Consider the following 57671-nt stretch of genomic DNA (forward strand, 5'->3'; position numbering starts at 1 on the left):
GCCATGACGCCCATGCCGCTCATCACCGCGCCCGTCGGCATCTCGCGGGCTGAGGCCGCCGAGCTGCTCGGCCGCAACCGCATAGAGAAGCTGCCTCTCGTCGACTCCGATGGCCGCCTCAAGGGCCTCATCACCGTCAAGGACTTCGTCAAGACGGAGCAGTACCCGGCCGCCACGAAGGACGACGAGGGCCGCCTGCGCGTCGGTGCCGCGATCGGCTTCTTCGGCGACGCCTACGAGCGCGCAGGTGCGCTCACCGAAGCCGGCGTCGACGTCCTCGTGGCTGACACCGCCAACGGCCACGCCCGCCTCCTGCTCGACATGGTGCGCAAGCTGAAGGCTGACCCGTTCTTCGCGGGCGTGCAGATCATCGGCGGCAACGTCGCCACCCGCGCCGGAGCGCAGGCGCTCGTCGACGCGGGCATCGACGCCGTCAAGGTCGGCGTTGGCCCCGGCTCGATCTGCACGACGCGCGTCGTCGCAGGCGTCGGCGTCCCCCAGGTGACCGCGATCTACGAGGCGTCGCTCGCGTGCCGCCCCGCGGGCGTCCCCGTCATCGGTGACGGTGGCCTGCAGTACTCCGGTGACATCGCGAAGGCGCTCGTCGCCGGCGCTGACACCGTCATGCTCGGTTCCCTCCTCGCCGGGTGCGACGAGTCGCCCGGCGACCTCGTCTTCGTCAACGGCAAGCAGTTCAAGCTCTACCGGGGCATGGGCTCGATCGGCGCCATGGCGTCGCGCGGCAAGAAGGTGTCCTACTCCAAGGACCGCTACTTCCAGGCCGACGTCGCCTCCGACGACAAGATCGTCCCCGAGGGCATCGAGGGCCAGGTGCCCTACCGTGGCCCGCTCGGTGCCGTCGCCCACCAGCTCGTCGGCGGCCTGCACCAGTCGATGTTCTACGTCGGAGCTCACACGATTCCCCAGCTTCAGCAGCGTGGCCGCTTCGTGCGGATCACGGCGGCAGGGCTCAAGGAGTCGCACCCGCACGACATCCAGATGACGGTCGAGGCCCCGAACTACACCGGGCGCTGATGCGGGGCCCGCACCGGGGGCGCGCGTGAGCCGTCGCGGGAGGCGGCCTGCCCCGCTGCCCGTGCGGGACGGGCTCAACCCCACGCGTCTCTCGCTGCCCCCGGAGGGTGCGTGGGCGACGCTCGTCGACTACCTCGAGAGTCGCTTCCCACACGGCGCTGCGCGCGTGCGCGAGCAGGTCGGGAGCGGCGAGGTCGTCGACGAGCTCGGACGCCCGTACACGCTCGACTCGCCGTACCCGGCGGGTGGGCTCGCGTACCTCTACCGTGACGTCGCCCCCGAGAGCCGTGTCCCGTTCGAGATCGATGTCCTCCACCGCGACGAGAACCTCGTCGTCGTCGACAAGCCGCACTTCCTCGCCGTGACACCCCGGGGCGCATGGGTGACCGAGACCGTCCTCGTGCGACTGCGCCGCGAGCTCGGGCTGCCTGATCTGTCTCCGGCTCACCGCCTCGACCGGCCCACGGCCGGGGTCCTCGTCCTCACGATGCGGCCCGAGGTGCGCGGCGCGTACCAGGAGCTCTTCGCCAGGCGCACGGTGGCGAAGGTCTACGAGGCTGTCGTCACGCTGCCTGCGGGCCTCGAACTGCCGACGACGGTGCGCTCACGGATCGTCAAGCAGCACGGCGTCCACCAGGCCGCGAACGTGGCGGGCGACGTTAACGCGGTGACGCACGTGTCGCTGATGCGCCCCCTCGCGGGCGATCGCGCGCTCGTGCGGCTGCGGCCCGAGACGGGGCGGACCCACCAGCTCCGCATTCACCTCGCGGGGCTCGGCGCGCCGATCGTCGGCGACGACCTCTACCCGGCCGAGCGCGAGGTTGCGCCGGGCGACTACTCGAACCCGCTGCAGCTGCTCGCCCGGTCGATCTCGTTCGACGACCCGCTTACCGGGGTCCGACGCGAGTTCGTCTCACGTCGAACACTTGCCTCGGTCGAGGCCGCAGCCCCGGTCATGACCGGGACGGACCCGGACGCGTCCGATAGCGTCGATCCATGATGCGAAGCCCCCGTCCCTCGCCCGCCGAGTTCTGGGAGGAGCTCTACACCGAGGAGGGCCGACGGTGGTCGGGGCGCGTCAACGCGTCGACGGCAGACGTCGTGCGAGGGCTTGCGCCCGGCCGGTCCCTCGACCTGGGCTGCGGTGAAGGCGGCGACGTCGTCTGGTGCGCCCGCAACGGTTGGGAGGCGACAGGGGTCGACATCTCGCCGACCGCGATCGCGCGCGGCGAGGCGGCTGCGGCTGCTGACGGGCTCGGGGAGCGGACGCACTTCGTTGTGGCTGACCTCGCGACGTGGGCACCCGCGACGGCGTTTGACCTCGTGACGGCGAGCTTCTTCCAGTCGCCCGTCGAGCTCTCGCGCGGGGAGATCCTGCGGCGGGTCGCCGCCTCGATCGCTCCGGGCGGTCACCTCGTCGTCGTCTCGCACGCGGCCGCGCCGCCGTGGATGACCGCGAAGCACGAGGGCCATGGGACCTTCCCGACGCCCGAGTCTGAGGTGGCTGAGATCGCGCTCGACCCCGCGACCTGGACGGTCATCGTTGCCGAGGTGCGGCGGCGCGCGGCCGTCGGGCCTGATGGGGCCGAGGCGGAGCTTGACGACTCGGTCGTCGTTCTGCGGCGCGGCTGACGAGCGCACGCCGGCGTCCCAGCGAGGGTCATGGTCATGACTCTCGCGGGGTGACCGCGGCGGGTCTATCGCGCGCGGAACGGCCCGTTGACGAACACTGCCCGGGTGAAACGTTCGCCGATGAGCCGGTGGGACTCGGCGTCGGGGTGGAGGTTGTCGCGCAGCGGGTGCGCGTCTTCGTCGGCAGCTCCATACAGGGTGAGGCCGTCGAGGAGGAAGAGGTGAGGGTCGTCGGCTGCGCGCTCAGCGACGATGCGCTCGAGCTCGGTGCGCAGCGACGCCAGCGTGATCTTGCCGGCGCGCACCTCGTCGGGGTTGCCCGTTGCACGGAACGCGAGGCGCCCTTCGGCGAGCGCCTCGGGGTCGAAGGCGCCGGGCCCGGGCGTCTCTTCGTGGATGCGGCAGTGCAGGGGCGTGATGATGAGCAGCGGGGTCGCCCGGTGCCCGTCGCGGACGGTGTCGAGGAACCCGTGGATCCCGGCCCGGAACGCACGCAGGCGCATGAGGTCGGCGTTGACGAGGTTGATGCCGAGCGCGACCGAGAGGAGGTCGGCAGGGGTGTCACGCATGAGCCGGGCCATGAACGGATCGAGGAGCGCGCTTCCGCCGAACCCGAGGTTGCGCAGCTCGACGCCGCCCGAGCGTGCGGCGATTGCGGTCCACGTGCCCGTCGGGTGCGCTGCGTTGGACCCCTGGCTGATCGAGCTGCCGTGGTGGACCCAGCGGCGGCCCGTGGGTGCGGTGGGGGTGACGGCTGCGTTGGCCCGCACCTCGACGATGTCGAGGGTCTCGTTGTGGGGGAGCCAGATCTCGATGTCCTTGGCGTGCGAGGCCAGTCCCGTGAACGTCTCGACGAGGTCCTCACCGGGGATGAGCGTGGGCGCGCCCGTCGCCATGTCGAGCTCGGTCGTCGTGCCGCCGCTCGTCCGGCGGTGCGCGACGACCTCTCCGTCGACGACGAGGTCGATTCCGCCGTCGGGCCGCGTGGGAGCGCCCGCGTACGTGACGCGGGTGCGGTGCGCCGTGAGCGTCACCTCGGTGGCCGCGGTGCGCAGGGCGATGCGGACGCCTGCGCCCTGCGACTCGACCATGGAGAGCTGTGGGTCGGCAGCCTGAGCGAGGGCCCACGCGGGCAGGCGGTGCGGTGCGACCCCGCGCGGTGTTGGCTCGAGGCGCTCGGCGCCGCGGACATAGTCAAGCGTGAGGGGGACGGTGTGGTGCATTGTCGGAGGCTCCGATCGCGGGAAGGAGGGCGGGGCGGCAGGGCGGGCGCTGCGGTAGGAGACGAACGCCGTTCAGCGCTCGTCAACCAACCATTCGAGGCCCGCGCCGGGGCCGTCGAGGCTCTTGGAGACGCGCCAGGCGTTGAAGCTCGCGGCCCACTCCCGGTGAGCCTCGGCTTGGAAGCCGTGCAGGTCGCGCAGGTCCATCTGGGCGAGCGCCGGGTAGCGCTCGATCATCGCTGCGAGGACGTCGAGGGTCGCGATGACGTCGACGTCGGCGGTGTGGAGATCGACTGCCTCGTCGACCCCGTAGATGCCGCACAGGTCGACGAGCTTGCGCTTTCCCTTGCGCCAGCGGTCGACCTTGCGGTCGATGACGAGCGGGTCGATGACGCCGATGACGGGCCCGCCGAGGCGATCAGCGAGGGTCGGCAGGCCGTGACGGACCAGCTCGGCCTCGAGGATCGAGACGTCGAACGTCGCGTTGAACGCGACGAGCGGGACGCCCGCACTCATGTCAGCGGCGATCCGCGCCGCGATCTCGTCGAGCGCGACCCAGGGCGAGACGCCGTGCAGGCGCGCGTGCTCGGTCGTGATGCCGTGGATCGCTGACGCGGCCTCGGGGATCGGGATGCCGGGGTCGATGAGCCAGGTGTCGACGGTCGTGCCGCGGAGCGGGTCCCGGCGCACGAGCGCTGCGGTGACGATGCGGTCGGACGAGGTGCTCACGCCCGTCGTCTCGGTGTCGAAGCCCAGGAGCGGGCCCGAGGCCCACGTGTGGGAGAAGAGGTCGGGTGCTGCGTCGTGTCTGGTGTGCGTCATGGTCGCCCGTTCGTCGTCGGTTCGTTGGTGCGGTGCTCGCTCCCAGAACCATGGTCCCAGCAGCCTCGGACATTCGGGTGGAGGGACGTGGGCGCGCTCCCCGGGGGCACCCGGTGGGGCGTGAGGCGACCTCCCGTGCCCCGAAGTTCCCGGAGCGTAAAGAATCGCAGATCTTTAGCTCGAAGAAGGGCTGTGGAGGGGCGGTCAGACAGAAGAACGTTGATTCAGACGGCACGAGGCCGTTCCGTATCAAGGAGGAACCCGTGAGCACGACCACCCTCACCCCCCAGAGCCCCGCATCACACGGCGCGGGCGAGAAGATCGTCGCGACCGCCCGCGTTCTTCCAGGCGACCAGACGCAGACCGCCGCCGAGCTCTCCCACGACTGGGCGACGAACCCCCGCTGGGCCGGCATCCGCCGCGACTACACGGCTGAGGACGTCATCGCCCTGCGCGGCTCCGTCCGCGAGGATGCGACGCTCGCCCGACGCGGCGCCGAGCGGCTGTGGGACCTGCTCCACACCGAAGAATGGGTCCCCGCGCTCGGAGCGCTCACCGGCAACCAGGCCGTCCAGCAGGTTCGTGCGGGCCTCAAGGCGATCTACCTCTCGGGATGGCAGGTCGCGGCCGACGCCAACCTTTCCGGCCAGACGTACCCCGACCAGTCGCTCTACCCCGCCAACTCCGTGCCCGCTGTCGTGCGCCGCATCAACAACGCCCTCCTGCGCGCCGACCAGATCGAGACGGCCGAGCACGGGCAGCCCGCGCGCGAGTGGCTCGCGCCGATCGTCGCCGACGCGGAGGCAGGCTTCGGAGGCCCGCTCAATGCGTACGAGCTCATGCACCAGATGATCAGCGCGGGCGCGGCCGGCGTGCACTGGGAGGACCAGCTCGCGTCCGAGAAGAAGTGCGGACACCTCGGAGGCAAGGTCCTCGTCCCCACGCAGCAGCACGTGCGCACGCTCTCCTCAGCACGACTCGCTGCCGACGTCGCCGGGACGTCCTCGCTCATCGTCGCTCGGACCGACGCGCTCGCGGCCGACCTCATCACGAGCGACATCGACCCGCGTGACGAGTCCTTCCTCACGGGCGAACGCTCGTCGGAGGGCTTCTACCGGACGCGCGCCGGCCTCGACGCAGTCATCAGCCGCGGGCTCGCGTACGCGCCCTACGCCGACCTCGTCTGGGTCGAGACCGGCGAGCCTGACCTCGGCCTCGCACGAGAGTTCGCCGAGGCGCTCCACGCCGAGCACCCCGGCAAGATGCTCGCCTACAACTGCTCGCCGTCGTTCAACTGGAAGAAGCACCTCGACGACGCGACGATCGCCCGCTTCCAGCGCGAGCTTGCGAGCTACGGCTACGTCTTCCAGTTCATCACCCTCGCGGGCTTCCATGCCCTCAACCACTCGATGTTCGAGCTCGCGCGCGGCTACCGCGAACGCGGCATGAGCGCGTATGTCGAGCTCCAGGAGGCCGAGTTCGCGTCCGAGGCCGACGGCTACACCGCGACCCGTCACCAGCGAGAGGTCGGAACCGGCTACTTCGACCGTGTCGCAGGAGTGCTCAACCCCGACAGCGCAACCCTCGCCCTCGCCGGGTCGACGGAGTCCGAGCAGTTCTGAGCCACTCACCCACCCCCGACGCGGGCCGCGCGCCCGCGTCGGTGTTCCCCAAGGAGCTTCCGATGACCCTCACGACCGACCCCACGACCGACCCCGGCCCGACGTCCTCGACGCCGCCCACGCTCCGCCCGACGCATGACGCGGGGGAGCGCGGAGCTGACATCCTCACCCCCGACGCGCTCGGCTTCGTCGCCGAGCTTCACGACCGCTTCGCCGCACGACGCCACGACCTCCTCGTCCAGCGTCAACGCGCGCGACAGATGATCGAGGACGGGATCGACCCCGACTTCCTGCCCGAGACTGCGCACGTTCGTCGTGACCGCTCGTGGCGCGTCGCAGGCCCTGGCCCGGGCCTCGAGCGCAGGCACGTCGAGATCACGGGTCCGACGGACCCCAAGATGGCGATCAACGCCTTGAGCTCGGGCGCCGACGTCTGGCTCGCCGACCATGAGGACGCGCTGAGCCCGACGTGGGCGAACATCGTCGGCGGGCAGATCTCGCTCCACGACGCGATCCGCGGCACGCTCGCGTACACGTCTCGCGAGGGCAAGGACTACCGTCTCCCGTCGAGCACGTTGTCGGACCTGCCGACGATCGTCTTCAGGCCGCGTGGCTGGCACCTCACGGAGAAGCACCTGCGCTTCGGCGATCGGGCCGGGACCGAGACGCCCGCGTCGGCGTCGCTCGTCGACGCCGGGCTCTACCTCTTCCACAACGCGACGGAGCTCGTTGCCCGAGGACGCGGCCCGTACCTCTACCTGCCCAAGCTCGAGGGACGGCGCGAGGCGCGGCTGTGGGACGAGGTGTTCTCGTTCGCCGAGGAGCGTCTCGACCTGCCGCACGGGACGATCCGCGCGACCGTCCTCATCGAGACGCTTCCCGCGGCGTTCGAGATGGACGAGATCCTCTATGAGCTGCGCGACCACTGCGCGGGGCTCAACGCCGGCCGCTGGGACTACCTGTTCTCGATGATCAAGAACTTCCGGCGTCGCGGCTCATTCTTCGTCCTCCCTGACCGTGGCTCGGTGACGATGACGGTCCCGTTCATGCGTGCCTACACCGAGCTGCTCGTCGCGACGTGCCACCAGCGAGGGGCGCAGGCGATCGGCGGAATGAGCGCGTTCATCCCTGACCGTCGTCGTCCTGAGATCACGGAGCGTGCCGAGAAGCAGGTCCGGGCCGACAAGCGCCGTGAGGCGACCGATGGGTTTGACGGGACGTGGGTCGCGCACCCCGACCTCATCCCGTTCGCGCGCGAAGAGTTCGAGGACGTGCTCGAGGGCCGTGATGACCAGCGGGACAGGCTGCGCGCGGACGTCCACGTGACGGCGCGCGACCTGCTCGATGTCTCCTCGGCGTCCGCGGGCGCGGGGGTCTCGGCGGAGGGACTGCGCACGAACATCTCCGTCGGTGTCCGGTACATCGATTCGTGGCTGCGCGGGACGGGTGCCGCCGCGATCGACCACCTCATGGAGGACGCGGCGACCGCCGAGATCTCGCGCTCGCAGGTGTGGCAGTGGATTCACAACGGCACGCGTACGCAGGGTGGGGCGCTCATCACCGTTGAACGCGTCGAGTCGCTCCTCGCCCAGATCGTCGACGACCTCCCGCGGACGCCGGGCGACAGGATCGACGAGGCGGCCCAGATCTTCCGGGACGTGGCGTGCGGGGACGACTTCCCGACGTTCCTCACGATCGGAGCGTATGCACGGCTCGACTGAGCCGAGGGTGTGCGACGGGGCTCGTGGCTGCGGCCGCGGGCCCCCTCGCGCGGTCGAGACGTCGACGTCGGTCGGCGCGGGCAACGACGTCGTCGACGCGAGGACCGCGAGCGCGATGAGGGCCCGCGTCCGGGACGAGCGTCACGGGTCCCTGCGCGTGCGCACGGTATCCTGGGACGCGTGAGCAACGAGATCGAGATCGGCCGTGGCAAGCGCGGACGCCGCGCATACTCCTTCGACGACATCGCCATCGTGCCCTCGCGGCGCACGCGCGACCCGAAGGATGTCTCTGTCAGCTGGCAGATCGATGCCTTCCACTTCGAGACGCCTATCATCGCCGCGCCGATGGACTCGGTCATGAGCCCCGCGACGGCCATCGCGCTCGGCAAGCTGGGCGGCCTCGGTGTCCTCGACCTCGAGGGTCTGTGGACCCGGTACGAGGACCCGCAGCCGCTCCTCGACGAGATTGCCTCGCTCGATGAGGTGCGCGCGACGGCCCGCATGCAAGAGATCTACGCCGAGCCCATCAAGGGCGAGCTCATCAAGGCGCGTCTCAAAGAGATCCGCGACGCAGGCGTCGTCGTCGCTGGTGCCCTCACGCCGCAGCGGACGCAGGAGTTCTCCGCGGACGTCATCGCGGCGGGCGTCGACATCTTTGTCATCCGTGGCACGACGGTCTCGGCCGAGCACGTCTCGGGCAACGCCGAGCCGCTCAACCTCAAGCGCTTCATCTACGAGCTCGACGTCCCCGTCATCGTCGGCGGGGCCGCGACCTACCAGGCCGCGCTCCACCTCATGCGCACGGGCGCGGCGGGCGTGCTCGTCGGCTTCGGTGGCGGAGCCGCGCACACGACGCGCACGACCCTCGGCATCCATGCCCCGATGGCCTCGGCCGTCGCCGACGTCGCAGCCGCGCGCCGCGACTACCTCGACGAGTCGGGCGGCCGCTATGTCCACGTCATCGCCGACGGCGGCATCGGCCGCTCGGGCGACCTCGTCAAGGCCGTCGCGTGCGGTGCTGACGCGGTGATGGTGGGTGCGGCGCTCGCCCGTGCGACCGACGCTCCGGGCCAGGGCTACCACTGGGGTCCGGAGGCGCACCACATGCAGCTGCCGCGCGGCCTGCGCGTCGAGGTGGGCCAGGCCGGCACGTTCGAGGAGATTCTCTTCGGCCCGTCCGACCGTGCCGACGGGACGCGTAACCTCGTGGGCGCGCTGCGTCGTTCGATGGCGACGACCGGGTACTCGGACCTCAAGGAGCTTCAGCGCGTCGAGGTCGTCATCTCGCCCTACCAGCCGCACTGACGTCTTTGCACGTCCACCGCAGCCCGTCGACGCGTCTCGCGTCGGCGGGCTGCGGTGTTCCCGGGTTCGCGGAGAGGTGAAACCCGGCTGGGTGTCAGTGGTACGGCGTAGGTTCGACCCATGAGCAACGAGCCCCACGCGACCGCCGACGACGCCGGACGCGAGAAGAACGTGCCCGTGACCACCCACGGCGCCGCCGTTCCCGCGATGACGGGGCCTCTTGACCCTGAGGACGTGGGGTCGACGTACCTCCTCGAGCCCGACGACCTCTCGCACCTGGTGCGGCAGCTTGTCGTGTCGCCAGGTGCGGCCTGCCGGCGTGTGCGCTCGCCTCAGACGGGTGCGCCGCTGGCCTCGATCCCCGTCTCGACAGCCGACGACGTCGTGCGCGCAGTCACTGAGGCCCGTTCGGCGCAGCGCGCGTGGGCCCGGCGCACGGTCGCGGACCGGGCGCAGATCCTGCTCGCACTCGGTGACATCGTGCTCGCCGAGCAGTCCGACGTTCTCGATCTCATCCAGCTGGAGAACGGCAAGTCGCGTGCGAGCGCCTTCGAAGAGGTCGCCGACGTTGCGCAGGTGACCCGCCACTACGGTGTTCGCGGGCCGTCCTACCTGCGGCCGCGTCGCGTACCCGGAATGCTGCCCGTGCTCACGCAGGCACGCGTCCACCGGCGCCCCGTTGGAGTTGTGGGAGTCGTCGCGCCGTGGAACTACCCGCTCACACTCGCGCTCTCGGACGCTCTGCCAGCGCTGCTCGCGGGCAACACCGTCGTCCTCAAGCCCGACCCCCAGACGACGCTCACGGCCCTGTGGGCTGCCGAGGCGCTGCTGCGGGCCGGGCTGCCGCGCGGCGTCCTTCGCGTCGTCTCGGGCGGTGGGGACGTGGGCGCTGCGCTTGTCGACGCGGTCGACCACGTCGTCTTCACGGGCTCAACCGCGACCGGGCGCACGGTGGCCGCGCAGGCCGCGGGCCGCCTCATCGGCGCGACGCTTGAGCTGGGCGGCAAGAACCCGCTCTATGTCGCCGCTGACGCTGACATCGAGGCTGCCGCACTGGGCGCTGTGCGCGCGAGCTTTGGCAACACGGGTCAGCTGTGCATGTCGATCGAGCGGATCTACGTCCATGCGGATGTGGCCGAGAAGTTCACTGCGGCGTTCGTCGCTCACGTCCGCGCGCTGCGCGTCGGCCCGGGTCTCGACTACACGCGTGACATCGGCTCCCTCACCACCGAGGCTCAGCTGGAGCGCGTCACCCGGCACGTTGACGACGCGCTGGCGCGCGGCGCGCGTGCCCTCGTCGGGGGCGTGCATCGCACTGACCTCGGCCCGCTCTTTCACGAGCCGACCGTCCTCACCGACGTCCCCGACGACGCCCTGTGCGCGCGTGAGGAGACGTTCGGGCCGCTCGTCACGGTGCGCGTCGTTCACGACGACGACGAGGCTGTGCGCCTCATGAACGACACTGAGTACGGGCTCAACGCGAGTATCTGGACGCGCGACACTCGCCGAGGTCGGGACCTCGCATCACGGGTCGAGGCTGGTTCTGTCGGTATCAACGACGGCTACGCGTCCGCGTGGGGGTCCGTCGCTGCGCCCATGGGGGGCTTCAAGCAGTCGGGCCTCGGCCGCCGCCACGGCCGCGAGAGCATCGAGGCGATGACCGAGCCGCAGACCGTCGTCGTCCAGCGGCTCGTCAGCCACGGCGCGAGCCTCGACGAGCTCTTCACGCTCCCGGAAGGCAAGGGTCAGGCGCTCCTCACGACGGGCCTGCGCGCCCTGCGGGCGCTGCGCATGCCGTGACCCCGGCGCGGTGCGCCCCGAGCCGCGCACCCGAGCCCCTGGGCCGCGCTGCAGGTCGCAGGTTGCAGGTCGTGCCTAGCGGTCCTTGGCCATGGCACCCCTCCGAAGGTCGTCGCCTCACAGGTGTTCGACCCAGCACGACGGCCCGGCACCCCGCTCGCGGGATGCCGGGCCGTCGCACGTCGCGCGGCGGCCTCAGCCGACGAGCGCGACCGCCTGCCGTGCGATCGCGAGCTCCTCGTTCGTCGGGACGACGAGCACCGTGACCCGCGAGGCGTCCGTCGAGATGATCGTCGGCTCCTTCTTGCGACCCGCGTTGCGTGCCGGATCGATCTCGATACCGAGATCCTCGAGGCCTGCGAGGGCCAGCGCACGCACAATGTCGTCGTTCTCGCCGATACCGGCCGTGAACGTGATGACGTCGACACCGCCGAGAACTGCGAGGTACGCGCCCACGTACTTCTTCAGACGGTGCGCGTACACATCCAGTGCCAGGCGTGCATCCTGCGAGCCCTGCTCAACGAGCTCGTGGATCGCACGGAAGTCCGACTCGCCCGTCAGCCCGAGCATGCCCGAGCGCTTGTTGAGCAGCGTGTCGATCTCGTCGACGCTCATGCCGGCCGTGCGGTAGAGGTGGAAGATCACCGCCGGGTCGATGTCCCCCGAGCGCGTCCCCATGACCAGACCCTCAAGCGGAGTCAGCCCCATCGACGTCTCGACCGCGACCCCGCCCCGCACTGCCGACACCGACGCGCCGTTGCCGAGGTGGAGGACGATCTGCCGCAGGTCCGCGAGCGGACGGCCGACGACGTCCGCGGCAGCCTTCGAGACGAAGTCGTGCGACGTCCCGTGGAACCCATACCGGCGCACCTGGTTCGCCGCCGCGACCTCACGGTCGATCGCGTACGTGAACGCGGCCTCGGGGAGCGTCTGGAAGAACGCCGTGTCGAAGATTGCGACGTGCGGGACGTCGGGGAGCAGTTCTCGCGCGACCTCGAGCCCCGCAACGTGGCCCGGGTTGTGCAGGGGCGCGAGCGGCACGAGGCCGCGGATCTGCTCGACGACCTCGTCCGTCACGAGGGTCGGGCCCGAGAACAGCGAGCCACCCTGGACGACGCGGTGCCCGACGGCGACGACATTCGCGGACTCGAGGTCCGGGCCGTGCGCCGCGAAGAGGTCGAGCACACGGCGCAGCCCTGTCGCGTGATCGGGAACCGGCTCGTCGAGACGCGTCTGCTCACCCGCGTGCTTGTGCGTGACGATGCCCTCGGACTGACCGATGCGCTCGACGATGCCCGAGGCGATCGCTTCACCGTCGATCGTGTCGACGAGCTGGTACTTGATCGACGACGAGCCTGCATTGATGACGAGGACGGACGGATGGGTCATGGTGTGAGCAACTCCTTGCTTCTCCGCGCCGGGCGCGGTCACGCGCCCGCGGGCGCGTCGCCCTGGGCCTGGATGGCGGTGATCGCCACGGTGTTGACGATGTCCTGGATGAGAGCGCCGCGCGAGAGGTCGTTGACCGGCTTGCGCAGACCCTGCAGCACGGGGCCGACCGCAACCGCGCCGGCCGACCGCTGAACAGCCTTGTACGTGTTGTTGCCCGTGTTGAGGTCCGGGAAGATGAAGACCGTCGCGCGGCCCGCGACCGCCGAGTCCGGCAGCTTGGTCTGGGCGACCGACGCATCGACCGCCGCGTCGTACTGGATCGGGCCTTCGACCGAAAGATCGGGGCGACGTTCGCGCACGATCTCGGTGGCGAGTCGGACCTTGTCGACGTCCGCGCCCGTGCCCGACGCACCCGTCGAGTACGAGAGCATCGCGATGCGCGGCTCGACACCGAACTGCGCGGCGGTGGCGGCCGACGAGATCGCGATGTCCGCGAGCTGCTCCGCCGTGGGGTCGGGGTTGACCGCGCAGTCGCCGTAGACGAGCACGCGATCCTCGAGACACATGAGGAAGACCGACGAGACGACCGAGACGTCCGGCACGGTCTTGATGATCTCGAACGACGGCTTGATCGTGTGCGCTGTCGTGTGCGCGGCGCCCGAGACCATGCCGTCGGCGAGGCCGAGCTGGACCATCATCGTGCCGAAGTACGACACCGAGCCGACGATCTCTCGTGCGCGCTCAACCGTCATGCCCTTGTGCTTGCGCAGCTCGGTGTACTCGACCGCGAAGCGCTCGTGGAGCTCGCCCTCGGACGGGTCGACGAGCTGCGCCCCCGTGAGGTCGAGGCCGAGCTCAGCCGCACGCGCCTGGATGTCGCGGGGCGAGCCGAGGAGCGTCAGGTCAGCGACCTGACGCTGCAGCAGCTGGGCGGCGGCGCGCAGGATGCGGTCGTCGTTGCCCTCGGGCAGGACGATGTGCTTGCGGTCCGCGCGCGCCCGGGCGAGCAGCTCGTACTCGAACATGAGCGGCGTGACGACCTCGGTGCGCGAGAGCTGGAGATGGTCGAGAAGAACATCACCCTCGACGTGCTGCTCGAACAGTGCGAGCGCCGTCGCCACCTTGAGATCAGCGTCCTTCGTCACCATGCCCCGCGTCTCGTACGCGGCCGAGGCGGAGCGGAACGTGCCGAGGTTCGTCGCGACGATGGGCAGGCGCTGGTTGAGGCCCTCGACGAGACGCGCAATCGTCTCTGGCGGTTCGAAGCCACCGTTGAGGATGATCCCCGAGAGGCTCGGGAAGCCCGCGGCCGAGTTCGCCATGACGAGGCCGAGAAGGATGTCTGACCGGTCACCCGGAGCGATGACCACGGAACCCTCGGAGAGCCGACCCAGCAGGTGCTCGACGCTCATCGCGCCGACCTGGATGTCGAGGACCTCGCGGCCCAGGAGCGCAGGGTCGCCGAGCAGCAGGCGTCCGCCGACCGCGTCCGCGAGCTGACCCATGGTCGGGGCAGAGAGGAACGGCTCCTCGGGGATCGCCCAGCTCGGCAGAGGACCCGCGAGAGCCGCCGCGACGTCGGTGATGGCGTCGGGCGCGCAGCGGTTGGCAACGACCGCGACCGCGTGCGCGTGGTGGGCCGCGAGCTCGGCGATCGCGACGTCGGCGCTCTGGCGGACCGCCTCGGGGGTACGCCGGGCGCCTGAGACGACGAGGAGGACGGGGGCGCCGAGGTTCGCAGCGATGCGCGCGTTGACGCCGAGCTCGGTCGGTCCCGCGACGTCCGTGTAGTCCGTGCCGACGATGACGACCGCGTCGCACTTGGCTGAGATCGCGTGGTAGCGGCTGACGATCGTCGAGAGCGCAGCGTCGACGTCGGCGTGCAGCTCGTCGTACGTCACACCGACGCACTCCTCGTACGAGAGGTCGACGCCGTCGTGGGCCAGCAGGAGCTCAAGGACGTAGTCGCGGTGCTGCGTGGACCGCGCGACGGGGCGGAAGACACCGACGCGCTGTGCGCGCCTGGTCAGCAGGTCGACGACGCCGAGCGCGAGCGTCGACTTACCGGTCGCTCCCTCGGCAGACGTGATGTAGATGTTCCGGGCCGACGTTGTCACTAGCTCGCCTCCTGTGCGGGCGGCCCCCTCCGGGTCGCCAGTCGCGGGACGCCGACGGCGTCGACGCTGGTCCGCGGGTGAACCCGCCGTATGACAGGTTCTCGTTCCACCAAACACGGTGAGTGACGGGCAAAGGGGGGACCGAGGTCCCGGGCCGTTCACGTACCCGTGTGTGGCTCAACACAGCCTCCCATCTCCGCGCACCCGTCGGCACACAACCAGGCCCTCAGTGGGCGAGACGTCGATCACGAAGCGCGGGCGGACGCCCTACACGTTGTCGCCTCCCGTGTCGTCGCCGCCACCGAGTTTGTTCTCGGCCGCGACTCCCGCCGACTCCGGCCACACCCAGTCGCGGATCTCGGGAAGATCCTCGCCGTGCGACCGCGTGTACTGACGCGCGCGCAGCCGCTCGTCCTGCATGTGCTGCCGGAGCCCGCCATACCGCGAGCCCAAGCCATCGACCCTGTCGATGACGTCGATGACGAGATGGAACCGATCGAGGTCGTTGAGCATGACCATGTCGAACGGCGTCGTCGTCGTGCCCTCCTCCTTGTACCCGCGGACATGGAGGTTCGCGTGCCCGGCCCTGCGGTACGTCAACCGGTGGATGAGCCACGGGTACCCGTGGTACGCGAAGATCACGGGCGCACTGGTCGTGAAGATCGTGTCGAAGTCGCGGTCGGTGAGGCCGTGAGGATGCTCCCGAGCGTCCTGGAGCCGCATGAGGTCGACGACGTTGACGACGCGGACCTTGAGCTCAGGCACGTGCCGACGCAGCAGATCGGCGGCCGCGAGGACCTCGAGCGTCGGCACGTCGCCCGCACACGCGAGCACGACGTCCGGGTCCTCGCCCGTGACCTCGGTTCCCGCCCAGTCCCAGATGCCCAGCCCGCGCGAGCAGTGCGCGACGGCCTCTTCCATCGTGAGGAGGTCCGCGGTCGGTTGCTTGCCCGCGATGACGACGTTGATGTAGTCCCGTGACCGCAGGCAATGGTCGTACGTGCTGAGGAGCGTGTTCGCGTCGAACGGCAGGTACACCCGGACGACCTCCGCCTTCTTGTTGACGACATGGTCGACGAAGCCAGGGTCCTGGTGCGAGAAGCCGTTGTGGTCCTGCCGCCACACATGGCTTGACAGGAGGTAGTTGAGGCTCGGGACGGGTCGCCGCCACGGGATCTCACGCGTCACCTTGAGCCACTTCGCATGCTGATTGGCCATCGAGTCGACGATGTGGATGAACGCCTCGTAGCAGTTGAACATCCCGTGCCGACCCGTGAGCAGGTAGCCCTCGAGCCACCCTTGGCACTGGTGCTCCGAGAGCATCTCGACGACGCGACCCCGGCGCGCGAGGTGGTCGTCGTCGTCCGCCGGCAGGTAGGCCCCGTTCCACACCTTGTCGGTGGCCGCGTACACGGCCTGCAGGCGGTTGGACGCGGTCTCGTCGGGCCCGAAGATGCGGAACGTCGTGGGGTTGAGGCGGATGACGTCGGTGAGGTACTCACCGAGAACGGCCGTCGCCCCGTGCGACGTCGCACCTGGCGACGGCACGTCGACCGCGTAGTCGCGGAAGTCCGGCAGCCGCAGGTCCTGCGTGAGCAGGCCACCGTTCGCATGAGGAGTGGCGCTCATGCGCAACGAACCCGCCGGCGCGAGCTGCGCGACGTCCGCGTCGAGCCGTCCGCTCTCGTCGAAGAGCTCTTCGGGCCGGTAGGACCGCAGCCAGCCGTCGAGCACCTCAAGGTGCTCGGGGGTGTCGCGCGCGCTCGCGAGCGGTACCTGGTGCGCGCGCCACGAGTCCTCGGTGCGCTGGCCGTCGATCTCGGGTGGGCACGTCCAGCCCTTCGGGGTGCGCAGGACGATCATCGGCCACCGCGGCCGCGACTCGTCACCCGCCGCGGCACGGTCCTTGATCGTGACGATCTCGTCGAGCACCCCGTCGAGCAGGTCGGCAAAACGCCGGTGGAACCCTGCGGGGTCCTCGTCGTCGAAACCCGCGACGAAGACGTGCGGCGTATGCCCGTAGCCCCGCCAGAGCGCATCGAGCTCGTCATCGTCGATGCGCGCGAGGACCGTGGGGTTGGCGATCTTGTACCCGTTGAGGTGGAGGACCGGCAGGACGACGCCGTCCGTCGCCGGGTTGAGGAACTTGTTCGAGTGCCAGCTCGTCGCGAGCGGCCCCGTCTCGGCCTCCCCGTCCCCGACGACCGCCGCGACGAGGAGATGAGGATTGTCGAACGCCGCACCGTACGCGTGCGACAACGCATAGCCGAGCTCGCCGCCCTCATGGATCGAGCCCGGGGTCTCGGGCGCGACGTGCGAGGGGATGCCGCCGGGGAAGGAGAACTGACGCACGAGCCTGCGCAGCCCCTCGTCGTCCTGCGTGATGTCTGGGTACGTCTCGGTGTACGTGCCCTCGAGGTAGGAGTTCGCCACGAGACCCGGACCGCCGTGGCCGGGACCAGTGATGAAGAGGGTCGAGAGGTTACGCTCCCGAATCGCGCGCGTGAGGTGCGCATAGACGAAGTTGAGGCCCGGCGTCGTGCCCCAGTGCCCGAGGAGGCGCGGCTTGACGTGCTCGCGCGTGAGCGGCTCCCGCAGCAGAGGGTTGGCGAGCAGGTAGATCTGCCCGACCGAGAGGAAGTTCGCGGCCCGCCACCACCCGTCGAGCCGCGTGAGCGTCACGTCGTCGATCCCACCTGAGCCGCGCCGCCACGCGGTCGCAGCAGGATCGGTTGCGCCTAGGCGCCGTGACGATGGCTGGGGAACGTTCACGATGAGCTCCTCGGAGAGAGACGTCGAGCGGGTTCCGTACCCTCCCATCCTCCGCCGTGAAGGCCGATCCCACGAGGGGAGGGCCATCGCGGAGCGGCCGGGAAGGGCTGGCTGCCGCGATAGCGTGGAACCATGCGTGCCACCGTCCCCGACGCCTCGACCCCGCCTGCGGGACGTCCGTCGGTCTCCGACCACGTGCGTGCGGCCCTCACCCCGCACGCGCTCGCGATGTTCGTGGTCATGCTCGCAGCCGTCGCGGTGTGCGTGAGCCTGGGTGTGTGGCAGCTCTCGCGCGCCTACGAGCGCGGGGCGCAGGCCGAGCAGCACCGCCTCGAGGAGGCCTCGCGGACGGGACCGCGAGCGCTCGGGGACGTCCTTGCGCCCCAGTCCGCCTTCCCGGGCTCGGCGGTCGGCGCGAGTGTGAGCGTGACCGGTGCCTACGAGGACGACCAGCTGCTCGTCGCGGGTCGCGCGGTCGAGGGTCGCCTCGGCTACCTCGTCGTCGCGCCCTTGCGTGTGACGGACGACGGCACGGCCGGAGCCTCGTGGGCGGGCCTCTCGGGTGCTCCCGTGCTGCCCGTGGTGCGCGGCTGGGTCGCCACACCGCAGGACGCCCCTGCTCCGCCGACGGGCTCGGTCGAGATCGTCGGCTACCTGCAGAGCTCTGAGGCGGTGGGGGACGGTGCGATCGTCGATCGCGTCACGGACTCGATCGCGTCCGGCCAGCTCGCGAACCGCTGGGGAGGTCCGATCTACTCGGGCTACCTCGTGGCGTCCGCGGCGACGCCCGCGGACTCTGCGGCGTTCACGAGTGTTCCGCGCCCGACGATCCAGGGCGGGGACGGCATCAACGTGCAGAACCTCTTCTACGCGCTGCAGTGGTGGATCTTTGGCCTGTTCGCGGTGGGGCTGTGGGTGCAGATGGTGCGTGACGAGGCGCGTGCGACGCGCGACCCCGAGGCGTTCGCCGGCTGGGACCAGTTTCGGGACGCGTGAGGCGGCCGCCCCGAGGGGCGACCGCCTCATGTCCGTGCAGGTTGCCGGGCTACTCCGACTGCCAGGAGTGCCACAGCGCGGCATAGTCGCCGCCCGCAGCGACGAGGTCCGCGTGCGGTCCGATCTCGCTGATGCGACCCGCGTCCACGACCGCGACGCGGTCGGCGTCGTGCGCGGTGTGGAGCCGGTGAGCGATCGCGACCACCGTGCGTCCCGTGAGCACGGCTCCGAGCGACGCCTCGAGCTCGCGAGCTGCGCGCGGGTCGAGGAGGCTCGTCGCCTCGTCGAGGATGAGCGTGTGCGGGTCGAGCAGCACGAGCCGCGCGAGCGCGACCTGCTGAGCCTGCGCGGGCGTCAGCTGGTGACCACCTGAGCCGACCTCGGTGGCGAGCCCCTTGGGGAGGGACTCGACCCACGCGCGCGCCGCAACCGCGTCGAGCGCGTCGAGCAGGGCCTCGTCGCTTGCCGAGACGTCGGCGAGGCGCAGGTTGTCGGCGATCGACCCGACGAACACGTGGTGCTCCTGCGTGACGAGCGCGACGTGACCGCGCAGGTCCTCGAGCGGCAGGTCGACGAGAGGGACACCGCCGACCGTCGCCGTCCCACCCGTGGGCGGGTGGATCCCGGCGATCATGCGGCCGAGCGTCGACTTGCCCGCACCCGACGGCCCGACGACCGCGAGGCGCTCGCCCGGACGCAGGTCGAGGTCGATCCCGTGGAGGACGTCGTGGCCTTCGCGGTACGCGTAGCGCACCGCCTCGGTGCGGACGATCTCGTTCGTCGGAGCGACGCCTGTCGCGGTGCGGTCGGGTGCGACGATCCGCACGCCGAAGAGGCGGCCGAGCGAGGTCATCGCGACCTGGATCTCGTCGAGCCAGAAGACGAGCTCCCAGATGGGACCGATGATCATGCGCATGTAGAGGACGATCGAGGTCACTGCGCCGACCGTCGTCCAGCCGTGCGAGACGAGGAACGCGCCCCACAGCAGCAGGATGATCGGGGCGAGCATGAACGGCGTGTCGAGCCCGGGAGTGAGCACCGTGCGCAGGCGCAGCGTGTACCGCTCCGCCTCGAAGGCCTCGCGGAGGTCGGCCCGGAGCCGGGTGCGACGTGTCGGCTCGAGCGCGAGCGCGTCGATCGTCCGCGCGCCCTCGACCGACTCGGTGATCGTGCCGTTGAGCGATGCGTATGCTGCCGACTCCCGCTGGTAGCCCGGCGTCGCTCGGGCGAGGTACCAGCGAGAGACGAGCACGACGACGGGTGCGGTGAGCACCATGACGACCGTGACCTGTGGGGCGATGACGAACGCAGCGGCGAGCGTCGCGACGATCGTGATCGCGGCGACGAGGACCCGCGGCACGCCGAAGCGCACCGCGAACTGCACGCGGTCGACGTCGTTCGTCGTGCGCCCGACGAGGTCGCCTGTTCCGGCGGACTCGACGGTCGACAGGGGCAGGCGCGTCACGGTGTCGACGAAGTCCTCGCGGAGCTCGGCGAACATCGTCTCGCCATACATGCGTGCCTTGCGCTGGGCGAAGCGCACGAGAACTGACTGGATGATGACGGCCGCGACGAAGATCGCTGCGGCCTGGTCGACGACCTTGAGGGTTGCGCCCGCGATGATCTGGTCGACGAGCCGCCCGACGAGAAGGGGGCCGACGAGCCCGGCCAGGGCCGCGAACGTGTGCAGCACGGTGATGCCGATGAGCGGCTTGGAGTGGCGTCGCAGCAACGCTGCGGTGTGTCGGCGGGTGGTGGGACCGTCGGCGATGGGGAGCGTGCGCTGGCTCATCGGGTCACCTCCTCGATGGTCGGGTGGACGGGGCTGGAAGCGTGAGCGAGCGCCGCGTCGTCAGGCGTGTCCATGCTGCGGTCGACGACGGCGCGGTAACGGGCGCCCCTGTCGCTCTGGTCGGCAATAAGGCTGCGGTGCGTGCCGCGCGCGACGATCGAGCCTCCCGCGAGCAGGGCGACCTCGTCGACGTGGTCGAGGACGAGCGGGCTTGCCGTGACGATGACGGTTGTGCGGCCCCTGCGGGCTGCTGCGAGACGTTCCGCGATGCGAGCCTCCGTGTGCGCGTCGACCGCGCTCGTCGGTTCGATGAGCACGAGGACCTCGGCGTCGGTGAGCAGGGCGCGGGCGAGTGCAACGCGTTGGCGCTGGCCCCCCGAGAGGGTCCGGCCCTTCTCGGTGATCTCGCCGTCGAGGCCCCCCGGCGTCGAGTCGAGGACATCGCCTGCGTCCGCGACGTGCAGCGCGGCGAGGATCGACTCGTCGGACGCCCCGTGGCGGATGTCGAGGCCCGCGCGGAGCGACCCGGTGAACAGGTGGGGCGTCGCCTCGGCGATGACGATGCGGCGGCGCAGGGCCGCCTTGTCGAGGTCGCGCAGGAGAACGCCACCGAGCCGGACGGGTGTCGGTTCCTCGAGCTCGTCGTCGAGCCGGCCGAGCCGGGTCGCGACGGCTGCGGACGCGTCCGGGTCGTGGCACACGAGCGCGAGGACGCGTCCCGGAGCGACGACGAAGCCCGTCGTCTCGTCCACGAGCTCGGCGTCCTCACCGGGCATCGCGACCGGTGCGTCTGCGGTGCGCGTCGCGGCGTCGGTGCGCAGCACGTTGAGGATCTTGCGCGAGGCGATGAAGGCCCGGGTGACGAACTGGATGACCTCGACGATGTTCTGCATGGGCCACGTGAGGAACGAGGCGTAGCCGAAGAACGTCACGAGCTGACCCGCAGTGATGTTGCCCTTGACGGCCTCGCGGGCGCCGAGCCACAGGACGAGAGCGAGCATGAGGTAGGGCAGCAGGATCTGCAGGCCGTCGAGCCACGACTGGGTGACGGCCACGCGCTCGCCGGCGACCTTGACCTTCTGCGACTGCGCGCGGTAGCGGTCGGCGAAGACCTTCTCGCCGCCGATCCCGCGCAGGATGCGCAGGCCCGAGACGGTGTCGGCGCCCAGGGTCGTCAAGCGCCCCTGGGCCTCGCGCTGCGCCGCCTGGCGTGCCTGGAGCGGCTTGACGAGCAGGACGAGCGCACCCGAGACGAGGGGGAGCCCGATCGTCACGACGAGGCCGAGAACGACAGACATGTTGAGCATGACGACCGCGACGACGACGTACGCGCACAGCGATCCGACGAGGCGCGCAGCGTTCGCGTAGATGTCGCCCATGCGCAGCGCGTCGGACGCGACGGTCGCGACGACCTCACCGGTCGGCAGCTCTTCGCTGATCGCGTCACCCGAGGCGACGATGCGGTCGCCGATGAGCTCGGACGCGGCGAACGAGGCGCGCAACCAGTTGACGACGTCAGCCCGGTGACCCCACGCTGCCGTGACGATCTGAAGGACGGCGGCGGCGAGCAGAAGCGCTGACCAGCCCCAGAGCTCGGGCGTCAGGCCCTGCTCGAGACCAGAGTCGAGCGCGACGCCGAAGACGTACGGCATGACCGTCTGCGACGAGAACGTGAGGATGCCCAGCAGGAGTGCGAGGGCGAGCGGACCCTTTTGCTGGCGGGCCTGCCACAGGAGAAAGCGACCGGGGGAGCGAGTGTCGGGCGTGCCGAGGGAGTCGAGGGGGAGTGAACGCACCCGACTAGCATGGACTGCGCCACCGACATTCTCAGAACGATTTTCTCCCGGGAGCCGTAGTGCCGACGATCGACCTCACGACACGCATCGCCACGACGCGCGGCTCGCTCGCGCGCTACCGCGTCGCTGCCCTCGTCACCGGAGTCTTCCTCCTCGTGCTGTGCGTCGAGATGCTCGCCAAGTACGTGCTCAAGGTCCCCGACAGCGTCCTCACGTGGATCCGCTGGATCCCCTTCGCCCACGGCTGGATCTACGTGCTCTACCTCGTCACCGTCGTCGACCTGTGGGCAAAGATGCGCTGGTCGTTCGGGCGGCTGGCGACGATGGTCGTCGCAGGCGTCGTGCCCGTCATGTCGTTCATCCTCGAGAAGAAGGTGCACGCGGAGGCCACCGAGCTGCTCGACGGTGCCGCGCGCGCGGTGGCCGCGGGACGCGGGGACGCCGCGCACACATCGGCGTCCTGACCGGCGGGCACCGCCCGGGCACGTCCGCGGAGGCGTCTATCCTGGGGCGGTGACCAACACCCCGAACCCCGACGGACCCGTTCTCGTCGTCGACCTCGGTGCCCAGTACGCCCAGCTCATCGCGCGTCGAGTGCGCGAGGCACGGGTGTACTCCGAGGTCGTCCCGCACACCTGGTCGGTCGAGCGCATGCTCGCGAAGCGCCCCGCGGCGATCATCCTCTCGGGCGGACCGTCGTCCGTCTACGAAGAGGGCGCCCCGACGGTCGACCCGGCGATCTTTGACGCAGGGATCCCCGTCCTCGGCATCTGCTACGGCTTCCAGGCGATGGCGCAGGCTCTCGGCGGGACCGTCGCGCAGACGGGAACGCGCGAGTACGGCGGCACCGAGGTCGCCGTGGGCGACGCGGGCACGCTGCTCGCCGGCTCTCCGCCCGCGCAGACGACGTGGATGAGCCACGGCGACGCGGTCCACGCGGCGCCGGACGGGTTCGACGTCCTCGCGACCTCGCCCGGCTCGCCCATCGCAGCGTTCGAGAACCGTGCGCGCGCGCTCTTCGGTGTGCAGTGGCACCCCGAGGTCAAGCACTCCCCGCTCGGCCAGAAGGCCATCGAGAACTTCCTCTACGAGGGCGTCGGCCTCGCGGGCGACTGGACCCCCGGAAGCGTCATCGCCGACCAGGTCGCCTCGATCCGTGCCCAGGTCGGGGACGCGCGAGTCATCTGCGCGCTCTCCGGCGGCGTCGACTCCGCGGTTGCGGCTGCCCTCGTCCAGAAGGCCGTCGGCTCCCAGCTGACGTGCGTGCACGTCGATCACGGGCTCATGCGTGCGGGCGAGGTCGAGCAGATCGAGCGTGACTTTGTCGACTCGACGGGCGTGCGCCTCATCGTCCGCGACGAGAAGGAGCGCTTCCTGTCCGCGCTCGCGGGCGTCACGGACCCCGAGACCAAGCGCAAGATCATCGGCCGCGAGTTCATCCGCGTCTTCGAGGACGCGGCTCGCCAGGTCGTCGAGGAGGCTGGCGAGACCGGCGCCGAGGTGAAGTTCCTCGTCCAGGGCACGCTGTACCCCGACGTCGTCGAGTCCGGCGGGGGCGAGGGCGCCGCCAACATCAAGAGCCACCACAACGTCGGCGGCCTGCCCGACGACCTGCAGTTCGAGCTCGTCGAGCCGTTGCGCGACCTCTTCAAGGACGAGGTGCGCGCCGTGGGCCGCGAGCTCGGCGTCCCCGAAGAGATCGTCTCGCGTCAGCCGTTCCCGGGGCCGGGCCTCGGCATTCGCATCGTCGGTGAGGTCACGGCCGAGCGGCTCGACCTGCTGCGTGCAGCCGACGCGATCGCGCGCGCTGAGCTCACGGCGGCGGGCCTCGACGGTGAGATCTGGCAGTGCCCCGTCGTGCTGCTCGCGGATGTCCGCTCGGTCGGGGTCCAGGGCGATGGTCGTACCTACGGTCATCCGATCGTGCTGCGTCCCGTCTCGTCCGAGGACGCGATGACGGCTGACTGGTCGCGCGTGCCGTACGAGGTCCTCGCGAGGATCTCGACGCGCATCACGAACGAGGTTCCCGAGGTCAACCGCGTCGTGCTCGACGTGACGAGCAAGCCGCCGGGCACGATCGAGTGGGAGTAGCCGCGCTCGCGGCTCGTCCGACGGCCCGCCACCTCCGCAACGGAGGTGGCGGGCCGTCGCCATATTGCTGATGTGTCGCCGTGACCATAGGACAGACGTCCTGACATGACGCTGCGTCAGCGTGGTGGAGAGCCGCTCCGACCTGCGGAGACACGCCGAGCATTTTTGTGACGGAAGAACCTGACGGCGCCGTGAAAAGGTGGCCTAAGGTCCCAGGATCACGGCCACTCCAGTCCGTAACTTGGAGAACGAAGAAAGAACCATCGACCGGCCCGAAACCCGGGTCCGGCACCTGAGGGGAAGAAACCAATGAACGCCAACGTCAAGAAGTCCGTCTCGATCGTCTCGATCCTGTCCTTCGTCGCTGGAGCGGTGCTGATCATCGCCGGTGGAGTCGTCTGGGGCATGATCTCGAGCCAGCTCAAGGCCGAGGAGATCACGATCTCGGCGGACGCTGACATGTTCGCTGGCAAGAAGGTCGCGGGCCCGTTCACCGCCTTCGCGCAGGCTGAGGTCATCAACAAGCACGCGCTCGCCGGCTCCGAGGGCCTCACGTACGCGGAGCTCGGCTCCAAGGTCTCCGAGTTCAAGGACGCCGCGAAGGCTGCTGACACGACGAAGTCCGAGGAGATCGCCGCCGCGGTCGCTAAGACCGACATCGCGACCCTCACGCAGCTCGGCGCGTCGGCCGACGTCATCTCGAACACCGAGGCTGCGGCTCAGGCTCAGAACCAGCGCAACACGGTGATGAACGGCTCGTTCCTCCGCGCCTCGCTCTTCACCTCGGTCGTCGCCTACGGTGTCTCGGCCCTCGTCATCGGCCTCGGCGTCATGATGGCCGCCTTCGGCTTCGCGTTCAACCGCCTCGCCGCGGCTCCCGCCCCGGCCGTGGTCACCTCCAAGGAGTGACCCACCGCTAGTCGCTGACGACATGAGCCCCATCCCCTCGCGGGGGTGGGGCTCATGTCGTCATGTCTGCGCGAGGTGGGTGCGGCGCGGCGGATCAGGGTGTCGTCGTGCGGCGGTTCTTGCGCATGGACGAGGTGAGCGCTCCGACGAGGAGGGCGACGCCCGCGCCCGCGAGGGCGACGATCGCGACGAGCCCGAGGTCGAGGCTCAACCCGGCTGCGGCGGCGGCGAGGACCACGCCTGCGACGACGAGGATCGCGCCCCACACGATCGTGCTGGTGCGCACGCTCGTCGAGATCTCCCGTGGCGCGCGTGCTGCGGGAGGAGCCCACGCGTACTCAGTCGTCCAGGGCGCCGTCACGGGTTCGCTCACGGGCTTGCTCACGGGCTCGCTCACGGGATCGACCGGGGGCGTGCTCTCCGCCGTAGACGGGGTCTGCGCCGTGGGCGTGCTCTCCGTCGTGGGCAGCGTCTCGTCCGGGGTCGCGGGCAGGGGCTGGGTCGGGTCGGTGGTCATCGGGACTCCTCGTTGAGAGCGACGGAGCCGAGCCCCGCGCGCAGGTCGATTCGAAGCGTGGGCGTGGCGCCGTCGCGCACGGCGTTCGACTCGACCGTGCGTCGGATCCCGACCCCGTCGAGCTTGGTCAGGGTGCCGTCGGCAAGGCGGCCCTCGACGTCGCCCGCGCCGAGGCGGACGTCGGCGACCCAGGCTGCCCCCTCGGGCAGGATGACGGTCGAGTCGCCCATCGCGAACGAGACCGGCACGACGAGGGTCTCGGACGTGAGCGGAAGCTCGGTGAGGTCGATGGTCCAGCTGCCTGCGCCGAAGACGAAGCCGTGCTTGGCTGTCCCCGGGTCCGTCGGGGCGCTCGTGCGGTCGCCGAGGACGAGCCGTTCGGCTGACCTCACGTCGAGCGAGGTGCCGGAGCCGTTCCACAGGGCTGCCGGGGCGCCGATGAGGAGCGCGATGATCGCGAGGGTTCCGAGCGAGCCGGCGGAGCGGCCGCGGATGCCCGCGAGGACGGTTGCGAGGCCTGCGAGGACGACGAGGACCGCGAGCGAGGTGAGCAGGAGAGGGCCGTCGAACCGGTCGAGTCGCTCGGCGATGAGGAGGCCCGCGACGGTGAGGGCGGTGAGGCCGACGACGAGGCTGACGGAGACTGCTCCGGCGCCCAGGACGACGGGTCCCTTCGGGGCCTTCCAGCCGGGAACGGGAGGCGCAGGCGGAGGAGCGGCTGCGAACCCGGCCGCGAACCCGGCCGCGGATCCGGTCGCGGATCCGGTCGCGGACGACGCCGCGGACCCAGCTGCGGACGACGCCGTGGACCCGGTCGCGGACGACGCCGCGGGTGCCGGGGCGGGAGGCGTCGAGCTCGTCCATGCAGGCGCGTCGGGAGCCTGCTGCCGCGTCGCGTGGGGCGCACCCTGGTGGGGGCGCGGCGTGCTCTCACGGTTGCGGGTGCTCGCGACCCACAGGATGACGCCGACGATCGCGAGGACCCAGAAGGCGCCGGTGAGGCCGTCGCCCCACGGCCCGAGGAAGCGCCACGGACCACTCCAGGAGAAGCCGCTCGCGAGCATGAGGAACGCTCCGACGATCGCGATGTCGAAGTCGCCTCGCACCAGCTGCTGGGCGTGGATGCGGCCGTCCGACTCCTCGGGCAGGAACGCCCAGCCGAGGCCGTAGGCGATGAGGCCGACGCCGCCGAGGAGGAGCGAGGCGACGAACGCAGCTCGGACGATGACCGGGTCGACACCGAAGCGTCGTCCGATGCCGTGCGCGACCCCGCCGATCCAGCGGTCCTGCGCGCGGTAGAGGCCCCAGCCGCGGATCGTGTCGAAAAAGCGGTCTGTCCCGGACGGGTGGGCTGGCGGGGTGGTCCCCGGTCCCGTGGGGTGTGCTGACGTGTCCATGCCTCAACTCTCGCTGTCCGGGGTGGCTGACGGCTATCGGGTGTCACCCTGAGGGGACCCTGATTCCTTGAGCAGGCAACCCTGGTCCTTGGCGTGGGGTCTGCCCCGACGTGGCTGCGTCGGCGAAGATGGGGACGTGCTCCCCTTCCTGCCCGACGTGCCGCCCGAGAGGCTGCCGCTGCTGCGCCCGGACGCCGGGCGCCTTGTCGGCGGTGTGGCGGCGGGCCTCGCTGCGCACCTTGATCTGCAGGTGCGGCACGTGCGGCTCGCCTTCATCGGCCTGTCGTTCGTCGCCGGGGTGGGTATCGCGATCTATGTGTTCTGCTGGCTCGTCGTCCCGTCGGGCGATCCTGCGGCCGCTGCCGGCGAGGCGCTCCCGGCCGCGCGGGCACGGCTGAGCCGTGGCCCGACGCAGGCGTTGCGCAGGCTTCCGGTGCGCGACGTGCTCATCGGAGCTCTGCTCGTCATGGGTGCCGTCATTCTCATCGCGCAGCGGTCGGGGCATCGCCTGAGCGTCGAGTGGGTGCTCCCGGTCGTCGTCATCGCGGTGGGGGCGCTGCTTGCGTGGAGCCAGCTCGACGAGGTCGACCGTGGCCGGCTGCTTGCGCGGTCCGGTGGCCGCACGCCCGTCGGGCTGTTGCGTATCGCGGGGGGTGCGCTTCTCGTCGTCGTCGGGGTGGTGCTGCTCCTGGGGCCCGAGCTTTCTCCGAGCGAGCTGGGGACGTCGCTCGTGGCGGCGGTCGTCATGCTGGCCGGCTTTGCGCTCGTCGCGGCGCCGTGGTGGCTTCGGCTCACGCGGCAGCTGGGCGCCGAGCGGGTCGCGCGAGCCCGGGAGGGGGAGCGCGCGGACATCGCGGCGCACCTGCACGACTCGGTCCTGCAGACGCTCGCGCTCATCCGGCACGGAGCCGACGATCCTGAGAAGGTGGCCCGCCTCGCCCGGGCGCAGGAGCGTGAGCTGCGCGAGTGGCTGTATGCGGACCGGCCGCAGGAGGGGTCGAGCGTCGCGGCGGAGCTCAGGGGCCTCGTCGGGCAGATCGAGGACGGGCACTTCCGCGGCGGGCAGGATGCGCCCGCGCGGACGGTCGAGACGGTCGTCGTGGGCGACTGTGTCCCGACGTCGACGACGACGGCGCTGCTCCAGGCGACGCGCGAGGCGCTCGTCAACGCTGTGACGCACGGTGCGCCCCCCGTGTCGTTGTTCCTCGAGGTGCGTGACGATCGCGTCGAGGTGTTCGTGCGGGACCGTGGGGCGGGCTTCGATCTTGACGCGGTGCCGACGGATCGCTTCGGGGTGCGTGAGTCGATCCTCGGCAGGGTGCGGCGGCGCGGGGGGACGGCTGAGATCGTCGTGCGTGACGGTGCGGGGACAGAGGTGCGGCTCTCGGTGCCGCGCGACGCGCCCGACGGTGTGGCGTCGGCTCCCACGCCGCCGTCGGCGTCCGGGGCCGTGGACGAGAGCGCCGACGCGTCCTGACGCCTGCCGCGGCTTCTGTGGCGGGCGAGCGCAGTAGGGCACGATGGTCACTGGAGGCGCCCGGGTGGGTGCCCGGGAGGAATCCGAGAGATGACCGTGCCTGTGACCGCCGCTCCCGTGAGCGTCGTCCTCGTCGACGACCACAACATGTTCCGCGCTGGTGTGCGCGCGAGCCTCGACGCGCGGGTCCTGGTCGTCGGGGAGGCCGCTGACGTCGACGGCGCGGTCGAGATCGTCCTGCGGCTGCGCCCGGCTGTCGTGCTGCTCGACGTCCACCTGCCTGGCGGGGCGGGGGGAGGCGGTGCCGAGGTGCTGCGACGGTGCGCCGAGGTGCGCGACGGGACGCGGTTCCTCGCGCTCAGCGTCTCGGATGCAGCGGCGGACGTCGTCGAGGTCATCCGCGCGGGAGCGCGGGGGTACGTGACGAAGGCGATCGAGGGGACGGACCTGTGCGAGGCCGTCGTGCGCGTCGCGGAGGGTGACGCGGTGTTCTCGCCGCGTCTCGCGGGCTTCGTGCTCGATGCGTTCGGGACCGCGGCCGCGGACACGGCGGTCCACGACGACGAGCTCGACCGGCTCTCGGCGCGGGAGCAGGAGGTCATGCGTCTCATCGCGCGCGGCTACGCGTACAAGGAGGTCGCCTCGGAGCTGTTCATCTCTGTCAAGACTGTCGAGACTCATGTGTCGTCGGTCCTGCGCAAGCTGCAGCTGTCGTCGCGTCATGAGCTCACCCGCTGGGCGGCGGCTCGGCGACTGCTGTGAGTGAACTCACCGGATTTTAACGACAGACTGTCGGCATGGGGTCGCGGGGCCGGGGGTCGGGTCCCTACGATGACCGTATGGACCTCGTCTACAAGATCGTTCTCATCCTTCACCTTCTCAGCTGGGCCATGATCCTCGGCGGGATCGTCGTCTCGCTCAAGGAGCCGCGCCTCGCCAAGGGCACGGTGCACGCCGCGCTCACCGCCCTCGTCACGGGACTCGCTCTCGTCACCATCAAGGAGATGGGTGACGGCGGGGTCGATCACATGAAGATCGGCATCAAGCTGCTCGTGACGATCGCGGTCGTCGTCCTCACGCTCATGGGTGAGAAGAAGCCCGAGCGCGTGACGAAGGGCTACCTCGGTGCTCTGCTCGCTCTCGTCGTGCTCAACGTCGCGATCGCGATCGGCTGGGGCGGCCCGCACGGCGCCTGACGCACCGCGAAGAGCATCCTCTCGACGGCCCCGGCCGCGCCTCACGGCGCGCCGGGGCCGTCGTGCGTTCCGTAGGGTGTGAGCCATGGAACCGTGGGGAGAACTGCTCGTTGGCCTCGTCATCATGCTGGGGCTCTTCGGTGTGCTCGTCCAGGTGCTCCCCGGCGGGTTCGTCGTCCTCGGCGCAATCCTCGTGTGGGCGATCTTCACGGGAGGAGCGGCCGCGTGGATCATCCTCACGGTCGCCGCGCTCGCAACCGTCGCCGCGGCGATCGGCAAGTACCTGGTCGCGGGCCGCTACATGCTGCGCAACGAGGTGAGGTCATCGACGCTGTGGTGGGGCGTCGTCGGCGGCATCATCGGGTTCTTTGTCATTCCCGTCGTCGGGATGCTCGCAGGATTCCCGCTCGGGATCTACGTCGCCGAGGCCTCGCGCCGCGGCTGGGACACGGGTGCCGCGTGGCGCGCGACCGTCGTCGCGCTCAAGGCGACAGGGCTCTCGATCCTCGTCGAGCTCGCGGGGGCGGTCGCGGCGACCGTGGCATGGATCCTCGGCGTCCTGCTCACCTAGGCCCAGCCCCCGCCCGGCCGCGCGGGGGATTGTCGGTGGTCCGCCGTAGGCTGGTGCCGCTATGAGCTCACTCTTCGATTCCCTCGCCCTGCCCGGCTTCGACGAATCCGCGCGCCTGCCGTCGGTTGCGCCGCGCGCGTGGACGGAACCCGAGGACGACGGCGCGCTCGCGGGCCCCGACCCGACCGACCTGCTCGTGGGGCTCAACCCCGAGCAGCGCTCCGCGGTCGAGCACGCCGGAACGCCGCTGCTCATCGTCGCCGGAGCAGGCTCGGGCAAGACCCGCGTCCTCGCGCACCGCATCGCGTACCTGCTCGCGACCGGGCGGGCCTACCCGTCGCAGATCCTCGCGATCACCTTCACGAACAAGGCCGCCGCTGAGATGCGCGAGCGCGTCGAGGCGCTCGTCGGACCGGACGCCAGGCGCATGTGGGTCTCGACCTTCCACTCGGCGTGCGTGCGCATCCTGCGTCGTGAGCACGAGCACGCGGGGCTGCGCTCGAGCTTCTCGATCTACGACTCGGCGGACTCGCAGCGGCTCATGACGCTCGTGTGCCGCGAGCTCGACCTCGACCCCAAGAAGTTCCCGCCGCGCCAGCTGCTCAACAGGGTCTCCGACCTCAAGAACGAGCTCGTTGACCCCGACGACTTCGCGGCGCGCTCGGGTCGCGAAGGCGACTCGACGCCCGGCGGCGAGTTCGACTCGGTGCTCTCCCAGGCCTACTCGCGCTACCAGGCACGTCTCCAGGCCGCGCACGCGCTCGACTTCGACGACATCATCATGACGACTGTCCACCTGCTCCAGGCGTTCCCCGCTGTGGCCGAGCACTACCGGCGCCGGTTCCGCCACATCCTCGTCGACGAGTACCAAGACACCAACCACGCCCAGTACGTGCTGGTCAGGGAGCTTACGGGGACGGGGCCGACCGAAGAGAGCCCGCACGCGCTGCCCGCGGGCGAGCTCACGGTCGTCGGCGACTCGGACCAGTCGATCTACGCGTTCCGTGGCGCAACGATCCGCAACATCCTCGAGTTCGAGAAGGACTACCCGCAGGCGCGCACGATCCTGCTCGAGCAGAACTACCGCTCGACCCAGACGATCCTCTCGGCGGCCAACGCCGTCATCGCACGCAACGCCGAGCGCCGCCCAAAGAAGCTCTGGACGGACGCGGGCGACGGCGCACAGATCGTCGGGTGGACGGCCGACAACGAGCACGACGAGGCACGGTTCGTCGCGGAAGAGATCGACCGCCTCCACGACACCGACGACGTCCGCCCCGGTGACGTCGCGATCTTCTACCGGACGAACGCGCAGTCGCGCGCCCTCGAAGAGGTGCTCATCCGTGTCGGCATCCCGTACAAGGTCGTGGGCGGCACGCGCTTCTACGAGCGCAAAGAGATCAAAGACGCGGTCGCCTACCTGCGCGCGATCGCGAACCCCGACGACGACGTCAACTTCCGACGCATCCTCAACGTCCCCAAGCGCGGGCTCGGGGACCGCGCAGAAGCGGTCGTGGCTGACCTCGCCGCGCGGGAACGCATCTCGTTCGGCGCGGCCCTCGCACGGGCGGGTGAGATCCCGGGCCTCACGAGCCGCACGACCAAGCCGCTCGCGGCGTTCGCCGAGCTCCTCGCTGAGCTGAGCGCGCTCGCAGACTCGGGGGCGAAGCCCGCCGACGTCCTCGCGGCGGTCCTCGACCGGACTGGCTACCTCGCCGAGCTCCGCGGCAGCGAGGACCCTCAGGACGCGACGCGGGTCGAGAACCTCGCCGAGCTCCATGCTGTCGCGACAGAGTTCAGTCAGCTCGACCCCGAGGGCGATCTCAGCGACTTCCTCGAGCGCGTCTCGCTCGTCGCCGACTCGGACCAGATCCCGTCGGCGGACGACGCCGCGGGCGACCGGGACGGCGCACCCGTCGTCGAGCAGGGCATGGTCACGCTCATGACCTTGCACACGGCCAAGGGCTTGGAGTTCCCGGTCGTGTTCCTCACGGGGCTCGAGGACGGGACGTTCCCGCACCTGCGCTCGCTGCACGACGACGCCGAGCTCGCCGAGGAGCGGCGCATCGCGTACGTCGGTATCACTCGGGCCCGCGAGCGGCTCTACCTCACCCGCTCGGCCGTTCGCTCGGCGTGGGGGCAGGCGCAGGAGTTCCCTCCGAGCCGCTTCCTCGACGAGATTCCCGAGTCGCTCCTCGACTGGCGACGCAAGGAGTCGTCGATGTCGGCGCTGCGCGGCGGCTCGCTCTACGGCGGCTCGTCCTACGGCGGTCGCCGCGACCCGGACGGCTTCCGTGGTGGGTGGGGCGACGGCGGAGGGCCGGGCGGCTCGGGTTCGCGCTCGAGCGTCGTCACGTCACGCCGCGCGGACCCGCCCTCGCCGTCGTTCGGGTCGGGCACGAAGAACGACGGGCCCGCGCCGGACCTCGCCGTGGGGGACCGTGTCACGCACGACTCGTACGGCATGGGCAAGGTCGTCACTGTCGAGGGCAGCGGACGCAACGCGGTCGCGAAGATCGACTTCGGCGGCGACGGGATCAAGCGTCTGCTGCTCCGCTACGCGCCTGTGACCAAGCTCTGAGAGTCGGCCCGGCACCCGTGCGCCCCTCACCGGTGTCCCCGTCGGGGACGGACGCGCAACGCCTCGCTGGCTTCGACGGCTTGCGCGCGATCGCCGTCACGGCCGTCCTCGTCTATCACCTGTGGCCCGGCACCCTGCCGGGCGGATTCCTCGGCGTCGACGTGTTCTTCGTCGTCTCCGGCTTCCTCATCACGACCTTGCTGCTGCGCGAGGTCGCCCGCACGGGTCGCGTCGACCTGCCGCGGTTCTGGCTGCGTCGTGCGCGGCGTCTGCTGCCCGCGCTCGGCCTCGTCGTCTCGACGAGCATCGTCGCCGCAGCGCTCGTCGATCGCGACCTCCTCGTCGGCGTGCGTCGCCAGGTGCTCGGCGCCGCCACCTTCTCGACCAACTGGCTCGAGATCGCAAGCGGGTCCAGCTACTTCGACCGCACGGCGCCCATCCTGCTCCAACCGCTGTGGTCGCTCGCGATCGAGGAGCAGTTCTACGTGCTGTGGCCGCTCGTGCTCGTCGCGCTCCTCGCCTTCGTCCCAACCTGGCGTGGCCGCGCGGTCACCATGGGTGCCCTCGCGATCGTCTCCGCCCTCGCCATGGCGGTCCTCGTCGATCTCGACGACCCGACGCGCGTCTACTACGGAACCGACACCCACCTCACGGGTGTGGTCCTGGGTGTTGCGGCGGCCTTCGTGTGGCGCGCCGCGGACGGTCGCGCGCTCGTTCCCGCGTGGGCGCCGCCCACGGGCCTCGCCGTCGTCGTCGGGGGTATGGCGCTCCTGCACGACGATTCCGCGTGGACCTACCGCGGCGGGCTCGCCCTCGTCTCGGTCGCGGCGCTCGTCGCCGTGCTCGGCGCGACTCGCCCCGGGCCGTGGACCACCGCGCTCGACGCGGCGCCGTTGCGCATCGTCGGCGAGCGTTCCTACGGTCTCTACCTGTGGCACTGGCCAGTCCTGCTCATCGTCACGGCCGCGTGCGGAGCAACCCCCGGGACCCCGGTCTGGCAGGTGGCTGCGGTCATCACGCTCGTCGTCACGGTCGTGCTCGCTGAGCTCTCCTACCGGTACGTCGAGAGGCCCGTGCGCGAGCGTGGGTTCACGGGAGCATGGGACGCCGCGCGCGAGAGGCTCATCGGTGCGGGCGTCCGGCGTGCGCGGCTCGCGGTCGCCGTGCCCGCGCTGTGGACGTTCGGGCTCGTGATCGTCTTGGCTACGGCACCCACGACGTCGTCGGCGCAGCGCATGGTGGCCGACGGCCTCGAGGCACAGGAGCGCGCGGCCGCCGCGCAGCCGCCCGTGGACGGTCCGGCTCCCGCGACCCCGTCGCGCACGCCCCCAGCGCCGGCGACGCCCACCTCGCCGGCGACGCCCGACGCATCGACGAAGGCTCCCGGGGTGGGTGCGGCCACGGGGCCGGTCGACGGCCGCGTCGTCTCGGCCTTCGGCGACTCCGTGCTCTCAGGCGTCGTGCCCGGGGTTCTTGAGCAGGCCCCCGGCATCTCGATCGACGCGAAGCCGATCCGGCGGTGGACGGACGCGACCGCGCTCGTGCAGGGGGCGCGTGCAGACGGGTCGCTGCGCGACGTCGTCGTCCTCGTCTTCGGGACCAACGCCGGACTGCACGACGAGGCCTCGAAGGACGCGCTGCGAGCGACCCTCGCGGCGGTCGGGCCTGAGCGGCCGGTCGTCCTCGTGACGATCGTCGGCGTGAGCCGTTGGGTCAAGGAGTCCAACGACGCCCTCCGCGCGATCGCGGCGGAGCGACCCGGGACCCACATCGCTGACTGGCACGCCGTCGTCGCCACGACGCCGGGACTGCTCGGCGCGGACCGGACGCACGCGAGCATCGCGGGCATGGCCGCGTTCGCCGAGCTGCTTGCGCGGACGCTCGGCACGGCTGGGGTCCCGGCCGCGCCCTGACACGCGGGCGACGTGGCCCGGTGTGAGGTGCCCCATACAGGACTGAGGTCCCGTGCGAGGCCGTTGCGGACTAGGCTGGGGTCGATGTCTCGACGTCGAGACATTCATGCCGGTCGATGGAAGGACGAATCAGGGTGGACCTGTTCGAATACCAGGCGCGCGACATCTTCGAGAAGCACGGCGTCCCCGTGCTGGGTGGCGTCGTCGCCACGACTCCTCAAGAGGCCCGCAATGGCGCCGCAGAGCTGCTCGGACGCGGTGGGTCGCCCGTCGTCGTCGTCAAGGCCCAGGTGAAGACCGGTGGTCGTGGCAAGGCAGGCGGCGTCAAACTCGCCCGCTCCGCCGACGAGGCCTTCGAGCGTGCCGAGGAGATCCTCGGCCTCGACATCAAGGGTCATGTCGTCAAGACCGTCATGATCGCCGAGGGCGCCGCGATCGCCCAGGAGTTCTACTTCTCGCTTCTGCTCGACCGTGCCAACCGCTCCTACCTCGCCATGTGCTCGGTCGAAGGCGGCATGGAGATCGAGCAGCTTGCCGTCGAGCGTCCCGAGGCGCTCGCCAAGGTCGTCGTCGACCCGCGCGTCGGGATCGACGCCGCCAAGGCCGCCGAGATCGTCGCGGCCGCGAACTTCGACGCCGAGATCGGCGCGAAGGTCGCCCCCGTGCTCGTCAAGCTGTGGGGCGTCTACCAGGGTGAGGACGCGACGCTCGTCGAGGTCAACCCGCTCGTCCTCACCGAGGCCGGCGACATCGTTGCGCTCGACGGCAAGGTGACGCTCGACGAGAACGCAGACTTCCGCCACGCCGACCACGCCCTCCTCGAGGACGCGGACGCAGCCGACCCGCTCGAGGCCAAGGCCAAGGACGCAGGCCTCAACTACGTCAAGCTCGACGGCTCCGTCGGCATCATCGGCAACGGCGCAGGCCTCGTCATGAGCACGCTCGACGTCGTCGCCTACGCAGGTGAGAAGCACGGCGGCGTCAAGCCCGCCAACTTCCTCGACATCGGCGGCGGCGCGTCAGCCGAGGTCATGGCCGCCGGCCTCGACGTCATCCTCGGCGACGAGCAGGTCAAGAGCGTCTTCGTCAACGTCTTCGGCGGGATCACCGCGTGCGACGCCGTCGCCAACGGCATCGTCAAGGCTCTCGAGATCCTCGGCGACGCGGCCACCAAGCCGCTCGTCGTGCGCCTCGACGGCAACAACGTCATCGAGGGCCGCCGCATCCTCAGCGAGGCTGCGCACCCGCTCATCACGCTTGCCGACACGATGGACGGCGCGGCCGACAAGGCCGCCGAGCTGGCCAACGCCTGACCTGCCTCACCGATCACAGGAGAATCCACGAATCATGGCGATCTTCATCACTGAGGCGTCCAAGGTCATCGTCCAGGGCATGACCGGCTCCGAGGGCCAGAAGCACACGACGCGCATGCTCGCGTCGGGCACCAACGTCGTCGGCGGCGTCAACCCGCGCAAGGCGGGCACGACCGTCGAGTTCCCCGTCGCTGACGGCACGGTCGAGGTCCCCGTCTACGGGACCGTCGCCGAGGCCATGGCGGCCACGGGTGCCGACGTCTCCGTCATCTTCGTCCCGCCGGCGCACACCAAGGGCGCCGTCACCGAGGCGATCGACGCCGGCATGCCGCTGTCCGTCATCATCACCGAGGGCGTCCCGGTCGCTGACACGGCTGAGTTCTTCGCCCACGCACAGGCCAAGGGCGTCCGCCTCATCGGCCCCAACTGCCCCGGCCTCATCAGCCCCGGACAGTCCAACGTCGGCATCATCCCCGCCGACATCACGGGCCCCGGCACGATCGGCCTCGTCTCAAAGTCGGGCACGCTCACGTACCAGATGATGTACGAGCTGCGTGACTTCGGCTTCTCGACCGCGATCGGGATCGGCGGCGACCCGATCATCGGCACGACGCACATCGACGCCCTCGAGGCCTTCGAGAACGACCCCGAGACCACCGCGATCGTCATGATCGGTGAGATCGGTGGCGACGCGGAAGAGCGGGCTGCGGCCTACATCCAGGAGCACGTGACCAAGCCGGTCGTCGGTTACGTTGCGGGCTTCACCGCGCCCGAGGGCAAGACGATGGGCCACGCAGGGGCCATCGTGTCGGGGTCGTCGGGCACCGCGCAGGCGAAGAAGGAGGCCCTCGAGGCGGCCGGCGTGCGCGTCGGCAAGACGCCGTCCGAGACCGCCGCGATCATGCGCGAGATCCTCTCCGCCTGACGCCTCGCACGGACGACGCCCGCCCGGTCCTCGCGACCGCGCGGGCGTCGTCGTCTGCCGTGTGGCGTGAGCCGTTGCTCGCAGCCGGGAGCGTGTCGCCTCCTGCCGCGAGCCTCGGTGTGGGTGACGATGGAACGATGAGCGCACCCACAGGAGCGCTCGCCGTCCTCGGACGCCGCCGCGGCCGCGTCATCGACGGCGGGCCCACGACGCACCGGACAGAACACTCCTCGTGGTTGACGGGGGTGCTCGCCTCCGCGCAGGCGTGCGTCCTCACGGTCCTGCTCATCACGCTTCCGGCCCTCACCGTGTTCGTGCTCTCGTCGGGCGATCCCTCGAACACGGACGTCTCATGGTTCGTCTCGGTTCGCGTGGGGCTGGGGCTGTGGCTGCTGGCCCACGGCGTCCCTGTCGCCGTCGGGGGCACGACGATCTCGATGGTGCCCCTCGGGCTGTCCCTGCTGTGCGGCTTCGTCCTGCACGCATCCGCACGGCGCACGATGCGCCCGGACGCCGCGGCCTACGGCGCCGGTATCGCCGCCTATGCGGCCGCAACGGTTCTGCTCGTTCTTGTCGCTGGCCTCGCGGGTGGTCCGCAGCTCGTCATGGCCGCCGTCGGGGGCGCGCTCGTCGCTGCGCTCGGACTGGGGGCGGGGTACGTGACGCACCCCGACGGGCCGCGCCTCGCGAGAGCGCTCGAACCGGTCACCTCGCGTCTGCCGCTGTGGATGCGCCTCGGGATGCGCGCGGGCTTCATCGCGTCCGGCCTTGCCGTGTTCGTCGCGACCCTCCTTCTCGTCGTGTGGATCGTGGCGGGACGCGGACCGACGCTCGACATCGTCCACTCGCTCGACGTCGGGGGCTTCGACGCCGTCGTGCTCGCGGCTGCCCAGTCGATGTTCGCCGCCAACCTCGTCCTGTGGGCGCTCGCGTGGATGTCCGGCGCTGGCTTCTCGTTCGGAGCTGAGACTCTGTTCTCGCCGACCTCGGCCGTCGTCGGACCGATGCCCGTCGTGCCGCTCGTCGGGACGATCCCGACGGGACAGCCCGCCGCTGCGTGGGTCGTCGTGCCGGCCGTGCTCGTGCTCATCGGTGTGACCGTCGGGATCTTCGTGCACCGCCGGATGCCGGACCGGCGCTGGCTGACGCTCCTCGGAGCGCTGCTCGCGACGGCGGTCACCGCAGGTCTCGTTGTCGGTGTCCTTGTCTCCCTTGCCTCGGGGGGAGTGGGGCCGGGGCGCATGCAGGACGTCGGCGCGGATGCGCTCGTCGTCGGGCTCGTGGTCGCCGGAGAGATTCTTGCGGGCGCGGCCGTGACGGCCGTCCTGCTGCACCCCGCGTCCGTCGCCTGGTTCCGCGGCCTCGACGGCAGCGTGCGGGCGGCCCTCCGTAGAGGGCGGGCGACCAAGCGCCCGAGCGGGAGCGAGCCAGCTGCGTCGGCTCCGAGCGTGCGCAGCGGGGGCACAGCGGCGTCAGCCCGCACCGCGCGCACGGCCGGGACCAGCGTGAGCGCGCGCACCGCGCGCACGACCCTCACGACCCCGACGACCCGCACCGTCGCGTCAAGCGCGACCTCGGCATCGGCGGGTACGAGCGCGACGACGTCGAGCGTCCCGTCCGGCGAGTAGACGACCCGGCTGCACTCGCGTGCGCACGCACGTGCGCCGCGGTGCCGCCGCGCGGTGGTTCGCGCGGCGGACCAGGCCGCGCAGCATGCATTCGCGCCGCTACCGTGGAGCCGTGACCGACTCCGAGAGCATCGTGCCCCACCCGTCCGCGGCGGGTCGTTCCGACGTCGCCCGCCTCGTCGTCCTCGTCTCGGGGACGGGCTCGAACCTCAAGGCGCTGCTCGACGCCCACGACGACCCCGCCTACGGTGCGCGCGTCGTCGGTGTCGTCGCGGACCGACCCGGTGCCGGTGGGCTCGGCCACGCACGGGACGCGGGCGTTCCCACCGCAGTGGTCCGGGTGGGTGACTTCGAGACGCGCGCGGAGTGGGACGTCGCGCTCGCGAAGACCGTGGGCGTGTTCAGCCCGGACTGGGTGGTCTCGGCCGGGTTCATGAAGATCCTGGGTGAGGCGTTCCTCGCCCGCTTCGGCGGACGCACCCTCAACACGCACCCTGCGCTGCTCCCGTCGTACCCCGGTGCGCACGGTGTGCGCGACGCGCTCGCGGGCGGGGCTCGCGTCACGGGCGCGACGATGCACGTCGTCGACGCAGGGGTCGACACGGGTCCGATCGTCGCGCAGGTCGCGGTCGACGTCGCCGACGCCGACACCGAGGAGACGCTCCACGAGCGCATCAAGGTCGTCGAGCGGGCGATGCTCGTCGAGAACGTCGGACGCATCGCACGTGGCGGCCTCGTCGTCGAGGGGCGCCGCACGCGCATCGGCGGGTAGGTCGGGCCTTGCGCCGTCTCCGGTCGTGCACCCGTCACCCCCACGCCTCGTAGCGCTGCTGCGACCTCCAGCGCGAGTGGCGCCCGTGGTTGAGCGAGCTGTGCCGACCGCGAGGGAGATTGTCGTTGAATCGTCAACATCGCCCATAGTGTGAGAACGGGGTATCTATCCGTATCGAGGTCTTATAGCGTCCACAGCGTGGACAGGGCTGCCCGCATTGAGAAATGCGAGAGTGATGAGAGACAAGATCCACCCCACCAGCCACCCGGTTCTCGCATTGAGCGGAGTGACCAAGTCGTACGGTCGAGGACGCGACAAGGTCGACGTCCTCCACGGCATCGACATCGAGGTGCGACGCGGTGAGGTTGTCTGGCTGCGCGGAGCCTCTGGCTCTGGAAAGTCCTCGATCCTCCGCGTAGCAGGGCTGCTCACCACCGTGACCTCAGGCGTCGTGGCCGTCAACGGCACGGCAGTACCTGACCTCGACGACGCGCACGCCCTACGTCGCGAGACGATCGGCATGGTGTTCCAGCACAGCAATCTCCTGCCGGAGCTCACCGCGCTCGAGAACGTCGTCATCGCCATGCGCGACGTCGACCGCGCCGCCGCCGCCGCACTCCTCGAACGCTGGGGGCTCGGAAGCGTCTCGGGACGGCGAGCCAAGCAGCTCTCCGGCGGGGAGAGCCAGCGCGTCGCGCTGTGCAGGGCCATCGTCAACGCTCCGTCGCTCATCCTCGCCGACGAGCCCATCTCAGGACTCGACGAGGCAAACGGCGACAAGGTCCTCTTCTTCCTCGAAGCGGCGAGCCACGACGGCGCTGCCGTGCTCGTCGCGAGCCACGACACGTCGCTTGAACGCATCGCCACACGCACGATCGATGTCACGGGAGGCCGTCTTGTCTAACATCTGGATCCTCGTGCGCGCAGACATCCGGCAGGCGCTGCGTCGTCAGCTGACGATGCTCGCTCTCATCGTCGTCTTCGTCAGTGCTGTGCTCGTGTGCCAGGCCGTCATCGGTGCTGGCGCAGAGAAGTTCGCCGCAACCATGCGCGAGAGCTCAGCGATGAACCTCATCGAGGTGTCGTCGACCTCTCAGCACAGTCAGCGAGCGGTCGACGCCGACGCTCTTGACGACATCGCCGCGATCCCCGGCGTCGCGGCCGTCTACCCCTGGTTCCAGGTCGACCTGGCGCTCGACGACCCCCACGACCTCCCCGACGAGAACATCCCGCTCTCGTCGGCGCTGTGGGGCACTCCTCTCATCCCCGGGCTCGAGCCGGACATCGTTCTCGGCGCTATCCCGGAGGGTGGCCTCAAGCAGTCCGACATCCTCCTGCCTCGTGACGTTGATGGCGGAACTCTCGATCACCTGCTGGGCCGGACCGTGCGCATGGCGTACACCCAGGTGACGGGCGTGGGTACCGGGACCGCTGCGCTACGCGACTTCACCGTCGTCGGGATCTTCGACAACTCTGTCCCGGGCCGCGAGGGAATGACCCCGTCGTATGTCGCGCTCGAGACCCTCACAGAGATCAACCGCGCGGCCGGAACAGGAGTGCGTGGGGTCGACGTGCCGTTCGACATCGCTTACGTCAAAGTCAGCAACCTCGACGATCTCTCCTCGGTGCAGCAGACCCTGGCGAGCAATGGGTTTGCGGTCATGAGTGTCGCCTCGCAGCTGAGCGAGCTGGGCGGGCTCTTTGACGTCATGGAGGCACTCACCTGGATCTTCCGCGTCATCCTTGTGCTCGTCTGCCTCGGCGTCGGCGGCGCCGCGGGTGCGATCTGGGTCCAGCAGCGAACACGTGAGATCGGGCTCCTCAAGGCGATCGGGTGGCGTCGGCGTTCGATCGTGCTGACAGTGGGAGCCGAACTGCTCGTCCTCGGCGCGCTGGCGGCTTCCGGCGGGCTGCTGCTGGGGGTCGTGCTCTCGCTAGGGACGACTGCCGTCATCGCGGATGCCGAGGTCTCCATGTTGCCGGTCGCGGCGTGGCAGGTCCCGCCGGTGGGATCCATGCTCGTCGCCTTCGCGCTGGTCCCCATCTGCATGCTCGTCGGTGCCGCGCGCAACATCCGTGCTGCGGCGAACACGGACCCGGACGAGGCGCTCCGCGACCTGTAGCCGGGCCGTTCAGACCCGGCGGAACCCGTCACGCCGACGCCGTGGGGGAGCGTGCCAACGAGGAGGTTGGGCTTCCCACGGCTACTCGTAGGCCCTCAGCACCATCGAACGGTGCTGAGGGCCCACGAGTCACTAGAGCTGGGGCCGTGTCAGGCCGTCTCGGCGGCCGCGTCAGTGCCCGCGCGGGACCCGAGCTGGTCGTCGATGCGCAGCAGGCCCGAGCCGTCGTCACCGACGAGGCGCAGGCGCCCGAGGATCTCCCCGACGCTCGCCTCCTCCTCGACCTGCTCCTCGATGAACCAGTGGAGCAGCGGGATGACGTCGATCTCGCCGACCTCCTGCGCGAGACGGTAGAGGTTGCGGATCGACTCCGAGACTCGCTTCTCGTGCGCGAGGGACGCCTCGAAGCACTTGACGACGCTCGACGTGTCAATGACGGGCGCGGCGATCGCGCCGATCTGCGGCGTGAGGCCGCGGTCGGTCGCGTGCGCGGTGAACTTGGCTGCGTGGACGCGCTCCTCGTCGGACTGCAGGCGCATCCAGCGGGCCATCCCGGGCAGGTCGTGGTTCTCGAGGGCGATCGAGAGCTGGAGGTAGGCGATCGACGACTCGAGCTCGAGCGTGATCTGGTCGGCGAGGGCAGCGGCGAAGCGCGGGTCGATGCTCATGACGACGACGCTAGTCGTGGCGTGCGCACCGCACCAGCAGGTACACCGCCGAGTCGTCGCCGGAGCTCACGTGACGAGCACCTCGGCGTCGTCGCTCCCGCCCCCGCTAGACTGGTCGCGGTCGTGACTGGCGAGGGTGGACCAACCACCGGGGAGCGGCCAAGGTTCGCGTCGAGGAACGCCGCCCGCCTGGGCGTCCCGGCACCGCCCGCCGTCAGCGAACCCTCGAGGAGCCCCTCATGACCTCCCCCTCCGCACCCATCGCCGCGCTTGCGGACGACGCGCGCCGCCCCGTGCGCCGCGCACTCGTCTCCGTCTACGACAAGACCGGCCTCATCGACCTCGCCCGCGCGCTCGCGGGCGCGGGCGTCGAGATCGTCTCGACCGGCTCGACCGCCGGCACGATCGCTGCAGCCGGCATCGCCGTCACGGGCGTCGAGGACCTCACGGGCTTCCCCGAGTGCCTCGAGGGCCGCGTCAAGACGCTCCACCCGCGCGTCCATGCGGGCATCCTCGCCGACGCCCGCAAGGACGACCACCTCGCGCAGCTTGACGAGCTGGGCGTCGCGCCGTTCGAGCTCGTCGTCGTCAACCTCTACCCGTTCACAGCGACCGTCGCGTCGGGCGCGAGCCCCGACGAGTGTGTCGAGCAGATCGACATCGGCGGCCCCACGATGGTGCGCGCTGCCGCGAAGAACCACCCGTCGGTCGCCGTCGTCACGGACCCCGCGCAGTACGGCTCGGTCGTCGCGGCGCTCGGCGCGGGCGGCTTCACGTACGCGGAGCGTAAGGCGCTCGCGACCGCAGCATTCGTCCACACTGCGTCGTACGACGTCGCGGTCGCGTCGTGGATGAGCTCGACGGTGTCGCCGACCGACGAGGTCGAGATCGGCGGCGAGACCATCGCGACGGGCTTCCCGGCGTGGATCGGCGCAACGTGGACGCGCGCGGACGTCCTGCGCTACGGCGAGAACCCGCACCAGCGCGCGGCGCTCTACGTCGACGGATCGACCGACGGCCTCGCGCAGGCGACGCAGCTCCACGGCAAGGCCATGAGCTACAACAACTACGTCGACGCCGACGCCGCGTGGCGAGCCGCGCACGACCACGGCGAGCAGCCGACCGTCGCGATCATCAAGCACGCGAACCCGTGCGGCATCGCGGTCGGCACCGACATCGCCGATGCTCACGCGAAGGCGCACGCGTGCGACCCGCTGTCTGCCTTCGGCGGCGTCATCGCGCTCAACGACGTCGTCTCGCCGCAGGCTGCGCGCCAGATCGCCGAGGTTTTCACCGAGGTCGTCGTCGCACCGGGCTTCGAGCCCGAGGCCCTCGACATCCTGCGTGCGAAGAAGAACGTGCGCTTGCTGCTCGTCGACGCGGAGCCGTCCGCGCCCGTCGAGACGCGCCCGATCTCGGGTGGGTTGCTCGTCCAGGCAGTTGACCGTGTTGATGCAGCGGGCGACGACCCGACGACGTGGACGCTCGCAGCCGGTGACGCGGCCGACGACGCGACGCTCGCGGACCTCGCGTTCGCGTGGCGTGCGGTGCGTGCCGTGAAGTCGAATGCCATCCTCCTCGCGGCCGGGGGCGCGTCGGTCGGCGTCGGGATGGGGCAGGTCAACCGGGTCGACTCGTGCCGCCTCGCGGTCGAGCGTGCGGGCGAGCGCGCGACCGGTTCGGTCGCGGCGTCCGACGCGTTCTTCCCGTTCGCCGACGGGCTCCAGGTGCTGCTCGAGGCGGGCGTGCGCGCAGTCGTTCAGCCCGGTGGGTCGGTGCGTGACGACGAGGTCGTCAAGGCGGCAGCCGCGGCGGGGGTGACCCTCTACTTCACGGGCACGCGTCACTTCGCCCACTGAGCGCGTCCTCGACTTCTCTTCTCGATAGCCGATCCGCGCACCTCACGTGCGCGGATCGGCTATCGAGCTCTCAGGGGGAGGGTTGGGTCCGACGCCGTCGCGGGCGCGAGGCGGGGAAGATCCGCCCCGCGGAAGAGCCGCCGGGCGGCGGCGACGTCGCGCGGGCGGTCGACGACGAAGACTGCCGTGAGCGTGCGCAGCGCATCGTCGCCCGGCCCGTCGGCCGCGTCACCCGCCCTGCCCGACGCGTCGGCGGCCCTCTGCTCATCCGCTGCAAACCACAGGGCCACCCACCCGTCGGCGCTCGCAGGATCACCGCGCAGGACGACCTCGTCCTGCGCGCGAGGTGCGCCATACATCGCCACCTCGTGCCCGAGCATCGTCGAGAAGACGTACGGCGCTGGGTCCAGAGGGTTGGTCGACCCCGGGTCCAGAAGTGACCTCACCGCCGCCTCGGGCCCGGTGAGCGCAGCGTCCCAGTGCCCGCCCGCGACGGTCCCGTGCCGTGCTGACTCACGCAGGGCGGCATCGCCGACGACGCGCAACCACGGGTGCCGCCCCGCGGCGCGACCGGCTCCGCCGGCAAGGTCCCCAGCGGCAGACGCCGGGCCCGACGCGGCGACGTCACCCGCGCAGTACGGCCGCATCGCGGAGTCGACGAGGACCGACCCGTCGCCCGCGCGGACAAGCTGCGCGGTGACGTCGCCGGGCGGCAACGGTGCAGGTCGCGCGCCGACCGAGGCGAGGATGACATCCGCGGGCACGCGCGTGCCGTCCTCAAGAACGACTCCGTCGGGCTCGACGGACCCGACCCCCGCCCCCGTGAGCAGGACGACCCCCGCGTCCTCGAACCACGCGCGCGTGTGCGCGCCGACGGCGCCGAGCGCCCCCTCGAGCGGCTGAGCCGCGCGTTCGACGACCGTGACCTGGGCGCCTGCAGCGGCCGCGACCCCCGCCACCTCGGAGCCCACCCAGCCCGCGCCGATGCAGACGAGCCGCGGACGCTCATGCGCGCCAAGCGCGGTGCGCAGCCGTTCCGCGTCGGCGAGGGTGTGCAGCGTGAGCGCGTGCTCCCAGCCGGGCACGCGAAGCGCGCCCGAGCCGGTCGCGAGCACGACCGCGTCGACGACGATCTCACCGGAGATAGGTGCGGGCGGGCTGCCGGGCTCTCCCGCGAGCGTCGCGTCGGTCAGGGTCGCACGGTACGGGCTGCCACCGGAGGCCGCGGCGGAGTCGATGCGCGTGACGCGCGTTCCCAGGCGCACCTCGACGCCGATCGCGTCGAGGTCGATCCCGAGATCGGCGCCCAGGTCGACCCGCATCGCGTCGTCGAGCAGATGCTTGGAGAGGGGCGGGCGGTCGTAGGGACCGTGCGGCTCCGCGCCCACGAGGTGGACGGGACCCGTGTGCCCGTGCTCGCGCAGCAGCGCAGCGGTCCGGAGACCTGCGAGCCCGGCCCCGACGATGAGCACGGAGGCCTCGGCCGGGAGCGGGGCGGGATGAGTGGCGGCGTCGGCTGGTGTCACCGTGACACCGTAACGGGGCTGACGGACGTTGCGGGAGGGGGCGACGGGCTGGACGGGCCATGACCGGTCACAGCGCGACGTGCGTCAGCGCCCGTGGTGCCGCGCGCGGTCGGGCCGCCGGTAGGCTCTGAGGGTCGCGGTGCGGTGCCGCGGCGGGGTGAGGAGGACGGATGGGCTTCGGCCGAGCTCGCGGACAGGATGTCCCCGCCTCCGACGCCTCCTCGGAACCGTCGGACACGATCGACGCGCCCGACCCCGGAGCGCGCGACGCCGCGAACCCCGCAGAGCAGACGGGGTTGGCCCCTGAGCCGCTCGTCGACGAAGCCGTCGTCCCCGCCCACTTCGACGATGCCGAGCAGGCCGCTCGCGCGATCGCCCCGCGCCGCAACGTGTGGATCTGGGTGAACGCGGGCCTGCTGGCCGTCGTCTGCGTCCTTGCGGTCGTGTCGGGGCCGCGCGTGGCCGCGTGCGCCCTCGCCGCGCAGTCCGGGCTCGCGGGAGCGGTGCGCCTCATCGTCCGCACCCCCGTCGCGGGGCTCGAGGTCCGTAGCCGCTGGCTCGACGCCACCTTCTACTGTGGTGCCGCGCTCGCGCTCGTCGCGCTCGCGCTCACGGCCCCGCTCGACTGACCCCGCGTCGGACGGTCCGGCGTCCGACGGTCCTGCTCGCCCGGACCTGTGTCGGAACCTGCCCGGGCACCACGGCCGTGCGGTACAGCCCGACGGCCCCCACAGCCGCGCGGCACAGCCCGACGACGAAGGCCCGTGGTTCCCGGCGCTGCCGGGAACCACGGGCCTCGTGCGTTGCCCACCTCAGTCGCGCGTGGTCGTGCCGTCCTGCTCGACCTCGACCTCGTCCGTGCCCGCGTCCGTGGAGTCAGCCGACGCGACGAGCTCGCCACCCTCGGAGATCTCGACGACCTCGACGGTCTCGTCCGCGTACGGGACTGCCTCAAGCGCGAGGGGTGCCGTGCCGAGCGCGATGATCCGCGCGACGAGCCCAGCGAGCAGGGCGCCCGCGAGCGGGCCGACGACGAAGACCCACACCTGCGACAACGCAGTGTCGTTGGCGAGGAACGCGACGCCGAGGGAACGTGCCGGGTTGACCGAGCCGCCTGTGAAGGGCATCGCGACGAGGATGGCCGCGGCCATCGTGATACCGACCCACAGGGGGGCGAGGCTGCGCGCGGCTGTGCGGCTCGTCACCGCGAGGACGACTGCGACGAGGATCATCGTGAGGACGATCTCGATGATGAGCGCAGCGGTCACCGAGACCGTGACCTGGCCCTGCGACAGCTGGCCGAGGAGCGCGGCCTCCCCAAACCCGTTCGCGCCTCGTGCCATGACGTCGCGCGCGGTGAACGCCGGGTTGAGCGCGGCCGGGAAGGTCGCGGGGATGGTGGCGCGGAGGACCACAGCCGCGAGCACGCTGCCGAGGACCTGGGCGAGCCAGTAGACGGGGACGTCGAGCCACCGCAGGCGACCGGCGACCGCAGCGCCGAGCGTCACCGCCGGGTTGATGTGACCGCCCGAGACGTTGGCGATGACCGCGAGCGCGGCGGCCGCACCCAGGCCGAAGGCGAGGCTCGTGGCGAGGACGTCGCCGCCGATGACGCCTGTGTAGATGGCGGCACCCACGCCGAGCAGGACGAAGACGAACGTGCCGAAGGCCTCGGCTCCTGCGCGCAGGAGGAGCGGGGGCTGAGCGGGGGCGGCCTCGAGAAGGAGGAGGTCGTCGAAGGAGTCGGACGCGGACGCGTCGAGCTGCGACATGGTGATCCTGTCTGTCACGTGGTGGCCGGCGACCGTGCGCCGCCGGAGGGTCCGAGCGTTGGAGGTGTGTCGTGACGATCCTGCCGTCACGTGCTGGACGATCCCTGAGTGTGCCACTCCGGGCGGTCGCGGACGAGCAGGACGTCACGTGTGCGGAACTATCTTGACGTCAAGAAATCCGGTATTCTGGCGGACGGACACCCCTCACACAGCACAGGAGCGATGCGCGCATGGGCAAGATCAAGGTCGTCAACCCGGTCGTCGAGCTTGACGGTGACGAGATGACTCGCATCATCTGGCAGTTCATCAAGGACCGCCTCATCCACCCGTACCTCGACATCGACCTCAAGTACTACGACCTGTCGATCGAGAACCGCGACGCGACCGACGACCAGGTGACGATCGACGCTGCGAACGCGATCAAGCAGTACAACGTCGGCGTCAAGTGCGCGACGATCACGCCTGACGAGGCGCGCGTCGAGGAGTTCGGCCTCAAGAAGATGTGGGTCTCGCCCAACGGCACGATCCGTAACATCCTCGGCGGCGTCGTCTTCCGCGAGCCGATCATCATCTCGAACATCCCGCGCCTCGTGCCGGGCTGGAACAAGCCGATCATCATCGGCCGTCACGCGCACGGCGACCAGTACAAGGCGACGAACTTCAAGGTTCCGGGCGCTGGCACGCTCACGCTCACGTACACGCCGGCCGACGGCTCCGAGGAGATCAAGCAGACGGTCGTCACCTACGGCGACGACGGTGGCGTCGCCATGGGCATGTACAACTTCAACGAGTCCATCAAGGACTTCGCGCGCGCGTCCTTCGCGTACGGCCTCCAGCGCCAGTACCCCGTGTACCTCTCGACGAAGAACACGATCCTCAAGGCGTACGACGGACAGTTCAAGGACCTCTTCCAGGAGGTCTTCGACGCGGAGTTCAAGGAGCAGTTTGACGCTGCCGGGCTCACGTACGAGCACCGCCTCATCGACGACATGGTCGCCTCGGCCATGAAGTGGGAGGGCGGTTACGTCTGGGCGTGCAAGAACTACGACGGCGACGTCCAGTCGGACACGGTCGCGCAGGGCTTCGGCTCGCTGGGCCTCATGACGTCGGTCCTCATGACGCCCGACGGCAAGACCGTCGAGGCCGAGGCGGCGCACGGCACGGTGACGCGTCACTACCGCCAGCACCAGCAGGGCAAGCCGACGTCGACGAACCCGATCGCCTCGATCTTCGCGTGGACGCGAGGCCTCATGCACCGCGGCAAGATCGACGGCACGCCCGAGGTCGTGAACTTCGCGCAGACGCTCGAGGACGTCGTCATCGCGACGGTTGAGTCCGGCAAGATGACGAAGGACCTCGCGCTTCTTGTCGGTGCGGACCAGGCGTGGCTGACGACCGAGGACTTCCTCGCGGCGCTCGACGAGAACCTCGCGGCGCGTCTCGGCTGAGGAGGCCCGCCACACGATCGACGGCCCGCCTGGATTCGTCCCGGCGGGCCGTCGTGCACGATGGTCCTGTGCTACGTCGCCGCTGGTGGCGGAGGATAGGAGTAGGACGCAGGAAGTTGACGACAAAGGAGTTGGGACGATGACTGCGACACCAGTGACAGTGACCGTGACGGGGGCGGCGGGCCAGATTGGCTACGCGCTTCTCTTTCGGATCGCGTCCGGGCAGATGCTCGGGGCGGACACTCCCGTGCGGCTGCGGCTGCTCGAGATCCCCGCGGGGGTGCGGGCTGCCGAGGGTACGGCGATGGAGCTCGACGACTGCGCGTTCCCCCTGCTGTCCTCGATCGACGTGACCGACGACGTCACGGCGGCGTTCGACGGCACCAATGTGGGGCTGCTCGTGGGGGCGCGGCCGCGCTCGAAGGGCATGGAGCGCGGCGACCTGCTCTCGGCCAACGGTGGGATCTTCGCGCCGCAGGGCGCGGCGATCAATGCCGGTGCGGCCGACGACATCCGCGTCCTCGTTGTCGGCAACCCGGCGAACACGAACGCGCTCATCGCCTCCAAGCACGCGCCTGACGTGCCAGCGAGCAGGTTCACGGCGATGACCCGTCTCGACCACAACCGCGCGCTCTCGCAGCTTGCCGCTCGCGGCGGCGTGCCCGTCGGGGCGGTCCGCAACGTGACGATCTGGGGTAACCACTCGGCGACGCAGTACCCGGACATCTTCCACGCGGACGTCGCGGGGCGCTCTGGTGCGGAGTTCGCGGCGGACGCGGACTGGTACCTCGGGGACTTCGTCCCGAAGGTCGCCAAGCGTGGGGCCACGATCATTGAGGCGCGGGGCGCCTCGTCGGCGGCGTCGGCTGCCAACGCGGCGATCGAGCACGTGCACGACTGGGTGCTCGGCACGCCCGAGGGTGCGTGGACGAGCGCGGGCATCATGTCGGACGGCTCGCACTACGGCGTGCCTGAGGGAATCGTCTCGTCGTTCCCGGTGACGTCGTCGGGAGGGCAGTGGGAGGTCGTCGACGGGCTCGAGATCTCCGAGCTGTCCCGCGGACGGATCGATGCGTCGGTCGCTGAACTTCTCGAGGAGCGGGACGCCGTCGCCGAGCTCGGCCTCGTCTGACTCCACCCCTCACTGCCCCGCCGACGTCTGGTCGGCGGGGCAGTGTCATGTGCGGGCGTCGTGGGTGTGACGCACGTCGCAAGAACACGGCCGCTTCTGCCCGTTTCCTCCGTCGTGGAAGCGCTCCTATCGTCCCATGATGTCGGTGTTTTTCGTCCTCTTGCAGCAAGTTTCAGTAAGCGTTAGCCTCTGCCGCGAGAGTGCCCGACACAGTGGTCGGGCCGACGAAGGAGTCGTGAGATGCAACATCGGACGCCCAGGCACGCGATACGTCGTGCGAGCGCGGCGCTCACCACGCTCGCCCTGACCGCCACCGGGCTCGTGACGATCGCAGCAGCACCAGCTTTCGGCGCCGATGACGCAGCGGGCTACCGCCTCGTCGGGAGCCTGCAGACCGCGTTCGGCTGCGCCGACGCGTGGCTCCCTGCCTGTGACGACAGCGCCCTCACGCAAGTGGGGGACTCGGCGCTCTGGACGGCCACCGCCACCCTGCCCAAGGGCGAGCATGAGTTCAAGGTGCTCAACGGCGACACCTGGACCGACAACCAGGCGTGGGGTCGCGCAGGGTCGACCGGTCCGGATGCCGCGAACATCCGGCTCACCACCGACGGCGCCGCCGAGCTCACGTTCTCCTTCGACACCGGGACCGGCCGCGTGAGCATCACGCCGACCGACCCCGTCGCTGCCCCGACGGCGGCCGACGCGCCGCGCCCCGTGCGCCAAGCGGGATCGGACGAGCAGTTCTACTTCGTCCTCACCGACCGCTTCGCCAACGGCGACCCGGGCAACGACACGGGCGGCCTCATCCCCGACGGCGACGAGAACGACCGGAGCGTCTCCGGCTTCGACCCGACGGACAAGGGCTACTACCACGGCGGCGACCTCACGGGCCTGCGCGACAACCTCGACTACATCGAAGGCCTCGGGTCGACTGCGATCTGGCTGACGCCGTCGTTCAAGAACCGCGCCGTCCAGGGCACGGGCGCCGACCAGTCGGCGGGCTACCACGGCTACTGGATCACCGACTTCACGCAGATCGACCCGCACCTCGGGACCAACGCGGAGCTCGACGCGCTCATCGCTGACGCGCACGCCCGCGGTATCAAGGTGTACTTCGACATCATCGTCAACCACACCGCAGACGTCATCGACTACGAGGAGGGCGTGTACACCTACCGCCCCGTGGGCGAGGACCCCTACACGCCGTTCATCCCCGTCGGCCTCGAGGACGTCAAGGTCCCCGCGGCGCTCAACGACACGGCGCTCTACAACAACCGGGGCAACTCGACGTGGCAGGGCGAGTCGGCGATCCTCGGGGACTTCGACGGTCTCGACGACCTCGACACGAAGAAGCAGGCAGTCGTCGACGAGTTCATCGACATCTATGAGCACTGGGCGACCTCCGGAATCGACGGCTTCCGCATCGACACGGCCAAGCACGTCGACTTCTCGTTCTGGGAGAAGTGGACGACCGCGATCAAGGCGGCGACCGCAGCCGACAACCCTGACTTCTTCATGTTCGGCGAGGTCTATGACGCGGACCCGGTCAAGCTCTCGCCGTACCTGCGCGACTCCGACATGGACTCCGTCCTCGACTTCACGTTCCAGGACGCGGCGGCCGTGTGGGCCCAGGGCGGCAAGGCCTCGAACCTCACAACACTCTTCGCGGGCGACGACTACTACACGACCGCGACGAAGAACGCCCACTCCCTGCCGACCTTCCTCGGCAACCACGACATGGGCCGCATCGGCAACTACATCATGAGCGAGAGCACTCCCGAGAAGCGCTCCGAGCTCGCACACTCGCTCATGTACCTCACGCGCGGCCAGCCCGTCGTCTACTACGGCGACGAGCAAGGCTTCGTCGGCTCGGGCGGTGACGGCAAGGACAAGAGCGCGCGGCAGTCGCTCTTTGCGTCCCAGGTGGACGAGTTCACGGAGCAAAAGCTCCTCGACGGCACGACGGCCGGCTCGGTCGACCGGTTCGGGACCGACACGGCGCTCTACACGCGCATTGCCGAGCTGGCGACGCTCCGCTCCGCGCACCCGGCCCTATCCTCGGGCGCTCAGATCGAGCAGTTCGCCGACTCGGAGGCTGGCATCTACGCGTTCTCACGCGTCGACACGGCCGCACCCGACATGCACGAGTACCTCGTCGCAGTGAACAACGCGACGAGCGAGAAGTCGGCGACGTTCACGGCGCTCACGCCGGGCGCTGAGTTCGCAGGCCTCTACGGCACGACCGGCTCGGTGACGTCGGCGTCCGACGGCACCGTGAGCCTCACCGTGCCCGCGCTGTCCGCAGTCGTCCTCGCGACGGACTCCAACCTGGTGGCGGACTCCGACGCGATCACGCCCACGCTGTCGCTCGCAGCCGGCACAGGGCTGCGCCTCGATGGCGCGGTCGCCGCGAACACGCCACCCGACACGCGCTCACTCAACGCGATCTCCGTCGACCTCGGAAGCGAGCGTTACGCGGAGACGACGTTCTGGACCCGCCTCGTGGGCGCCGACGAGTGGACGCTCCTCGGCACCGACGACACGACGACCCCGCGCGTCTTCCTCGACACCGACGGCTACGCGGTCGGTGCGCTCCTCGAGCTCCGCGCGGTCGTGCGGGACGCCGCAGGCAACCTCACCCAGGCAACGACGACTGCGGTCGTCGGCGACGACCACGGACCTGGCTTCGACGCGGCAAGCGACACCGCCTCACGTCTGACGATCCCCGGCTCGCACGGAACCGAGATCGGCGGCTGCGCCGACTGGACCGTGGGATGTGAGTCGATGGCGCTGACGAAGCAGTCGGACGGCACCTACGAGGGCACCTTCGACATTCCCGCGGGCACGTACGACTACAAGTTCGCCTACGGAACCGACTGGGGCAAGGACTACGGTCCCGGAGGGGTGCAGAGCGGTCAGAAGAACTACGCGTACACCCACGCGGGTGGCCCGGTGACGTTCTACTTCGACCCCGTGACCAAGCTCGGCACGAACACCGCTGAGGGCAAGGTCCTCACGGTCGCGGGTGACTTCCAGGCGCAGCTCGGCTGCGCTGCTGACTGGTCGGACGCGTGCCTCCTTGGTCAGCTTTCGCTGCGTGACGACGGCACCTACCGCTACGTCCTCGAGGGCCTGACCCCGGGTGGGTACGAGCTGAAGATCGTCGAGGGGCTGAGCTGGGACGCGGCCTACGGGACCCCGAGCGGCGGGAACCTCACATTCGAGATCACCGCCGAGCACCCGGCTGCGATCGTCACGTTCGATCCGGCGACCAACGCCATCATGATCGAGACGGGCGCTCCGCCGCAGGAGGGCCCCGAGCCGCTGCGTGACGTCACGGTGAGCATCGCTGGATCCGTCAACGCCGCGATGGGCTGCGCGAGCGACTGGGTAGCCGACTGCACCGACGCGGTCCTCACGACGCAGGTCGGTTCGGTGTACTCCGGGACGTTCACGCTCCCGGCGGGCACGTACGAGTACAAGGTCGTGATCGACGGCTCATGGAGTGAGAACTACGGAGCCAACCGTCTTCACGACGGACCCAACATCACGTTCACGCTCGCTGACTCGACCGACGTGACCTTCGTGTACGACGATGTCTCGCACTTCGTCGACGCGATCTACGAGGGTGGACCGAGCCGGTTTGCCGTCGTCGCAGGAACCGTCCAGGACCAGCTCGGATGCGCCGGAGTCTGGGACCCGTCGTGCCTCGGCTCATGGCTCCAGAACTGGGACCGCGACGGCCGCGTCTACGTCCTGCAGACCAACCGCCTGAAGAAGGGGTCGTATTCTGCCAAGGCCGCGCTCGATCTCGGCTGGGCCGAGGCCTACCCGGGCAGCGATCTCAGCTTCACCGTCCCGAAGGACTACGCAACGATGAACTTCCGCCTCGATCTCACCTCGAAGGAGTTCACGGCAGCAGCCGATGACTCGGTCGCGGGTGACGGTGCGCGCGCTTACTGGCTCGACGAGCGCACGCTCGCGGTCCCCGCCTCAGCGGCCGCGGACGCGACGTGGACCCTGTGGTCGTCCGCGATCGGGTCCATCACCTATGCGAAGACTGGAGTGACGACACCCGTCGGCACCCAGTCCTACGCGCTGACCGCGCTGAGCTCGGGGCTGCCCGCGGCTCTGCGCACCGCCTACCCGCACCTCGCGACCTACGCGGCTCTCGAGCTCCCCGCAGGTCTCGACCGTGCCGAGGTCGAGGCGGCCCTCAAGGGCCAGCTCCTCGTCTCCGCCGAGAAGGCTGGCGAGGTGACGTACGCAACGAGCGTCCAGCTCGCCGGCGTCCTCGACGACGTCTACGCGGCCGGGCTCGACCGCGACCTCGGCGTCACATGGGCGGGCAACGTCCCGACCCTCGCGCTGTGGGCTCCGACCGCGCGCTCGGTGACGACGCAGGTGTGGCTCGAGGGCGATGGCGTGGCCGACGGTCCCATGACTGAGGTTGCCGCGGTCCGCCAGGCCGACGGCACCTGGGTCACGCAGGGAGCTGCGGCGTGGAAGAACGCGGCGTTCCGCTACGACGTCGAGGTGTACGTGCCCGCGACCGGCACGGTCGAGCACAACCTCGTCACCGACCCGTACTCGGTTGCGCTCACGCTCAACTCGACGCACTCGGTCCTCGTCGACCTCACGGACCCGGCCTACCGGCCGGCCGCGTGGGAGACCCAGGCCGCGCCAGCGATCGCGCGTCCTGTCGACCGTTCGATCTACGAGCTGCACATCCGTGACTTCTCGATGACCGACCCGTCGGTCCCCGAGGCGCATCGCGGCACCTACCTGGCCTTCGCAGGCGAGGGCAACGGCGTCAAGCACCTGCGCAAGCTCGCTGACGCCGGCCTCAACACGGTGCACCTCCTGCCGTCGTTCGACATCGCGACGATCGAGGAGGAGCGCGCAGCGCAGAAGACGACGGGTGACCTCACGGCATTCGGCCCCGCGGCCGAGGACCAGCAGGAAGCAGTCACGGCCATCAAGGACGAGGACGGCTTCAACTGGGGCTACGACCCCATGCACTGGACGGCACCCGAAGGCTCGTACGCGACCGTCGGCAACCAGGACGGCGGCAAGCGTGTCGCTGAGTACCGCACGATGGTCGGTGCGCTGCACAAGAACGGCCTCCAGGTCGTCCAGGACGTCGTCTACAACCACACGGCGGCCTCGGGCCAGGACCCGAAGTCGGTCCTCGACCGCGTCGTGCCCGGTTACTACCAGCGGCTCTCGGCGACGGGTGGGGTCGAGAACTCGACCTGCTGCTCGAACGTCGCGACCGAGAACGCGTTCGCCCAGAAGCTCATGGTCGACTCGGTCGTCACGTGGGCGCGGGAGTACAAGATCGATGGCTTCCGCTTCGACCTCATGGGACACCACTCCAAGGCGAACATGCTTGCGGTGCGTGCTGGGCTCGATGAGCTGACGCTCGCGAAGGACGGCGTCGACGGTTCGGCGATCTACCTCTACGGAGAGGGATGGAACTTCGGCGAGGTCGCGAACAACGCGCGCTTCGAGCAGGCCACGCAGGGGCAGCTGGACGGCACGGGCATCGGGACGTTCTCCGACCGCCTGCGGGACGCCGTCCACGGCGGGTCGCCTGTCGACGGGGGCTCGACCTTCGTCCAGGGCTTCGGGACCGGACTGGCCACCGACCCGAACGGCGCCAAGCGCGGTGACGGCGGCACGAACACCGGAGCCGCCGACGAGATCGCCGACCTGCGTCACCAGACGGACCTCGTGCGCCTGGGCCTCGCGGGCAACCTCGCCGACTACACGTTCACGACGTCGGCCGGTTCCGCGCAGCGCGGGGACGAGATCGACTACCGCGGAGCTCCCGCAGGCTATGCGAGCCAACCGGACGAGGTCGTCACGTACGTCGATGCCCATGACAACGAGACGCTCTTCGACATCCTCGCGCTCAAGCTGCCGAAGGACACGGCGATGGCCGACCGCGTGCGGATGAACACGCTGTCGCTCGCGACGACGACGCTCTCCCAGACGCCGACGTTCTGGCACGCGGGAACGGACCTGCTGCGGTCCAAGTCCCTCGACCGTGACAGCTACAACTCCGGTGACCACTTCAACGCGGTCGACTGGACCGGTCAGAGCAACAACTTCGGTGTGGGCCTCCCGCCGGAGGAGAAGAACGGCGAGAAGTGGTCGCTCATGGCCCCTCTCCTCGCCGACCCTGCGCTCAAGCCGGCGGCAGCTGACATCGCGGCAGCACACGCGCAGGCGCTCGACCTCTTGCGCATGCGGTACTCGACGAGCCTGCTGCGTCTCGGCTCGGCAGACCTCATCAAGCAGAAGGTGACGTTCCCCGGATCGGGTGCCGACTCCGTGCCTGGCCTGCTCCTCATGCAGGTCGACGACACGGTCGGTTCGGATGCCGACCCTGCGCTCGACGGCGCGCTCGTCGCGTTCAACGCGTCGCCCGCACCGATCACGACGAGCGTGGCAGGGCTCAAGGGACGTGCGTTCATGCTCTCGCCGATCCAGGCCAACGGCTCCGACGCAGTCGTCAAGGCGACGACGTTCGACGCGAAGTCGGGCACGGTGACGATCCCTGCACGGACCGTTGCGCTCCTCGTCGAGACGAGCAAGGCGACCGAGCCGACGACACCGCCCGCGACGGAGGAGCCGACCACGCCGGCTCCGACGACGCCGCCCGCGACGGGTGAGCCGACGACGCCGCCCGCGACGGGTGAGCCGACGACGCCGCCCGCGACGGGCGAGCCGACCACCCCGGCTCCGACGACGCCGGCCGCCAAGCCGTCGACGACGCGCCTGTCGCCGACGACGCTGACGACGACCCTCGGCTCGCGTGCGGTGTGGACCGTGGCCGTGAGGACGGCGGGCAAGGCTGACGGCGGAACCGTCACCCTGCGTGCAGGGACGCGCGTGCTCGGAACGGCGAAGGTCGCCAAGGGCGTCGCGAGGGTGAAGCTCTCGACGAGCGCGGTGGCACGCGTTGGACGGACGTCGGTCGTCGCGCACTTCGCGGGGACAAAGACGGCGGCGCCGTCGCGCTCCGCCAAGGGCCGCCTCGTCGTCACCCGGGCGAAGGCCAAGCTCGCGGTCTCCGGAACGACGGTCCGCACGGGGGAGCGCGCAACGCTCAAGGTCAAGGTGCGCGCAGCCGCGGGCAAGACGACGGGCCGCGTCCTCGTCTACCAGGGCAACCGCAAGATTGCCTCGGCCCGCGTCGTCAAGGGAACCGCCAAGGTGGTGCTGCCCCGTTCCGTCTCCGCGAAGGTCCGCAAGGTTCGCCTCACGGTGCGCTACTCGGGCTCGACGACCGTCGCCAAGGCCTCGACCCGCACGACCCTCAAGGTCGTGCGTGCCAAGGCACGCGTGAGCGTCTCGGCGCCCGACGCACGGGTCCGCCGGTCCGCGTACGTCACGGTGCGGGTGCGCGGCACCTCGCACGTCCGCCCCCGGGGCGTGATGACGGTCAAGCTCGACGGCACGACGATCGCCAAGGTCCGTCTCTCGGGCCGGACAGCGTCGACGACGCTGAGGATTCGCGTCGTCGCGTTCCGCCCCGGTGATCGCAATATCACGGTGTCGTACGGCGGCAACGCCCGCCTGAGCAAGGCGAGCGGGAGCACCACGATGACTGTCCGCTGATCCCGCACAGCGGCACGGCCAGGGCGCGTCCTCCTCACGGAGGTCGCGCCCTGCGTCGTGCGCAGGCGTGCACGGGATGGGGCGCAGTCCTGCCGCCCGGCGGGCGGTCCCGCAGGTGAGCGCCGTCCGCGTAGGATCAGTGACCGTGAGCATCGACCGGCAGACGCCGGGTTCCCAGACCTCGCTCCGCGAGGCCAAC

General features: G+C 70.4%; 42 protein-coding genes and 1 riboswitch (2 of these 43 cut by a window edge). Of the genes, 29 read left to right on the forward strand and 13 right to left on the reverse strand.

Going from position 1 to position 57671, the window contains the following annotated elements:
• The 3 genes in view from guaB to ACTVCO_RS03205 are tightly spaced (at most 25 nt apart) and all read left to right on the forward strand, a layout consistent with a single transcriptional unit that may run on beyond the window.
• Positions 1 to 1035, forward strand: the 3' portion of a protein-coding gene (gene guaB / locus ACTVCO_RS03195) for an IMP dehydrogenase (RefSeq protein ID WP_443726928.1). 492 nt of this gene lie to the left of the window's left edge; only the last 1035 of its 1527 coding nucleotides appear in the window; its start codon lies off the left edge, out of view; its stop codon occupies positions 1033 to 1035.
• 25 nt (positions 1036 to 1060) lie between these two features.
• On the forward strand, positions 1061 to 2035 hold the full coding sequence (locus tag ACTVCO_RS03200; RefSeq protein WP_443726929.1) for a pseudouridine synthase: 975 nt from the start codon (positions 1061 to 1063) through the stop codon (positions 2033 to 2035).
• Positions 2032 to 2667, forward strand: coding sequence for a class I SAM-dependent methyltransferase (locus ACTVCO_RS03205; RefSeq protein ID WP_443726930.1), 636 nt, complete (start codon positions 2032 to 2034; stop codon positions 2665 to 2667). Before ACTVCO_RS03200 ends, ACTVCO_RS03205 begins: the two co-directional genes overlap by 4 nt.
• Before the next feature lie 65 nt (positions 2668 to 2732).
• Here the strand turns inward: ACTVCO_RS03205 and ACTVCO_RS03210 are convergent, their stop codons facing one another.
• Together ACTVCO_RS03210 and ACTVCO_RS03215 are read right to left on the reverse strand one after the other, a co-directional pair.
• A complete protein-coding gene (locus ACTVCO_RS03210; RefSeq protein ID WP_443726931.1) occupies positions 2733 to 3890 on the reverse strand; it encodes an SGNH/GDSL hydrolase family protein in 1158 nt (385 codons plus the stop codon).
• Between the two features lie 72 nt (positions 3891 to 3962).
• Positions 3963 to 4712, reverse strand: a complete 750-nt coding sequence (locus tag ACTVCO_RS03215; RefSeq protein ID WP_443726932.1) for an exonuclease domain-containing protein — start codon at positions 4710 to 4712, stop codon at positions 3963 to 3965.
• 320 nt (positions 4713 to 5032) lie between these two features.
• On the opposite strand from ACTVCO_RS03215, the gene aceA reads away from it, so the two are divergent.
• From aceA to ACTVCO_RS03235, 4 genes are all read left to right on the forward strand, one after another.
• Positions 5033 to 6334, forward strand: coding sequence for an isocitrate lyase (gene aceA / locus ACTVCO_RS03220; RefSeq protein ID WP_443727149.1), 1302 nt, complete (start codon positions 5033 to 5035; stop codon positions 6332 to 6334).
• A gap of 62 nt (positions 6335 to 6396) precedes the next feature.
• Complete coding sequence (gene aceB / locus ACTVCO_RS03225; protein WP_443726933.1) at positions 6397 to 8055, forward strand: malate synthase A; 1659 nt, start codon at positions 6397 to 6399, stop codon at positions 8053 to 8055.
• Positions 8056 to 8235: 180 nt separating this feature from the next.
• Positions 8236 to 9360, forward strand: a complete 1125-nt coding sequence (locus ACTVCO_RS03230; protein ID WP_443726934.1) for a GuaB3 family IMP dehydrogenase-related protein — start codon at positions 8236 to 8238, stop codon at positions 9358 to 9360.
• A gap of 120 nt (positions 9361 to 9480) precedes the next feature.
• On the forward strand, positions 9481 to 11160 hold the full coding sequence (locus ACTVCO_RS03235; protein ID WP_443726935.1) for a succinic semialdehyde dehydrogenase: 1680 nt from the start codon (positions 9481 to 9483) through the stop codon (positions 11158 to 11160).
• 195 nt (positions 11161 to 11355) lie between these two features.
• On the opposite strand, the gene ACTVCO_RS03240 is transcribed toward ACTVCO_RS03235, so the two are convergent.
• The 3 genes from ACTVCO_RS03240 to ACTVCO_RS03250 form a co-directional block, all read right to left on the reverse strand.
• A complete protein-coding gene (locus ACTVCO_RS03240) occupies positions 11356 to 12549 on the reverse strand; it encodes an acetate/propionate family kinase (RefSeq protein WP_443726936.1) in 1194 nt (397 codons plus the stop codon).
• Between the two features lie 38 nt (positions 12550 to 12587).
• Complete coding sequence (gene pta, locus ACTVCO_RS03245; protein WP_443726937.1) at positions 12588 to 14669, reverse strand: phosphate acetyltransferase; 2082 nt, start codon at positions 14667 to 14669, stop codon at positions 12588 to 12590.
• 267 nt (positions 14670 to 14936) lie between these two features.
• Positions 14937 to 17441, reverse strand: a complete 2505-nt coding sequence (locus ACTVCO_RS03250; protein WP_443726938.1) for a phosphoketolase family protein — start codon at positions 17439 to 17441, stop codon at positions 14937 to 14939.
• A gap of 132 nt (positions 17442 to 17573) precedes the next feature.
• Between ACTVCO_RS03250 and ACTVCO_RS03255 the strand changes: the two genes are divergently transcribed.
• On the forward strand, positions 17574 to 18437 hold the full coding sequence (locus tag ACTVCO_RS03255) for an SURF1 family protein (protein WP_443726939.1): 864 nt from the start codon (positions 17574 to 17576) through the stop codon (positions 18435 to 18437).
• 49 nt (positions 18438 to 18486) lie between these two features.
• Here ACTVCO_RS03255 and ACTVCO_RS03260 read toward each other — a convergent pair whose 3' ends face one another.
• Positions 18487 to 20229, reverse strand: a complete 1743-nt coding sequence (locus ACTVCO_RS03260) for an ABC transporter ATP-binding protein (protein WP_443726940.1) — start codon at positions 20227 to 20229, stop codon at positions 18487 to 18489.
• Complete coding sequence (locus ACTVCO_RS03265) at positions 20226 to 22025, reverse strand: ABC transporter ATP-binding protein (RefSeq protein WP_443726941.1); 1800 nt, start codon at positions 22023 to 22025, stop codon at positions 20226 to 20228. The genes ACTVCO_RS03260 and ACTVCO_RS03265 overlap by 4 nt, the downstream gene beginning before the upstream one ends.
• A gap of 59 nt (positions 22026 to 22084) precedes the next feature.
• Here ACTVCO_RS03265 and ACTVCO_RS03270 point away from each other — a divergent pair, with 59 nt between their 5' ends.
• The 3 genes from ACTVCO_RS03270 (at position 22085) to ACTVCO_RS03280 (ending at position 25025) form a co-directional block, all read left to right on the forward strand.
• Positions 22085 to 22489 (forward strand): DUF3817 domain-containing protein, encoded by a 405-nt coding sequence (locus ACTVCO_RS03270; RefSeq protein WP_443726942.1) that lies wholly within the window; start codon positions 22085 to 22087, stop codon positions 22487 to 22489.
• A 49-nt stretch (positions 22490 to 22538) separates the two neighbouring features.
• Positions 22539 to 24116, forward strand: coding sequence for a glutamine-hydrolyzing GMP synthase (gene guaA, locus ACTVCO_RS03275; RefSeq protein ID WP_443726943.1), 1578 nt, complete (start codon positions 22539 to 22541; stop codon positions 24114 to 24116).
• A gap of 309 nt (positions 24117 to 24425) precedes the next feature.
• Positions 24426 to 25025, forward strand: coding sequence for a hypothetical protein (locus ACTVCO_RS03280; protein ID WP_443726944.1), 600 nt, complete (start codon positions 24426 to 24428; stop codon positions 25023 to 25025).
• A 94-nt stretch (positions 25026 to 25119) separates the two neighbouring features.
• On the opposite strand, the gene ACTVCO_RS03285 is transcribed toward ACTVCO_RS03280, so the two are convergent.
• Together ACTVCO_RS03285 and ACTVCO_RS03290 are read right to left on the reverse strand one after the other, a co-directional pair.
• Positions 25120 to 25542, reverse strand: coding sequence for a hypothetical protein (locus tag ACTVCO_RS03285; protein ID WP_443726945.1), 423 nt, complete (start codon positions 25540 to 25542; stop codon positions 25120 to 25122).
• Positions 25539 to 26939: a PspC domain-containing protein gene (locus ACTVCO_RS03290; RefSeq protein ID WP_443726946.1), complete on the reverse strand. Its 1401-nt coding sequence runs from the start codon at positions 26937 to 26939 to the stop codon at positions 25539 to 25541. Before ACTVCO_RS03290 ends, ACTVCO_RS03285 begins: the two co-directional genes overlap by 4 nt.
• Before the next feature lie 136 nt (positions 26940 to 27075).
• Between ACTVCO_RS03290 and ACTVCO_RS03295 the strand changes: the two genes are divergently transcribed.
• From ACTVCO_RS03295 to purN, 10 genes are all read left to right on the forward strand, one after another.
• Positions 27076 to 28416, forward strand: a complete 1341-nt coding sequence (locus ACTVCO_RS03295; protein WP_443726947.1) for an ATP-binding protein — start codon at positions 27076 to 27078, stop codon at positions 28414 to 28416.
• A gap of 90 nt (positions 28417 to 28506) precedes the next feature.
• Positions 28507 to 29178 carry a LuxR C-terminal-related transcriptional regulator gene (locus ACTVCO_RS03300; RefSeq protein WP_443726948.1) on the forward strand — a complete coding sequence of 224 codons (672 nt, stop codon included), beginning with the start codon at positions 28507 to 28509 and terminating at the stop codon, positions 29176 to 29178.
• Between the two features lie 77 nt (positions 29179 to 29255).
• Positions 29256 to 29612, forward strand: a complete 357-nt coding sequence (locus tag ACTVCO_RS03305; RefSeq protein WP_443726949.1) for a hypothetical protein — start codon at positions 29256 to 29258, stop codon at positions 29610 to 29612.
• Positions 29613 to 29697: 85 nt separating this feature from the next.
• Positions 29698 to 30183 carry a DUF456 domain-containing protein gene (locus tag ACTVCO_RS03310; RefSeq protein WP_443726950.1) on the forward strand — a complete coding sequence of 162 codons (486 nt, stop codon included), beginning with the start codon at positions 29698 to 29700 and terminating at the stop codon, positions 30181 to 30183.
• Positions 30184 to 30244: 61 nt separating this feature from the next.
• Positions 30245 to 32764 (forward strand): DNA helicase PcrA, encoded by a 2520-nt coding sequence (pcrA, locus tag ACTVCO_RS03315; RefSeq protein WP_443726951.1) that lies wholly within the window; start codon positions 30245 to 30247, stop codon positions 32762 to 32764.
• Positions 32765 to 32781: 17 nt separating this feature from the next.
• Positions 32782 to 34677 carry an acyltransferase family protein gene (locus tag ACTVCO_RS03320; RefSeq protein WP_443726952.1) on the forward strand — a complete coding sequence of 632 codons (1896 nt, stop codon included), beginning with the start codon at positions 32782 to 32784 and terminating at the stop codon, positions 34675 to 34677.
• Between the two features lie 134 nt (positions 34678 to 34811).
• Positions 34812 to 35990, forward strand: a complete 1179-nt coding sequence (sucC, locus tag ACTVCO_RS03325; protein WP_443726953.1) for an ADP-forming succinate--CoA ligase subunit beta — start codon at positions 34812 to 34814, stop codon at positions 35988 to 35990.
• Between the two features lie 34 nt (positions 35991 to 36024).
• Positions 36025 to 36915: a succinate--CoA ligase subunit alpha gene (gene sucD / locus ACTVCO_RS03330; RefSeq protein ID WP_443726954.1), complete on the forward strand. Its 891-nt coding sequence runs from the start codon at positions 36025 to 36027 to the stop codon at positions 36913 to 36915.
• A 137-nt stretch (positions 36916 to 37052) separates the two neighbouring features.
• Positions 37053 to 38543: a cell division protein PerM gene (locus ACTVCO_RS03335; RefSeq protein WP_443726955.1), complete on the forward strand. Its 1491-nt coding sequence runs from the start codon at positions 37053 to 37055 to the stop codon at positions 38541 to 38543.
• A gap of 112 nt (positions 38544 to 38655) precedes the next feature.
• Complete coding sequence (gene purN, locus ACTVCO_RS03340) at positions 38656 to 39315, forward strand: phosphoribosylglycinamide formyltransferase (protein ID WP_443726956.1); 660 nt, start codon at positions 38656 to 38658, stop codon at positions 39313 to 39315.
• Between the two features lie 133 nt (positions 39316 to 39448).
• Here purN and ACTVCO_RS03345 read toward each other — a convergent pair whose 3' ends face one another.
• Positions 39449 to 39580 carry a zinc finger domain-containing protein gene (locus ACTVCO_RS03345; RefSeq protein WP_443726957.1) on the reverse strand — a complete coding sequence of 44 codons (132 nt, stop codon included), beginning with the start codon at positions 39578 to 39580 and terminating at the stop codon, positions 39449 to 39451.
• On the opposite strand from ACTVCO_RS03345, the gene ACTVCO_RS03350 reads away from it, so the two are divergent.
• Positions 39551 to 40219: an ABC transporter ATP-binding protein gene (locus ACTVCO_RS03350; RefSeq protein ID WP_443726958.1), complete on the forward strand. Its 669-nt coding sequence runs from the start codon at positions 39551 to 39553 to the stop codon at positions 40217 to 40219. The two genes, ACTVCO_RS03345 and ACTVCO_RS03350, sit on opposite strands and share 30 nt — an antisense overlap.
• The gene (locus tag ACTVCO_RS03355; protein ID WP_443726959.1) at positions 40212 to 41438 is read left to right on the forward strand and encodes an ABC transporter permease; all 1227 of its coding nucleotides are present in this window, start codon (positions 40212 to 40214) and stop codon (positions 41436 to 41438) included. Before ACTVCO_RS03350 ends, ACTVCO_RS03355 begins: the two co-directional genes overlap by 8 nt.
• A 149-nt stretch (positions 41439 to 41587) precedes the next feature.
• Here the strand turns inward: ACTVCO_RS03355 and ACTVCO_RS03360 are convergent, their stop codons facing one another.
• Positions 41588 to 42106 (reverse strand): ferritin, encoded by a 519-nt coding sequence (locus ACTVCO_RS03360; protein WP_443726960.1) that lies wholly within the window; start codon positions 42104 to 42106, stop codon positions 41588 to 41590.
• A 113-nt stretch (positions 42107 to 42219) separates the two neighbouring features.
• Positions 42220 to 42308: riboswitch (ZMP/ZTP riboswitch) on the forward strand.
• Between the two features lie 37 nt (positions 42309 to 42345).
• Between ACTVCO_RS03360 and purH the strand changes: the two genes are divergently transcribed.
• Positions 42346 to 43965 carry a bifunctional phosphoribosylaminoimidazolecarboxamide formyltransferase/IMP cyclohydrolase gene (gene purH, locus ACTVCO_RS03365; protein WP_443726961.1) on the forward strand — a complete coding sequence of 540 codons (1620 nt, stop codon included), beginning with the start codon at positions 42346 to 42348 and terminating at the stop codon, positions 43963 to 43965.
• A 59-nt stretch (positions 43966 to 44024) separates the two neighbouring features.
• Here the strand turns inward: purH and ACTVCO_RS03370 are convergent, their stop codons facing one another.
• On the reverse strand, positions 44025 to 45491 hold the full coding sequence (locus tag ACTVCO_RS03370) for an FAD-dependent oxidoreductase (protein WP_443726962.1): 1467 nt from the start codon (positions 45489 to 45491) through the stop codon (positions 44025 to 44027).
• 170 nt (positions 45492 to 45661) lie between these two features.
• Between ACTVCO_RS03370 and ACTVCO_RS03375 the strand changes: the two genes are divergently transcribed.
• On the forward strand, positions 45662 to 46120 hold the full coding sequence (locus ACTVCO_RS03375) for a DUF3017 domain-containing protein (RefSeq protein WP_443726963.1): 459 nt from the start codon (positions 45662 to 45664) through the stop codon (positions 46118 to 46120).
• Between the two features lie 183 nt (positions 46121 to 46303).
• Here ACTVCO_RS03375 and ACTVCO_RS03380 read toward each other — a convergent pair whose 3' ends face one another.
• Positions 46304 to 47263 (reverse strand): MIP/aquaporin family protein, encoded by a 960-nt coding sequence (locus tag ACTVCO_RS03380; protein ID WP_443726964.1) that lies wholly within the window; start codon positions 47261 to 47263, stop codon positions 46304 to 46306.
• A gap of 230 nt (positions 47264 to 47493) precedes the next feature.
• On the opposite strand from ACTVCO_RS03380, the gene ACTVCO_RS03385 reads away from it, so the two are divergent.
• From ACTVCO_RS03385 to ACTVCO_RS03400, 4 genes are all read left to right on the forward strand, one after another.
• Positions 47494 to 48711: an NADP-dependent isocitrate dehydrogenase gene (locus tag ACTVCO_RS03385; RefSeq protein ID WP_443726965.1), complete on the forward strand. Its 1218-nt coding sequence runs from the start codon at positions 47494 to 47496 to the stop codon at positions 48709 to 48711.
• A gap of 139 nt (positions 48712 to 48850) precedes the next feature.
• Positions 48851 to 49843, forward strand: a complete 993-nt coding sequence (locus ACTVCO_RS03390) for a malate dehydrogenase (RefSeq protein ID WP_443726966.1) — start codon at positions 48851 to 48853, stop codon at positions 49841 to 49843.
• 240 nt (positions 49844 to 50083) lie between these two features.
• A complete protein-coding gene (gene pulA, locus ACTVCO_RS03395; RefSeq protein ID WP_443726967.1) occupies positions 50084 to 57472 on the forward strand; it encodes a pullulanase-type alpha-1,6-glucosidase in 7389 nt (2462 codons plus the stop codon).
• Between the two features lie 145 nt (positions 57473 to 57617).
• On the forward strand, positions 57618 to 57671 hold the start of the coding sequence (locus ACTVCO_RS03400; RefSeq protein WP_443726968.1) for an ROK family transcriptional regulator. Its footprint extends 1128 nt past the window's final position; the window shows 54 of its 1182 coding nt (coding positions 1–54); the start codon lies at positions 57618 to 57620; the stop codon falls past the right edge of the window.

This window comes from Sanguibacter sp. A247 (assembly GCF_052324925.1).
Lineage (GTDB): Bacteria > Actinomycetota > Actinomycetes > Actinomycetales > Cellulomonadaceae > Flavimobilis.

What these genes read in the sequence shown, in the direction of transcription:
- aceB (WP_443726933.1), top strand. Translation starts at nt 6,397, where the DNA reads ATGACCCTCACGACCGACCCCACGACCGACCCCGGCCCGACGTCCTCG.
- ACTVCO_RS03300 (WP_443726948.1), top strand. Translation starts at nt 28,507, where the DNA reads ATGACCGTGCCTGTGACCGCCGCTCCCGTGAGCGTCGTCCTCGTCGAC.
- ACTVCO_RS03280 (WP_443726944.1), top strand. Translation starts at nt 24,426, where the DNA reads ATGAACGCCAACGTCAAGAAGTCCGTCTCGATCGTCTCGATCCTGTCC.
- pcrA (WP_443726951.1), top strand. Translation starts at nt 30,245, where the DNA reads ATGAGCTCACTCTTCGATTCCCTCGCCCTGCCCGGCTTCGACGAATCC.
- ACTVCO_RS03360 (WP_443726960.1), bottom strand. Translation starts at nt 42,106, where the DNA reads ATGAGCATCGACCCGCGCTTCGCCGCTGCCCTCGCCGACCAGATCACG.
- ACTVCO_RS03310 (WP_443726950.1), top strand. Translation starts at nt 29,698, where the DNA reads ATGGAACCGTGGGGAGAACTGCTCGTTGGCCTCGTCATCATGCTGGGG.
- ACTVCO_RS03390 (WP_443726966.1), top strand. Translation starts at nt 48,851, where the DNA reads ATGACTGCGACACCAGTGACAGTGACCGTGACGGGGGCGGCGGGCCAG.
- sucD (WP_443726954.1), top strand. Translation starts at nt 36,025, where the DNA reads ATGGCGATCTTCATCACTGAGGCGTCCAAGGTCATCGTCCAGGGCATG.
- ACTVCO_RS03235 (WP_443726935.1), top strand. Translation starts at nt 9,481, where the DNA reads ATGAGCAACGAGCCCCACGCGACCGCCGACGACGCCGGACGCGAGAAG.
- ACTVCO_RS03205 (WP_443726930.1), top strand. Translation starts at nt 2,032, where the DNA reads ATGATGCGAAGCCCCCGTCCCTCGCCCGCCGAGTTCTGGGAGGAGCTC.
- ACTVCO_RS03215 (WP_443726932.1), bottom strand. Translation starts at nt 4,712, where the DNA reads ATGACGCACACCAGACACGACGCAGCACCCGACCTCTTCTCCCACACG.
- pulA (WP_443726967.1), top strand. Translation starts at nt 50,084, where the DNA reads ATGCAACATCGGACGCCCAGGCACGCGATACGTCGTGCGAGCGCGGCG.
- ACTVCO_RS03305 (WP_443726949.1), top strand. Translation starts at nt 29,256, where the DNA reads ATGGACCTCGTCTACAAGATCGTTCTCATCCTTCACCTTCTCAGCTGG.
- ACTVCO_RS03285 (WP_443726945.1), bottom strand. Translation starts at nt 25,542, where the DNA reads ATGACCACCGACCCGACCCAGCCCCTGCCCGCGACCCCGGACGAGACG.
- ACTVCO_RS03255 (WP_443726939.1), top strand. Translation starts at nt 17,574, where the DNA reads ATGCGTGCCACCGTCCCCGACGCCTCGACCCCGCCTGCGGGACGTCCG.
- ACTVCO_RS03290 (WP_443726946.1), bottom strand. Translation starts at nt 26,939, where the DNA reads ATGGACACGTCAGCACACCCCACGGGACCGGGGACCACCCCGCCAGCC.
- ACTVCO_RS03210 (WP_443726931.1), bottom strand. Translation starts at nt 3,890, where the DNA reads ATGCACCACACCGTCCCCCTCACGCTTGACTATGTCCGCGGCGCCGAG.
- ACTVCO_RS03380 (WP_443726964.1), bottom strand. Translation starts at nt 47,263, where the DNA reads ATGTCGCAGCTCGACGCGTCCGCGTCCGACTCCTTCGACGACCTCCTC.
- ACTVCO_RS03335 (WP_443726955.1), top strand. Translation starts at nt 37,053, where the DNA reads ATGAGCGCACCCACAGGAGCGCTCGCCGTCCTCGGACGCCGCCGCGGC.
- ACTVCO_RS03240 (WP_443726936.1), bottom strand. Translation starts at nt 12,549, where the DNA reads ATGACCCATCCGTCCGTCCTCGTCATCAATGCAGGCTCGTCGTCGATC.
- ACTVCO_RS03385 (WP_443726965.1), top strand. Translation starts at nt 47,494, where the DNA reads ATGGGCAAGATCAAGGTCGTCAACCCGGTCGTCGAGCTTGACGGTGAC.
- purH (WP_443726961.1), top strand. Translation starts at nt 42,346, where the DNA reads ATGACCTCCCCCTCCGCACCCATCGCCGCGCTTGCGGACGACGCGCGC.
- ACTVCO_RS03350 (WP_443726958.1), top strand. Translation starts at nt 39,551, where the DNA reads ATGAGAGACAAGATCCACCCCACCAGCCACCCGGTTCTCGCATTGAGC.
- ACTVCO_RS03260 (WP_443726940.1), bottom strand. Translation starts at nt 20,229, where the DNA reads ATGAGCCAGCGCACGCTCCCCATCGCCGACGGTCCCACCACCCGCCGA.
- ACTVCO_RS03375 (WP_443726963.1), top strand. Translation starts at nt 45,662, where the DNA reads ATGGGCTTCGGCCGAGCTCGCGGACAGGATGTCCCCGCCTCCGACGCC.